Genomic DNA, 55,994 nt, shown 5'->3' on the forward strand with positions numbered 1-55,994 from the left:
CCAATCCGCGCCTCCTGGCGCGCCGAGCGTTATGCCGATTACCTGCTCAACACGGCGATGAAGAAGCGCACTCTGGGGATTCGCACCATCTTCTTCGTCGATATTCCCATGGTGGCCAACCATGAAGATCGACGGGGCTACAAGTATGCGGGGATCATCCGGGAAGCGTCGCGCAAATACGGCGTGCCGGAGAGCCTGATCTATGCGGTGATCAAGACCGAGAGCAGCTTCAACCCCTATGCGGTGAGCCATGCCAACGCTTATGGCCTGATGCAGGTGATCCCGGCTACTGCCGGTCGTGACGTCTATGTGCGGGTCAAGGGCAAGAATGGCCAGCCAACCCGGGAGGAGCTGTTCAACCCGGCCTACAACATCGATGTCGGTACCGCCTATCTGCACCTGTTGCAGACCGTCTATCTGGCGGATATTCAGGATCCGCGCTCCCGTCGTTATGCGGTGATCTCCGCCTATAACGGTGGTGCGGGCGGGGTACTCAATACCTTCTCCAGCGATCGCAAGGCGGCGCCGGGCCGGATCAACCGGCTCTCCCCCGAGGCGGTCTATCAGGTGTTGACCGAGCAGCATCCCAAAGAGGAGGCGCGCCGTTACCTCTACAAGGTCAATCAGGCCGAGAAGGGGTTCAAGAGAGCTTTTTCTAGTCGGGCCGGTTAAGCTGTGACGCTGGGTTAACCATGCAAAAGGGCGCTTGATATCAAGCGCCCTTTTAACGTCTGGCCAGTTCGTCGTTGAAGTGGCCTTATTTGGCGATAAAGCCGCCCTTGGTCTGCGGGGCCGCGCCCACTTTCTCCAGGGTTTTCACTTCCACTTCGGTTTTGTTCCAGCTGTGGTCCACTTCACCACGGATGCGGATCTGATCATCCGGGCCCACTTCGGTGCCGCGCCACACATCCTGATCCACTTCGACCTCCACCTCACCGCTGGCATCACGGAACAGATAATTCTCGCCGCCCAGGTGCTTGACCAGTTTCCCTTCCAGGGTGGCCCAGCTGTCATCGGCCAGATCTTTCAGTTGAGCAACGGAAACCTTGTTCTGCTCCTGCGGGCCGGTATAGGCCGCCATGGCAAAAGAGGAGACAGACATCAGGGTCAACAGTCCGATTACGCTTGCGCTTGCCTTGTTCATTTCATACTCCTGTCGTTGGTATGAGGGCATTGTGCCGGGGGGGGCGTGAAACAAGCGTGAAAGAAATAGGCTGGTGTGATTGTCTGTTTTGTGAGCGCAATCGATTTCATCGGTGGCGGAACATGTGTGATTTCATCTGGAACTGTAATCTGTCGCCTTCACCAGAAGTCAGTGGCAGCAGACTCTTCCCATGCCTGTCGCCACTCGAGGAGAAGTCCGCAGGTCTCACCTGCTTAATCGAAGAGCATAACAATATGAAAAAATGGCTTGTTTGTTTATTGGGGTTAATGGCATTGACCGCGCAAGCGGCAGAGGGACGCCAACCTTTTTCCCGGGTCGTGATGTTTGGTGACAGCCTCTCCGACACCGGCAAGATGTACAAAAAGATGCGGGGGTATCTCCCCTCCAGCCCACCTTACTTCAACGGGCGTTTCAGCAACGGCCCGGTGTGGCTGGAGCAGTTGGGTGACGAGCGTTTCCCCGGTCTGGTCGTGGCCAACGAGGCGGAAGGCGGTGCGACCGCGGTGGCCTATAACCATCTGGGGGCTCTGAACGGCTGGCTCGGTTTCTGGTCCTGGGACCCCAAATATCAGGTGATCAACAACCTCGATTACGAGATCGATCAGTTCCTGAAAAAGGACAAGTTCCGTCCCGATGATCTGGTGGTGATCTGGGTCGGTGCCAACGACTATCTGGCCTATGGCTGGAACACCGAGCGGGATGCGGATCGGGTGATCGATACCATCCGGCTGGCATCCAACCGGTTGGTGCTCAACGGTGCGCAGCAGATCCTGCTGTTCAACATCCCGGATCTGGGGCAGACCCCGTCAGCCCGCAGCATGAAGGTGGTGGAGAAGGTGCGCCATGTGGCCAGCTACCACAACCAGAAGTTGCAGAACCTCACTCGCGAGCTGGCTCCCCTTGGCATCGTGAAGCTGTTCGAAGTGGACAAGCAGTTTGACGAGATGATGCGCGATCCCCAGCAGTTTGGTCTGAGTGACACAGAACACGCTTGCTACGGTGGCGGCTATACGTGGAAGCCATTCTCCGGCAGCGCCGCCGAGGTGGCTGCGACCCCGGCTTTGAGTGTCTCCGAAAGAGTGGCTATTACCGGTAACCCGATCCTGGCGCAGGCGGTGGTGAGCGGGCAAGCAAAAGGGCGAGCCGCAACTCTCAACTGCGATGAGCATATGTTCTGGGATCAGGTGCATCCGACCAGGACGGTGCACAAGGTACTGAGCCAGCGTGTTGCTGACTTTATCGATCAGCACTACGAGTTTGTTCGTCACTGATATCGCTTCGGGCCAGCATGTTGCTGGCCTTTTTTCCCTTTCAGCCCTCATCTGTGCGTCTTTTTGCGTCACATCCAGTTCAAATAACAAACGTTTGTTGCTGTTTTTGTAACGTGGTTGCGTTAGAGTGTTTTTTGTTAATTGATATCAGTGACTTGAAAATAGGCTAACGTTGATATGCTGCGATCGCTTTTGGGTGGTTGCACCTATAAGACGAGGTGATATCAATCAACCTCCTCCTACATAAAGTTGCAGAGGCTCAAACATGAAAAAATCATTGATTACCTTGCTGGTTACCGGCTTGCTGGCTGCCAATGCCCAGGCTGCCGGTCAAGACAACACCTGGTATGGCGGTGCCAAACTGGGTTGGTCCAACTTCTACGGCATTGATGAAAGCAATGCCCTGACCCTTGGCAATGAGACCAACGATGCCTTGGGGGCAGGCGTGTTTGGCGGTTATCAGATCAACCAGAATCTGGGGCTGGAGCTGGGTTACGACTATCTGGGCAATTACAAATACGATGCCACTACGGCGGCAGGCGCTTTCAGTGATGAAGTAAAAGCACAGCTGGCTCAACTGACCCTGAAACTGGGTTTCCCGGTTACCGATAATCTGGATCTGTATGGTCGTGTCGGTGGCGGTTATGGCTGGGCTGATACCAAGAGCGATGTCTACAAAGATGACAGCCGCTTTGTCATGGTCGGTGCACTGGGTGCCGAGTATGCGTTCAATCTCGACTGGGCCGCTCGCCTGGAGTACCAGTACACCACCCCGTATGGCAGCCGCGATGATACCGGTCTGAGAATGGATAACGGCCTGCTCTCACTGGCAGCGGTTTATCGCTTTGGTCAGGTTGCCCCTGTGGCGCCCGCCCCGGCTCCGGAACCTGCTCCTGCACCTGTGATGGTTGAGAAGCAGTTTACCCTGAGCTCCGATGTGCTGTTTGACTTCAACAAGGCGACCCTCAAGCCAGAGGCCAGTCAGGCACTGGATAGCCTCTATAGCCAGATTGAAGAAGCACGACCCAAAGATGGCGTGGCAACCGTAATTGGTCACACCGACCGTATCGGTTCCGATGCCTACAACCAGAAGCTTTCCGAACAGCGTGCCCAGACCGTTGCCAACTATCTGGTTGGTAAAGGGATCCCGGCCGCCAAGATCAATGTGGAAGGGCGTGGTAAATCCTCGCCGGTTACCGGCGACAGCTGCGTCAGCAAGTCCAAGCGTGAGCTGATCGTCTGTCTGGCTCCGGATCGCCGTGTTGATGTGAAAGTCGAAGGTGTCAGCGAGGTGCAGGAGTAATCCTTCACACTGAGCAGAGTTCCACTGGGGCTGGAATGAACAGCCCCTGTCGGAGCAAGAGAGACCAAAAAGCCAGTCAGTTGATCTGACTGGCTTTATACATTGGCATTGCGGTCGGGCAGGGGACAAATCAGGAAGGGAGCGGCATCACCCGGTTGCGCCCCAGCTCCTTGGCCTTGTATAGCAGCTTGTCGGTACGTTCGACCAGACAGTCTGCGCTCTCCTGACCGTTGAACTCGCCCACGCCAAACGAGGCTGTGATGTGGTCGATGCGGCGGCCCGATTTGCGATCCAGAATCGACATCCGCTCGATGGCGCGGCGCATGCTTTCCGCCATCTGTCTGGCCAACGCCAGCGAGCGATGGGGGACCAGCATAGCGAACTCCTCCCCACCCAGCCGATAGGCGGTGACCCCCTCCTTGCAGGCATCGCGCAGCCGTTTGCTGAAGGCGCGCAGCACCTGATCGCCGAGCAGGTGACCGTACTCGTCGTTGAAGTTCTTGAAGCGATCGATATCGGCGAGGATCAGCGAGAAGGGGTGCTGGCTGCGGATCAACCCCTCCAGCTCCAGATCGAAGGCGCGGCGGTTGAGCAGGTTGGTGAGGGCATCCTCGTTGGCCAGTTTGCGTGTCTCGTTGAGCGCCGCCCGCAGTTCCTTGATCTCTTTTTCCGCATTGCTGAGCTGGTTGCGAAAGTGCATGGTGGACATGCGCACATCCCGCGATTCGCGCACCAGCTCTCGCAGGATCCCCATGGTGTCTTCCAGGCTGAAGCCCTCGTCATCAATGCGGCTGAGCTTGTCAAAACTCTTGTCGAGCATTTCCTGAAACATGCCGGTATCGGAGATGGCGTCCTGCATGGAGTGGCCTAGCTCGTTGGCCATGGCAGCGAGGCTCAGTTTCATCGCCTCCATCTGCTTCTCGTCCTGAGCGGCCAGATACTGGTGATAGAGTCGCTCGCAGGTGGTGAGCGAGCAGGTTCCCTGCATTTTGACTGCCTGATCAATCGCCTGGTTGAGCTCGGGCATGCTGGCCGAGACATAGTTGTACCACAGGTGGTAATTGTCCGGCGTCGTGGGGATCTGGTACTTGATCATCAAGGGAACCGCCTGTTTGAGATAGGCGGCGGATTGGGCAAATGTGTCCTTACTCATGAGTTCTGTGTCTCATCATGCCAGCGAACTGAAGATAGTATGACAGAGAGATTGGCCAAAAGGCAGCCGATGGATGCCATTCGCCCCCCCCTCCGATATAATGGCACCGTTACCACCTACCCTAAGGCCTGCTTATGTCTCAAAAAGATCCTTTCCTCGAACGCGAGGCCGAAAAATACGATAACCCCATCGCCAGTCGCGAGTTGATCCTGGAACTCATCAAGGGCCATGAAAAGCCCATGTCCCGTGAAGAGTTGGCCAAGGTCCTCAAGCTGAAAGATGAAGAGCCGTTGGAAGCCTTGCGTCGTCGTCTGCGCGCCATGGAGCGTGATGGACAACTGGTATTCACTCGCAACCAATGTTATGCCCTGCCGGATCGCCTGAATCTGGTCAAAGGTTATGTAATCGGCCATAAGGATGGCTTCGGTTTTCTGCGTCCGGAAGGTGGTGGTCCGGATCTGTATCTGAACAACCGAGAGATGCAACGCCTGATGCATGGCGATTACGTGCTGGTGCAGCCGACCGAGATCGACCGCAAGGGTCGTCAGGAAGCGCGTCTGGTGCGCCTGCTCAAGTCCCGTGAGGCAGACATTGTCGGCCGTTACTTCGTCGAGAATGGCGTTGGTTTCGTGGTGCCGGATGACAGCCGTATCGGCCAGGACATCATCATCCCGGAAGGGGAAAACAAAGGGGCTCGCCAGAGCCAGGTCGTGGTTGTGCGGATTAACCAGCGCGCCACCTCCCGCATCAATGCCGTCGGTACCGTACTGGAAGTGTTGGGTGAGAACATGGCGCCGGGCATGGAGATCGAAATTGCCCTGCGTACCCACGGCATTCCGCACACCTGGCCGGAAGAGGTGACCAAAGAGGTTGCCGGTCTCGGCGAACAGGTGCCGGAGAAAGCCAAAGAGGGTCGCATCGACCTGCGCGCTCTGCCGCTGGTGACTATCGACGGGGAAGATGCCCGTGACTTCGATGACGCCGTCTTCTGTGAAGCCAAGCGTGGTGGCGGCTGGCGCCTGTGGGTCGCCATTGCGGATGTCTCCGCTTACGTGAAGCCCGGCACGGCGCTGGATGCCGAAGCCTATCAGCGCGGCAACTCCGTCTACTTCCCCGAGTTCGTGGTGCCCATGCTGCCGGAGGTGCTCTCCAACGGCTTGTGTTCCCTGAACCCGCAAGTAGACCGCCTCTGCATGGTGTGCGAGATGACCATCTCCGCCGCTGGTCGCATGTCCGGCTACAAGTTCTACGAAGCGGTAATGAACTCTCACGCCCGTCTGACCTATACCAAGGTTGCCGCGATCCTCGATGGCGATCCCAAGCTGCGCCAGCAGTATGATCCGCTGGTGGGCCACATCGAAGAGCTGAACAACCTCTACAAGGCGCTCAAGCATGCCCGCCATCAGCGTGGCGCGGTGGAGTTCGAGAGCGAGGAGACCCGCTTCATCTTCAACGCCCAGCGCAAGATCGACCGCATCGTGCCGCTAGTGCGCAACGACGCCCACAAGATCATCGAAGAGTGCATGATCCAGGCGAACGTGGCTGCCGCCCGTTATATCGAGAAGAACGAAGCTGCCGCCCTGTTCCGAGTGCACGACCGTCCGGGCGAAGAGCGTCTGACCGGTTTCCGTGACTTCCTGGCCGAACTGGGTCTGGAGCTCAAGGGCGGCCTCGAGCCCGAGCCGAAAGACTTTGCCGAGCTGGCTGCCAAATTTGAAGGGCGCCCGGATGCGGAGCTGCTCTCCACCATGCTGCTGCGCTCCATGCGTCAGGCCATCTATCAGGCTGACAACATCGGTCACTTCGGTCTGGCCCTGAAGTCCTACGCGCACTTCACCTCGCCGATCCGTCGTTATCCCGACCTCATCCTGCACCGCGCGATCAAGTATCAGACCGCCAAGGAGCAGCAGGCCAACCTGCGCCACAAGTGGACCCCGAGCGGTGGTTACCACTACCAGCAGGAAGAAGTGGATCCGATGGGCGAGCACTGCTCCATGACCGAGCGCCGTGCCGACGATGCGACCCGCGACGTGGCCGACTGGCTCAAGTGCGAGTACATGCTGGATCACGTGGGTGACGAGTTCGACGGCGTTATCGCCAGCGTCACCGGCTTTGGCTTCTTCGTGCGTCTGGCGGAGATCCACATCGATGGTCTGGTGCACGTCAGCACCCTCACCAACGACTACTACCAGTTTGATCCCCTGCACATGCAGCTGATTGGCGAGAACTTCCGCCGTCGCTACCGTCTGGGCGACAAGGTGCGCGTCAAGGTGATGGGCGTGAACCTGGACGATCGCAAGATCGACTTCGTGATGGTGGAAGAGCCGCTCAAGGCCACCGGCAAGAACGCCAAAGAGATGGCGCGCAAGCAGGCCGAGATCAAGAAAGAGAAGGCCAAGAGCGCCCAGCGCCACGAAAAACGTAAAGAGGGCAAGGATCACGGTAAATCCGACAAGGGTGGCCGTGCCAAACCGAGCAACAGACGACCGAGCAAAAAGGCTCGCGATAAGGCCAAGAGCACTAAATGAGTACTGAACTGATCTACGGCATTCACGCTGTATCCGCGCTGCTGGAGCGCACCCCGGAGCGCTTTATCGAAGTGTGGGCCCTCAAGGGGCGGGATGACGACCGGCTGCAACCCCTGCTGACCGAGCTGGAATCCCTCGGCCTCAAGGTGCAGAGCGTGAACCGCAAGACCCTTGATGACAAAGCGGAAGGCAACAATCACCAGGGCATCATGGCCCGGGTGAAAGAGGCGCCGAAGCTGGCCGAGCACGATCTGGCCAGCCTGCTGGACGAGCTGGCGGCACAACAGAACCAGCCCTTCCTGCTGGTGCTGGATGGCGTGACCGATCCGCACAATCTCGGCGCCTGCCTGCGCAGCGCCGATGCTGCCGGGGCTCATGCTGTCATCGTGCCGCGGGACAAGGCCACCGGCCTGACCCCGATCGTGCGCAAGGTTGCCTGTGGCGCGGCCGAAGTGGTGCCGCTCATTCAGGTCACCAACCTGGCCCGCACCCTGCGCGAATTGCAGGAGCGCGGCGTCTGGATTGTTGGCACCGCTGGCGAGGCCGATCACGACCTCTATCAGGCCAAACTGACCGGCCCGATGGCGCTGGTGATGGGAGCTGAAGGTAAAGGCATGCGCCGTCTGACCCGCGAGCACTGCGACGAGCTGGTGAGTATCCCGATGGCGGGGGCGGTATCCAGCCTCAACGTCTCGGTGGCAACCGGCGTCTGCCTGTTTGAAGCCGTGCGCCAGCGTCGCGGTTAATCATGCTGACTGACAGACCCCCCTTCGATTGGGCGCAGGTCGCAGATAGAGAGGAGGCCGCGCGCCTCCTCTCTTTTGCCCGCCCGCTGACCCTCAGCCCGAAAAGCTGCCTCTGGCACGCTGGCGACAGCCCGGATTTGCTGGTCAGGGTGGAGCAGGGGCTGCTGCGGGCCAAGCTGGTGCTGGAGGATGGCCGCGAGTACATCAAGGAGTTCTACTGGGAGGGGGACGAGTTTCTCGACTTCCACCACCTGCTTAGTGGCGAGCCAGCCCGCTACAGTGTGGAGGCGCTGGAGTCTTGCCGTCTGCAGCTGTTCAGTCTGGCCGACCTGCGCCAGCTGCCCGGCTGGCCGCGCTGGTATCAGCACCTGCTGGAGGTGCAGCTGCGCATCAAGGAGGAGAAGGAGCAGTTGCTGCTGACCGGCAGCCCGCAGGCACGCTATCAGCACTTTCTGGACAGCTTTCCCGCACTTGATGCCAGAGTGCCTGACCACCAGATCGCCGCCTATCTCGGTATCACTCCCATCAGTCTTAGTCGCATTCGCAAACGGCTGAAAGAACTTAACAAAGGTTAATGCGGGGCGCTGGCGCCACGATTATGCTGGCAGGCCGAACTGATAAGGAGTTGCCGATGAACTGGATCCTGAAACCCTGGTCTGAACTGACCACTGACGAGTTGTATGAGTTGCTGGCGCTGCGGGCCGAGGTGTTCGTGGTGGAGCAGACCTGCCCCTTTCAGGATCTGGACGGGCTCGATCGCCGCGAAGGGGTCTGGCACCTGCTCGGTTATCAGGGCGAGCTGCTGGCCGCCTATGCGCGGATCATGGCGCCCGGCATCGGCGATGAGAGCGGTGCCGCCATCGGTCGGGTGGTGACCTCACCCAAGGCGCGTGGCGGTGGTCTCGGTCACCAGCTGATCGGCGAGGCGGTCGAGGCGTGTGAGGCGCGCTGGCCGACTCACAGCATCTGGCTGGGGGCACAGGCTCATCTGCAAGGCTTCTACAGCCAACACGGTTTTGTGGCGGAAGGGGAGGGCTATCTCGAAGATGATATCCCCCATATGGGAATGCGCAGAGTGGCGGCATAACCACTCGTCAGAGTGATTCAGAATGCAGAAGGGCCATCCCGCGGGATGGCCCTTCTCTTTATCGCTCGGCGATCACTTCTTCTTTTTCTTCTTGGCGGACTTCTTCTTGTCGACCGGCTTTTTCTTCTTCACCGGTACCCGCGCTTCTTTGTGTTTCGGGCGCAGCTCGTCGATCACCCGGCGCTTGAGGCGCTCCTCGGTGTAGCGTTCGATCTTGGCGACCATCGCCATGTCGTGGGCTTCCACCAGGCTGATGGCACAGCCACGGTTGCCGGCGCGGCCGGTACGGCCAATCCGGTGGACGTAGACATCGGCGCCGTAGGGCATGTCGTAGTTGATGACATGGCTGACGTTCGGCAGATCGATGCCGCGTGCGGCGACGTCGGTGGCGATCAGGAAGGGCACTTCCCCTTCGTGGAACTTGCGGATCGACTCGATACGCTTGCTCTGCTCCATCTCGCCACGGATCCAGGCGCAGGAGATACCTGCAGCCTGCAGCTGGCCGGAGAGCTCCGCCAGACGCTCGCGAGTCTTGACGAAGATAATGGCTTTCTGGGTTTCCGGATCTTTCAGGATATGGGTCAGCAGCGCCAGCTTGTGGGCGGCGTCATCAGCCAGATGGATCCACTGGGTGATGGGGCGACGTTCGCTGCGGGGCGGCTCGGCGTGCAGCTCCACCGGATCCTTGAGGATCTCGTTGGCGAACTTCTCGAGGCCAGCCCCTTCCAGGGTGGCGGAGAAGAGCATGGTGTGCTTGCGGTAGCGCGCCTCTGCCACGATGCGGTTCACATCCTTGATAAAGCCCATGTCCAGCATGCGGTCCGCTTCGTCCAGCACCAGCACCTCGATGTCGTGGCTCTCGAACTCCTCTTTCTCGATGTACTCGAGCAGACGGCCCGGGGTGGCGACCACTATGTCGGTGGTTTTGGTCAGGGCAGGCAGTTGCTCTTCATGGCTGACGCCGCCGATGATGGTCTCGATGCTGAGGTTGGTGTGGGCCGCCAGCGCCTTGGCGTGGGCGGTCACCTGCAGCGCCAGCTCGCGGGTCGGGGTCAGGATCAGCATGCGGCAGGGGCCAGGCTTGCGGCGCGGGAAGTCCAGCAGGTGCTGGAGTGCCGGCAGCAGGAAAGAGGCGGTCTTGCCGGTACCGGTCGGAGCGGATGCCAGAATATCGCGGCCGTCCAGGGCTGGCTCCAGCACCATCTGCTGGATGGTGGTGGGGCGGGTGAATCCCATCTCGGCCAAGGCCCGGTTGAGGGCTGGGTGCAGGTCGAAATCATCAAAGGACTGGCTCATGGCAATACTCGGTCATTAAGGAAACGGCAGATTATAGGCGATTATCTCGTCGGCTCCTATTGGTGAGTGTGTCTTAGCCGCTATAATCGCCCACCATTTTTGCAGATGACGGGGGCCAGATGGGACGTAGTCGCGGATTTACCTTCAAACAGTTCCATATCAATCACGATCGCTGCGCCATGAAGGTGGGTACCGATGGCATTTTGCTCGGTGCCTGGGCGCCGGTCGAACAGGCGCGTCGAGTGCTCGATATCGGCACCGGCAGCGGCCTGATCGCCCTGATGCTGGCCCAGCGCAGCAGATCTGACTGCCGTCTTGATGCGGTCGAGCTGGATATTAATGCGGCCAGTCAGGCGCGGGAGAATGCGGCTGCTTCTCCCTGGGCCGATCGGGTGACCGTCATAGAGAGTGCCATTCAGGATTATCAGGCCGCCCCTTACGATCTTGTCGTCTCCAACCCTCCCTATTTCTTGGCAGGCCAGTCATTTAGCGATCCGGCGCGGGCGTTGGCCCGCCATACCGGCGCCCTCGACAGCCACGCATTACTGGCGGCCTGCAATCGTTTGCTGAGCCCGAACGGGCAGGTGGCGCTGGTGCTGCCGACAGCGATGGCCGATGAAATTTTATGCATTTCGGCGAATTATGATCTGCATGGCATTTGTTATACAGCTGTTATCACCAGAGAGGGTAAAGAGGCAAATCGTGTTTTATTGCTACTTGGCAGAGGATTAAACAGGTGTGAGAGGGGTGAAATTGTGATCCATTCTGCTGATGGGGCCTATTCCGACAGATATATCCAACTGACCAACCCCTTCTATTTGAAGATGTAAATTTCGTCTTGAACTATTTTTTCACGCCATTATGCTGGTTCCAGATCGAGCGCCCGCTCCAGACCAGCTAAAACCACTGGTTGCGATGAAAAAACATGCGGGGCTCTTTTTTTATACCCCCTGAACACACCCGGTCAGCGACCGATAAAAACTATAACAAGCAATAATTTACAAGACAGACGAGGTTGAACTTGACGAAATCACTCACATTGTCCGATGTACTCGGATTAGGGTTTATGACCTTCGCCTTCTACCTGGGCGCCGGTAACATCATTTTCCCGCCGTTGGCCGGTTACATGGCTGGTGAGCACCTCTCCCTGGCGATGTTTGGCTTCCTGGTCACTGCCGTGGGCCTGCCTCTGGTGACCATTCTGGCCGTGGCGAAAGCCGGTAACGGCTGGGCTGGCATGACCAAGCTGCTGCCTGCCGGTGTTGCGACTGCGCTGGCCGTTGCCATCTATATCATCATAGGCCCGGCCTTTGCCGCGCCCCGTACCGGTCTGGTTGCCTACGAGATGGGCCTCAAGCCGTTCATCGGTGACATGGGGCAAGCGGGTCTGGCGGCCTATACCGTGATCTTCTTTGGTGTGGCCATTCTGGTCTCCATGAACCAGGGCAAGCTGATGGACGCCATCGGCAAATACCTGACTCCGGTACTGATGCTGCTGCTGCTGACTCTGGCTATCGGGGTATTCGTAGCACCGCAAGGCTCCATGCCGGATGCGTCCGGTGACTATCAGAACAGCCCGTTTGTGAAAGGGATCCTGGAAGGCTACAACACCATGGACACCCTGGCGTCCCTGATGTTTGGCGCTCTGATCGTCGATCTGCTGCGCCAGAAAGGCATCAACGATTACAAGAGCCAGTTCAAGTATCTGGCCATTGCCGGCCTTATCTCTGCCGTTGGTCTGAGCGTGGTGTACGTCTCCCTGTTCCAGCTGGGTAACACTGCAGCCGGTGTGGCGACCGATGTCAGCAACGGTGGCGCTATCGTCAACGCCTACGTACTGAGCCTGTTTGGTCAGCCGGGTCAGTTCATTCTGGCGGCCATCATCACTCTGGCTTGCTTCACCACTGCCGTGGGCCTGATTTCTGCATGCTCTGATTTCTTCCACAATCTGACCGGCATGGCTTACAAGAAGCTGGTGGTGTTGCTGGGCGTTATCTGTGCCGTGGTGGCCAACGTGGGCCTGAGCCAGTTGATCAGCCTCTCCATTCCGGTGCTGGTTGCCATCTATCCCGTTGCCGTGGCGCTGGTACTGGTCACCTTCCTGAAGGGTTACTTCGGCCGTCCCCGTCTGGTGTTCCGTGGCGTGTTGATGGTTGCCTTCCTGTTCGGTTGCCTGGATGGTCTGGGTGCTGCCGGTATGAAGATGGATGCGTTTGCCTTCCTGCCGCTGTTCGACAAGGGCCTCGCCTGGCTGATGCCGACCCTGCTGGCCTGCGTAGTTGGCGTGATGGTGCGTCCAACCGAGATGGCTGCCGAAGCTGCCTGATCACACCCGATCTGATATTGCCAAGAGCCTGCCCCGTGCAGGCTCTTTTGTTTTCTGTGAGCCTAGCTTCTCGCCTAGCTTTGCTGCCGTAATTGTCACTGTACGCAGATAGCATCTGAGCAGCCGTATCTTGCCGCTATAACCAGTTCCCCCTTCTACAACCCCTTCTCACTTCCCATAGGGCACGTGTGACACCTGGTTATGGAGCACCGAGTTGTTCGGCGATTAATTCCGCAGCGGTAAATTGTTTCAAGATATTAATTGGTGATTGAGATCGAACTCCTCTTCTTTATGCTAAAGGTGGTGCGCCTCATCCGGTCTGCGGGCCGTGTGGGGGCGAGAGGTATTGTTACCGGTTATCTGCCAGGCAGTGGGTGCAATCAATAACAAGCTGAGAAGGCAGATGAGGTTGAGTTTGACGAAATCATTGAAGTTGTCCGACGTATTTGGATTGGGGTTTATGACGTTTGCCTTCTATCTGGGGGCAGGCAATATCATTTTTCCGCCGCTGGCCGGTTTTATGGCCGGTGAGCATCTGCTGGCCGCCATGTGCGGCTTTCTGCTGACGGCGGTGGGTTTGCCGCTGATCACCCTGATTGCGGTGGCCAAGGGGAGCTCGGGGGGCGGCGCGAGTGGCTGGACCGGAATGACCCGCTATCTGCCCGCCGGGGCGGCGACGGCGCTGGCCATCGCTATCTATATCATCATGGGGCCCGCCTTTGCCATTCCCCGCACCGGTCTGGTCGCCTACGAGATGGGGCTCAAGCCCTGGCTCGGCGATGCCGGTCATGAGGGGTTGCTGATCTACACCCTGAGTTTCTTTGCGCTGGTGATCCTGGTGGCGCTCGATCGGGGCAAGCTGCTCGATGCGGTTGGCAAGTATCTGACCCCAGCCCTGATGGCGATGCTGCTTATTCTGGCGGTCGGGGTCTTTATGACGCCGCAGGGCACCATGCCTGATGCCAGCGGTGAGTACATAGATGCAGCCCTGACCAAAGGAATGCTGGAGGGGTACAACACTATGGATACCCTGGCCTCCCTGATGTTTGGCGCCCTGATCATCGGGTTGCTGCGCCAGAAGGAGATCGAGGATTATCGCAGCCAGTTCAAATATCTGACCATCGCAGGCTTGATCTCGGCGGTCGGGCTGTCGGCTGTCTATATCTCGCTCTTTCAGCTGGGCAACAGCGCCGGTGGGGTGGCGAGCGATATCAGCAATGGTGGGGCCATCGTCAATGCCTACGTCCTGAGTCTGTTTGGTCAACCGGGTCAGTTTATTCTGGCTGCCATCATCACCCTGGCTTGTTTTACCAGTGCGGTCGGCCTGCTCTGTGCCGGTGCCGACTACTTCCATGGCCTGACTGGCTGGGCCTATCGCAGCTGGGTGATCCTGCTGGGGGCGCTCTGTGCAGTGGTGGCCAATGTGGGGCTGAGCGAGCTGATTGGCCTCTCCATCCCGGTGCTGGTGGCCATCTATCCGGTGGCCATCGCGCTGGTGCTGGTGACCTTCCTCAAGGGATGGTTTGCCCAGCCACAGCTGGTGTTTCGCGGTGTTCTGACGGTCGCCTTTCTGTTTGGTTGCCTCGATGGGCTGGGGGCTGCCGGGATGGCGATGGACGGCTTTGCCTTCCTGCCGCTGTTCGACAAGGGGCTTGCCTGGCTGCTGCCGACTCTGCTGGCCTGCATCGTCGGCATCCTAGTGCGACCAAGCGGGAAGTTGGCTGCCGAAGCGGCTTGATTCAGAAACAACGAGATAGCAAAGAGGCCAGCATCTGCTGGCCTCTTCTGTTTCTGCTGTAGCAGTTACAGGATCAGATTTGCGGGCCTTTTGGCTTGGGTTTTCCCTCCAGACCATACCAGTGGGTTTCTACCCGTCCGGCATGCCACTCGAAGGTGCCCCAAGGCTGCTTGGCTTCCCAGCGCGGGAAGTTGATGAGCACCCGGTTATCTTCGTACTTGTAGAGGGAGGTGCTGATCTGAATGTCCGACAGGATCAACAGCAGGGCCCAGCAGATGAAAATCCATTTCAATGCTTTCCACATAGGGTTACTCGAAGCAGATTTCGATAGTGGCGCGACCGAAATCCGATTCGAACGGCATCATGATCTTGGTGCCATCGGCACGGTGGGTAATGGTGTGGTTGGGACCGGAGACGATGATGGGGGTTGCCATGTCAAACTCGTAGCCCTTCTCGCCCAGCATCCGCTTGGCACCGCCGGTCACCATGTTGGTGATTTCACCGACCATGTCGGTCACCTCTTCGTTGATGGAGGCGGGAGCTTCCCCCAGCATGCGGCGCATGATCTCCAGTGCCAGCCCCTTCTCGAAGCTGATGGAGAGGGAGCCACGGGTCTGCGGGCCGACCATGCCAATAAGGCCTGAGACGTCACCGCGCGCCAGCTCATCCATCTTGCGTTTCGGTTTGCCCGGTTTGAGTTCCAGCTGTGCCATGGTCGAGAGCACATTGAGCAGGGATAGCAGGAACGGATTTACAAAATCAGCCTTCATGATGACTTCCTACAGTGGGCGTACAACGGGCACATTGGCCATGTGCCTCTATCGTCTTATTGGTAATAGTAAAACCATGCAAGTGGGCCTGCTCGGAAAACGCGCTATCGATCGCCGTATCGTGAAGCTCGACCACATCCCCGCACTCGTCGCAGATCAACAACTGCATCGGGTGAGCGTGATCGAAGTGGCAGCAGAAGATAAACGCGTTGAGAGATTCCACCTTGTGAGCAAAGCCCTGTTCGAGCAAAAAATCGAGTGCCCGATAGACGGTTGGCGGCTTGGCATTGGCTTCGGTTTGTTGCAGCTGGGCCAACAAATCATAGGCGCTGATGGCGTTGCCGTGTGCCGCCAGCAGGCGAAATACCTGACGTCGGGTCGGGGTGAAGCGGATCCCTCGCTGTATACAGAGTCGCTCGGCTCGTTGTAAAAGTTGGTCTTGATTCATGATCGCGCAGATACCCTTTCTATTAGCCGGATACTATCACAGGGCCTCGCATGGCGCGGCGACAAAATTCATTTTCTGGGGCTGCTTCACGTTGTGATAAAATCCGCCCCTTTCTTTAGCCAACCCGGATGATTTTTATGCAGGCGCAGCGTTTTTCCATCGCCCCCATGCTGGACTGGACTGATCGGCATTGCCGTTACTTTCATCGACTGATGAGCCGCCAGACCTTGCTCTATACCGAAATGGTGACCACTGGCGCCATCATCCACGGTAAGGGTGATTATCTGGGTTACAGCGAGCAGGAGCACCCCATCTCCCTGCAGCTGGGTGGCAGCAATCCAGCCGATCTGGCGCGCTGTGCCAAGCTGGCCGAGGAGCGTGGCTATGACGAGGTGAACATCAACGTCGGCTGCCCCTCCGATCGGGTGCAGAATGGCCGCTTTGGTGCCTGCCTGATGGGTGAACCGGCGCTGGTGGCTGACTGCGTCAAGGCGATGCGCGATGTGGTCGATATTCCGGTGACGGTGAAGACCCGTATCGGCATCGACGAACAGGACTCCTACGAATTTCTGCAGGCCTTTATCGAACAGGTGCGCGATGCCGGTTGCGATACCTTTATCGTCCATGCCCGCAAGGCGTGGCTGAGCGGCTTGAGCCCCAAGGAGAACCGCGAGATCCCGCCCCTCGATTATCCCCGCGTCTATCGGGTCAAGCAGGATTACCCGGAGCTCACCATCGCCCTCAACGGCGGTGTCACCTCCATGGAGCAGACTCTCGAGCACCTGCAACACGTCGATGGCGTCATGATGGGGCGTGAAGCCTATCAGAACCCCTACATTCTGGCGCAGGTAGATAACCTGGTGTTCGGCCAGAACAACGCCGTGCCGAGCCGCCATGAAGTGGTGCGGATGATGCTGCCCTATATCGAGCAGGAGCTGGCCAAGGGCAACTACCTCTCCCATATGACCCGCCATATGCTGGGGCTGTTCCAGAACATGCAGGGTGCTCGCGCCTGGCGCCGTCACCTGAGCGAGAACGCCTGCAAACCGGGAGCGGATATTCAGGTGGTGCTGGATGCCATGGCCAAGGTGCCGGAGTTTGCCAGCAGCGAGGCGGCCGAATAAGCCAGTTGTGCCAGGGCAAGAACAACAAAAAGCGCGTCAGTTGACGCGCTTTTTTGATCGCTGTCGCTTCAATATCTGAACTGGTTGATCAGCCGCGAGAGATCCTGCAGCCGCTCTACCAGCAGGGTGATGCCATCGAGGGCCTGCCTGCTGTTGTCGGCGGTGTGGCTGGCCAGCTGGTGGATCTGGTGCACCCCTTCATCGAGCGTCGCCGTGACGTCGGCCTGCTGACTCACCGCTTGGGCGATCTCGTCGCTGGTGCGGGTTACCTGCCCCAACATTTGGTTTATCTGGGTGAGCACGTCGGCGGTGGTGCCCGCGTGCTGCTGGCAGCGCACCGAGGTCTGCGCCCCTTGCGTCATCCCCTCCGACAACTGTCGTGTAGTCTGTTGCAGCGCCTGGATCATCTCGTGGATCTCGCTAGTCGAGGCTCGGGTCTTCTGGGCCAGCGCCCTCACTTCATCCGCCACCACGGCAAAACCGCGCCCCTGTTCGCCCGCCCGGGCGGCCTCGATGGCCGCATTGAGGGCGAGCAGGTTGGTCTGGTCGGCGATTTGACTGATCACCTCCAGAATACCGCTGATCTTCTGGCTGTCGCTGGTGAGCTGGGCCAGCACGGCGTGGTTGGCATCCAGCTCCTGATGGAGTTGGTTGACGGCAGAACGGGTGGTCGCCAATGCTTGCAGCCCCTCGTCGGAGACCTGCTGTACCTCTATAACCAGATTGCTCGCCTCATGGGCACTGTGGGCCACATCCCGAATGGAGTGGCTCAGCTCGGTGATGGCGGTCGCCAGCTGCTCGCTGTGGGCGCGCTGCTGCTGTAGGTGGGTATCGATGGTCTGGATATTGCCCCGGTCATCTTCGGCAGCCTGCAGGATCTGCTGGTTGGTGTCGGCGCTGCGCCCGACCACGGCCTTGAGCTCGGCCTGCTTCATCCGCAGGGCCAGTTCGACGGCCGCCAGGGTGTCGCGCCGTCGGGTGTAGAGCACCTGACAGAGGCGGGTTCCCTTGTCTTGATCGGCAAGGGTGAGCAGATGAGCCAGCCGTTGCTGCAATCGCCAGCCGTGGGTTGCCTGTGCCAACAGCAACAAGGCGGTGGGCAGCAACCAGAACAGGTTGCCGGTAGCAAAGGTAGCAAGGGTGGTGAACAAGGCAGAAGCGGAGAGCCAGAGAGTCAGCTGACCCGGTTCAATGTGACACCGGCTCAGCCAGGGAAGTGCCTTGCCGCTGCGCAGCAGGCCATAGAGCTGCTCGGCCCAGGCCACATCGCTGGCGGCGGGTTTGGTGCGCACCGACTGGAACTCGACGATCTCCTTCTGCGCATTGAGGATCGGGGTGACGTAAGCGTTTACCCAATAGAACTGACCGCTTTTGGCGCGGTTCTTGACCAGCCCCATCCAGCTTTTGCCCTGTCGCAGCCGCTGCCACATGTCGGCGAAGGCCGCTTTGGGCATGTCGGGGTGTCGCACCAGATTGTGGGGTACCCCTTCCATTTCGGCAGCACCATACCCGGCTACATCACAGAAGTGCTGGTTGGCATAGGTAATATGACTGGCGGGATCCGTGGTCGAGATGAGTGCGATGTTGTCGGGGAAGTGTATCTCCCCCTCCTGATGGAGTTTGGTCATGTGTCGTTCCTGAAAAAGCCAAATAACTGATAAATATGTTTTTTATTGTCGTTCTCAGTTAATCATTCTAAGGCTCTTCAGTGACCCGAACTTGGCTTGGGTCAATTAATCAACACAATGAATTGATGAAGTAAGGGTCAGCTGGCCGGTGTGAAATCGTGAACTTCGCCGCTTCTCGGTTTAAAGCGCGGATCGCTATCTTTGTAGCTACGCACCAGCTCCATCGTTTTGCAAAAGCTGGTCTGCTTGTCGTACTCCTGACGAGCCAACTCGATGGCCCGCTCGGCCCGGCGCCGTTCCATCTTGTCAGACTTGCGATCGCTGAACTGTTGCTGCTGGTGCAGCATCCAGCCGACAAACTCTTGCTGGCATTGGGATTCGCTGTTGGCCTGAGCAGGCAGGGTCCACAACAATGAGAGCAGTATCAAATAACGCATGTCTGACTGGGTATTGAAGATTAATTGAACAGAAGGGGCGGCATTTTAGGCTGGAAATCGGGGTGTGAACAGTATCAATAGCGAGGCCCTGCGGGGCCTCGCATCGTTGTGGCCGGTGTCAGTGTTTGACGAGATACAGCTGGCGGCTGTAGGCCACATCTTCCGGGTTGTTGATGGGGTAGCCCTTGAGCCATGGCTTGATGAGGCGGGCATTGGTGTATTGGTAGATGGGGGCGATGGGGGCTTGATCCAGCAGGATCGCCTCCGCCTCGCCAAACAGCTTGCTGCGGCTGGCGGCATCCTGAGTGCTGGCCGCCTCTGCCAGTAGCTGGTCATAACGGGCATTGGCAAAGCCAGCCATATTGCCGCTGTGACGAGAGCCCCACAGGCCAAGGAACGCTGAAGGGTCGTTGTAATCGGCGACCCAGGAGGAGCGGATCACCTCGAACTGACCGCTCTGGCGGCTGTCGAGATAGGTTTTCCACTCCTGATTGGTCAGCTCGACCTCGGCGCCCAGCTTTTGCTTCCACATGCTGGCAATCGCCAGTGCCATCTTCTTGTGAATTTCCGCGGTGTTGTAGAGCAGGGTCAGCTTGAGCGGCTTGTCCGGGCCGTAACCGGCCTCCTTGAGCAGGGCCTTGGCCTTGCTGTCCAGCGCCGGCTGGCTGCTGGTGGAGAGCAAGTTGGCGGCCGGGGTAAAGCTGGCGGTTACATCTGGAGTGAAGTGATAAGCCGGTTTCTCGCCAGTGCCGAGCACCTTGTCGGCGATCAGGGCGCGGTCGATGGTGTAGGAGAGCGCCTTGCGCACCCGCACATCGTTCAGTGGTGCCTGACGGGTATTGAAGGCGTAGTAGTAGGTACCGAGCTGATCCGGGGTGTAGACCTCATTCGGGATCTGCTGCTTCAGCTTGTCGTACTGCTCCTTGGGGAAGGATTCGGTGATATGCAGATCGCCCGCCAGATAGCGGTTGGTCGCCGCGCTCTCCTGATTGATCGGCATGAAGATCACCTTGGTCAATACGGTATGGGCCCGATCCCAGTAATAAGGGTTGGGGGTCAGCTCCAGCTTCTCGTTGACCACCCGGTTGTTCAGCACAAAGGCACCGTTGCCTACCAGTTTGCCGGGTTGGGTCCATAGGTTGCCGTACTGCTCGATGCTGGCCTGATGGAGCGGCGACAGGCTGGGGTGGCTCAGCAGGTTCAGGAAGTAGGGCACCGGCTGGGAGAGGGTCACTTGCAGGGTGTGGTCATCGAGGGCCTTGACCCCCAGCTCGCTGGCAGGCAATTTGCCAGCGACTATTTCGTCCACCTTGTCGAAACGGGCCAGTTGGGCAAACCAGGCGAAGGTGGCCGCCTCTTTCGGATCGACCAGCTTGCGCCAGCCGTAAACGAAGTCGCCGGCCTTGACCGGATCGCCGTTGGACCAGCGCGCATCCGGGCGCAGATGGAAGGTAAAGAACTGGTTGCCCTTGTTTTCCCAGCTGGCCGCCACCCCGGCAACCGGTTTGCCATCCGGCCCCTGGGTCAGCAGCCCCTCGAACAGATCCCGCAGTACCTGCAACTCCGGCAGGCCGACCAGCTTGAGCGGGCTCAGGCTCGCAGGTTCATCCTTGAGGTGGCGAACGACAATCTGCTTGGCGGCGAGTTGTGTTCCGGCGGGAATATCGGCAGCCTGGACAGCAGCACAGCCCAGCAGGGCCAGCAAGGGGGTCCATCCTTTCATGGGTCGGATCCTTCAAATAGTGTGAAGCGGGGAGAAAACTCGGCGAGAAAATATCGCCGACAGATGGGAAATCATGATATCCCGTTTGCTGGTCTGACCGCCAGCATTCGACTCTCACTCCCAATCGGGGTAGAAGAGCGTTCCCGGCGTCTGTGCAGTTCAATGTGGTGAGGAGTGTCAAACGATGAAAGCATGGTTAGTGCTGGCCTGTGTGTTGAGCCAGGGTGCCTGGGCGTTGGCCCCGTGCCAGAGCGACACGGCGGTGGGCAACTGGTGCGAGATCGGCATCAATGCCTTGCACCCGACTCAGGGGGGCGTCGGCCAGATCCAGGTCGATGAGACCCAGGCCACATTGGCGGGCATGAGCGCAAAGCAGCTCGACAAGTTGATGAAAAAGAAAGAGATCCCCGTGGTGATTGCGCCGGATGGCAGCTACTGGCTGGTGGACAGGCACCATCTCACCAAGGCGCTGTGGCAGCAGGGCGTCAAGGATGCCCGGGTCAAGGTGATTGGCCGCCTGCAGGACAAAGCCAACTTCTGGAGCCAGATGCAGAACAACCACTGGGCCTGGCTCAAGGATGAGAAGGGACAGCCGCTGACCCCGGAGCAGTTGCCGACCAGTATCGACAAGCTGCCTGATTATCCCTATCGCACCCTCGCCGGACTGCTGCAGAATGCGGGCTACTTTCGCAAGGACAAACAGGTCTATTTCGTCGAGTTTGCCTGGGCCAGCTGGCTCGGCAAGCAGATGCAGTGGATGCCGGTGGACAGCGCCAATCTGGCGGCCCGCCTGCAACAGGCCAAACGGCTCGCCTGCGGCAGCGATGCCAGTGGCTTGCCCGGTTATCCCGGCAAGCAGTGCAGCCTCAACCAGTCCAAAAGCGCGCAATGAGTGGATGTGCGATGCCGGCACCCTGAGCATGCCGGAGATAAAAGAGGGCGACCCCGGGGTCGCCCTTATGCTGTCAGCTACTGGTTAGCGGTGGTCACTCATGGCGCTCCGCCCAGCGGGCAGCCGCCTGCTCAAGCAGGGCGACTTCGCCTTGCTGGATCAGCGGTAGGAGATCGTTGACCTGTTGATCCGGCCAATCCCACCAGACGAGGGCCTGTAGCCGGGCAATCTCCTCCTCACCAAAGCGCATCCGCACCACCCTGGCCGGGGTGCCCGCCACCATGGCATAGGGCGGCACATCCTGATTGACCAGCGAACGGGCGGCGATGATGGCGCCGTCGCCGATGGTGACGCCGGGCATGATCATCGCCTCCATGCCGATCCAGACATCGTTGCCGATGCGGGTATCGCCAGCGGGGCGGTAGCTGCGCTGGAGCGCCGCCAGATCGGCGAACGGATAGGTGCTGATGAAGGACGTGTTGTGGGTGTGGTTGCCGCCCATGATGATCTTTACCCCAGCGGCAATCTGCACATAGTCGCCGATATGGAGCCGGTCGATATGCCAGAGCGGCTCCCAGCCGGTGTCCGGGCTGCGGCTGAAGGGATCGCCATGGAGGTAGCGCACTGCCACCTCTTCGAAGGGGCCATCCCAGGCACCCGAGTAGTAGCTGTGCTGCCCCTTTAGGCAGATATTGGGGTTGGTCACCGTCAGGTGCAGGTATTCGACCTGCGACCAGTGTTGGCAGGGGTTCATGTTGGTACTCCTTTGCTGAATGGATCGGATGGGTTGCGTTCGCGTGAGCGCAGCTAATAGATCCAGACCAGCATGCGGGGCACGCAGAGCAGGGAGCAGCCCAGCATCTGCGGGAGGCGTGGTCGCATTGTGGGGCTCCAAAGAAGAGGGAAGGGCGCGATCATAAGGTCGGGCGCCGGGTTTGCCAAGGTTGCGCAGAGATCCTGCACTAACCCTCTGGTTGATATTTATTCTCAATTAGCCATGATAACACTCCCACCATGACGGATTCGGGAGAGTGAGATGACACCGCAAAGTTGGCAACGATACATGCTGGAGGCGGAGCGTGCCTGGCAGGCCGGTTCGCTGGGGGCGGCGATCTGCTTTTATCAGCAGGCGCTGGGGGATGTTTACGAGATGACCCAGGTCGAGTTGACCGAGCTGGCCACCATGCGGGTCGCCACCTGTCATCGGCTGGCCGACTTCTGGCGGGCGATGGATGAGCCGACTTACGAGCTGCGCTACCTGAAGCTTGCCTCCGAGCTGGTCACTGCGCTGGTGCCGCAGTGCCCCAATCGGGAGTGCGAGGCGCTGATCAGCGAGCTGGGTTGCTGTCGCGGCGCCCTGCTCGCCTTTCTCAAGCGCCACCCCAATCCGGAAATTGCCCGGCTGATCCAGCTGCAGGACAAGGTGCAGGGCTGCGAGCTGATCGGCCGTTTTCGCCTCAACTGACTGGCGTTGAGCGGCAGCTCAGCTCCGCCGTTTGAGTTTCTGGGCGATGCGCTGCTGCGCCTCTTCCCCCTGCAGTGCCTGGGCGAAGGCGCGCGCCTCCAAATCGATGACAAAGTGCACTGCTTGTTTGAGCTCCTGTTTCAGCAGTGCCTTGCTCTTTTGCAGCGCTCTGGGCGGTTTTGCCGCCAGCTTCAGTCCCTGCTCGCGGGCAAAGGAGAGTACTCCATCGGCTGCCACTACCTTGTTGGCCAGCCCTAATCGCAGCGCCTCCTCGGCATCAATCGCCTCGGCCAGCAGCAACAGCTCGGCCGCCTTGAGGTGCCCCACCAGACGCGGCAGCAACAGGCTGGAGGCGAACTCCGGCACCAGTCCCAACTCGACGAAAGGAAGCTGCAAGCGGGCGTTATCCCCCAGATAGACCAGATCGCAGTGCAGCAGAATGGTGGTACCGATCCCCACCGCCGGGCCTGCAACGGCGGCGACCACTGGTTTGGGGAAGTCGGCCAGGGTGTGGAGGAACTGCAGTATGGGGTCGCCGGGCTCCAGCGAGCTCTTGCCCATAAAGTCGGCCAGATCATTGCCCGCGGTAAAGCAATCCTGCTGCCCCTGCAACAGCAGGACATGCACCTCCTCATCGGCTGCCGCCTCTCGCAGCGCTGCCACCAGTTGCTTATAGAGCTCGGTATTGAGTGCGTTGCGCTTGTCGGGGCGGTTGAGGGTCAGGGTGAGCAAGCCATCCTGCTGCTCGGCAATGAGAATGGGGGCCATGTCTAAATCCTTGTTATTGAAAGGTGCAAAAAAGGTTGCTGCTGGGGTAACCTTGGCGCCGTTTAACAACATCATAAAAGGATTTCAACCATGTTTAAACGTGCGTTTTATTCTCTGCTGGTTCTGGGGATGACTGCGCCTGCACTGGCCAAGGTCGAGGCCGTCGACGGCTATGTGCGCCTGTTGCCGCCGGGCTCCCCCAACACCGCCGCCTTCATGGTGCTCAAGAACGATGCCGACAAGCCGGTCAAGCTGGTGGCGGCAGCCTCTCCTGCGGCGGGTCGCGCAGAGCTGCACACCCACCTGCACGAGAATGGCGTGATGAAGATGCGTCAGGTCGAGAGCATCGAGATCCCGGCCAAGGGCGAGGTTGCGCTCAAACCCGGTAGCTTCCACATCATGCTGTTCGAGGTGGGCACGCTCTCCGAGCAGACCCCTTTCCCGCTCACCCTCACCATGGATGATGGCGAGAAGCTGGAGCTCTCCCTGCCGGTCAAACCGATCGAGCCGATGGCGGGGATGAACATGAAGCATATGAAACACTGACATTTGTCGTCGCTTGTTCAGATTTGAGACTGGGTATTTTGGCTGTACCGGGTAAAATAGCCCTCTTTCCATGTATGCAAGAGGAAGTGAAGTGATGAAAAAGACGCTGATTGCCGGTGTTCTGTTTGCCCTGTGCAGCCAGAGTGCCATGGCCGCCAATGACTGGCGTTTCGCCGCCGGTGCCGATGTATGGAATGCCCAGGGCAGTGGTCAGGTTTATGGTGCCAGCACCAACTATGACGACCACTACAACTGGAACGGCTACCTGCAGCTGGAACACGGCATCATTTTCCTGCCGAACGCCAAGTTTGAATCTCCGACTTCAGCACCTCCGGCGGTGCCTTCAAGAACGAGCTGACTGCCTACGATCTGAACCTCTACTACCGTCTGTTCAACAACGATCTGTTCAAGATCGATCTGGGTCTGACCGGTCGTTACTACGATGGCGAGCTTACCTCCGGCGGTCGCAAGGGTTACGACAAAGATACCCTGATGGCCTACGCCGGCAGCGAACTCTACATCCCGAACACCGGCATCGCCTTCTTCGGTGATCTGCGTACTCACGATGTGGACAACTATGACTACCGTCTGGGTGCGTCCTACAAGTTCTCCAACATGCCGGTCAAACTGCGTGCCGGCTGGCGTGAAGCCAATGTGGACTTCGACAACGTCGACCAGCGTATCGACGGCTGGTTCATGGGCGGCGAATTCACCTTCTAATCTGACAGTCAGCTGACGACAAGGAGACGTAATGGGCTACATCATAGTGACGGGGGCCGGTTCCGGTCTGGGCCGCGCCTTGACCGCAGGGCTGGTTGAGCGGGGCCATCGGGTTGCCATGATGGGGCGCCGTTACGAGAAGCTGCAGGAGCAGGAGGATCTGCTCGGTCAGGCAGTGATCGGCATTGCCGCCGATCTGGCGCACCACGAGGAGGTGGAGATGGCGTTTGCCGCCGCCGTCGAGTGGGGCGGCCTGCCCGAGATGGTGATCCACTGCGCCGGGGTTGGCGAATTCGGCCCGGTCGGCATCTACACCGCCGAGCAGATCCGCAGTGTGGTGGAGAGCAATCTTATCTCCACCATACTGGTGGCCCAGCAGACGGTGCGTCTCATTGGCGAGAAAGGTGGGGTGCTGGCCAATGTGCTCTCCTCTGCCGCTCAGGTGGGCAAGGCCAACGAGAGCCTCTACTGCGCCTCCAAATGGGGGATGCGCGGCTTTCTGGAGTCGTTGCGCGCCGAGCTGAAAGGCTCGCCGCTGCGACTGGTTAACCTCTACCCGAGCGGGATCCGCAGCGCCTTCTGGGACAACTCGGATCACGTCGACCCGACCCGTTTCATGACCCCGGAAGATGCCGCCGCCTACATGCTCGATGCACTGGCGGCGCGCAGCAGTTGCCACGTGACCGATCTCTTTATCGGTCGCAACGAGTAGGAATCCTGCGCTGTCATCAGGTTTACAGTGCTTTCGGCACTCTCTCCTTGAGCAGAAGACAAACAAAAAGCGCGCCATCAGGCGCGCTTTTTTATATCGGGAAGAGGGTGGGCTTAGCGGCCCAGCTTGGCCTTGATCATGGCGACGATGTCGCTGATGGCCACTTCCTGCTTCTCGCCGGTGCGGCGGCACTTGTACTCCACCACGCCGTTGTCCATGCCGCGCTCGCCGATGACGATGCCGTGCGGCACGCCCAGCAGTTCCATGTCGGCGAACATCACGCCCGGGCGCTCTTTACGGTCGTCGAACAGCACGTCGACACCGGCCGCTTTCAGCTCGGCGTAGAACTGCTCGGCCAGCTCGGCAACGCGCACGGACTTGTGCATGTTCATCGGCACGATGGCCACTTCGAACGGGGCGATGGCGTCCGGCCAGATGATGCCGTACTGGTCGTTGTTCTGCTCGATGGCGGCAGCCACCAGACGGGAAACCCCGATACCGTAGCAACCCATCTCCATGGTGACGGACTTGCCGCCCTCGTTCAGCACGCTTGCCTTCATCGCTTCGGAGTACTTGGTACCCAGCTGGAAGATGTGGCCCACTTCGATACCGCGCTTGAGCAGCAGCTTGCCCTGGCCGCACGGGCTCGGGTCGCCTTCCACCACGTTGCGCAGGTCGGCAACTTCGTAAGCGGTGATGTCGCGATCCCAGTTGGCACCGGTCAGGTGGAAACCGGTCTCGTTGGCGCCGCAGACAAAGTCCGCCAGATGGGCGGCACTGCGATCGACGATGATGCGACCGGCAAAGTCGACAGGGCCGATGGAGCCTGCGTCGCAACCGGCGGCCGCTTTGATCTGCTCGTCGTTGGCGAAGGTCAGCGGGTTGGCCACGCCAGCCAGTTTCTCGGCCTTGATTTCGTTCAGCTCGTGGTCGCCACGCAGTACCAGGGCGATGACGGCCTGCTTGCCGTGCTCATCTTCCTCTGCCAGTACCAGCAGGGTCTTGGCGATGGCGGTCGGCGCCACGTTCAGGAAGGCGGCCACTTCGTCGATGGTGTGGACGTTCGGGGTGGCAACCTTGGTCAGGGCAGCAGTGGCGGCAGCGCGCTCGCCAGCCGGCGCCAGCGCTTCGGCCATCTCGATGTTGGCGGCGTAATCTGATGTATCGGAGAAGGCGATCAAGTCTTCACCGCTCTCGGCCAGCACCTGGAATTCGTGGGAGCCGGTACCACCGATGGAGCCGGTATCGGCCTGCACCGGACGGAAGTTCAGACCCATGCGGGTGAACGCCTTGCAGTAGGCGGCATGCATCTTCTCGTAGGTATCGACCAGAGACTCTTTGTCGATGTGGAAGGAGTAGGCATCCTTCATCAGGAATTCGCGGCCGCGCATCACGCCGAAACGGGGGCGCACTTCGTCGCGGAACTTGGTCTGGATCTGGTAGAGGTTGAGCGGCAGCTGCTTGTAGCTGTTCACTTCGTAACGCACCAGCGCAGTGATCACCTCTTCGTGGGTCGGGCCCAGTACGAAGGGACGGTTGTGACGGTCGGTCAGACGGCACAGCTCGGGACCGTAGTCATCCCAGCGGCCGGACTCCTGCCACAGCTCGGCGGGCTGAACCACCGGCATGGAGACTTCGATGGCACCAGCATTGTTCATCTCTTCGCGAACAATGTTCTCGATTTTCTTCAGTACCCGCAGACCGGTTGGCAACCAGGCATACATGCCGGAGGCCAGTTTACGGATCATCCCGGCGCGCAGCATCAGCTGGTGGCTGACAACTTCAGCGTCGGAGGGGGTTTCCTTGAGAGTGGAAAGCAGATATTGGCTGGTACGCATCGCGGTAGACCTTAGCTAGAACGGGCGCGGGGCCCAGGATAATTTCAAGGGCGGAATTTTAACAGGCTGGGCGTTGCGGCCCAAGGGCTAAATTTGCCGCAGCCGCGAAAGGGCGGCGCGGGCTGGCCATCTTGCGCGGATCGGAGGGGGATGCCCGGCTGGTCAGCATTGGCTTGCCGGAGGCGCATGTGACCGCAATTGGCTTGGTATAAGTAAAAGTTTGGTCATTTTGGCAAGACCCATAAATTTGATTTATACCGCGCGGTTTGTCCCTGTAACGGGCCGCAGCTTGCCAGTGAGGGCTCGCCAGGGGGATTGGCCGATCCTGACGATGCTGATCTTGCCGCAACCCGCGGGAACGGGGGCTGGCGGGGCCTTGCCCACGGGTCATTTGGCCGGGCTGCAAAAGCGGGACGGGTAGTACCACAACCATTGGGCTTTTAATGCCTGCAATTTGGCCGGATCTCCGCTAAACTCTGCCACCTTTTCTCGATGGGCATGGCTTTTCCGCGTCCATCACCCCCCATTTTTAGTACTTTTGGAGCCGCTCATGCCGTTAGTGGGACATCAACACCAGATCGAGATCCTGGAACTGACCGACAAAGGAGATGGCAAAGGACGCCTGTTCGATCGCCCCCTGTTTGTCGAAGGTCTGCTGCCCGGTGAGCAGGCGCTGGTGGAGCTGACCGAGGTCAAGCCGAACTATCTGCACGGCAAGGTTGCCGAGCTGCTCCAGCCCTCCGCCGATCGGGTGGCCGATTTCTGCCCTAACACCGAGTGCGGTGGCTGTCAGGTACGTCCGCTGGCCTATCCGGCCCAGCTCAAGCTCAAGCAGGCACTGGTGCAGAGCGCACTGGAGCAGGTCGGGCTGGGTGACACGCCGGTCAAGGATATCCTTGGCATGGAGAGCCCGTTCGCCTATCGCAACAAGGCGCAATATGCGGTGCGTGGCTGCGATGCCGGTGCCGAGATCGGTTTTTATCGCAAGCACTCCCACGATCTCATCACCGCCGATGACTGTGCGGTGCAAGATCCGCTGCACGTGGAGCTGAACGCCCGGGTGCGCAACTGGATGCGCACGCATGACATCGCCGCCTATGACGAAGTGAACCACAGCGGCTGCGTGCGCAACCTGATGACCCGCAAGGGTTTCAAGAGCGGCGAGCTGATGGTGGTGCTGGTGACTCTGGGCGAGGAGTTGCCGTTCGAAGCCGAGCTGCTGGCAGCCCTGAGCGATCTGCCGGTTACTACCCTGGTGCAGAACATCAACGATGAGCGCACCAACCGCATTCTGGGCGCCACCAACCGGGTGCTGCTCGGCGAAGGGGTGATCCGCGACAAGATCCACGAACTCGAGTTCGAGATCTCGCCGCTCTCCTTCTTCCAGAACAACCCGACCCAGACCGATGTGCTCTACTCCAGTGCCCTCGAGTATGCCGAGCTGACCGGCAACGAGACGGTGTTCGACATCTATTGCGGTATCGGCACCATCTCCCTGTTCCTGGCTGGCAAGGCCGCCAAGGTCGTCGGGATCGAGTCGGTGGAGAGCGCCATCAGCGATGCCCGCCGCAACGCCGCCCTCAACGGCATCGAGCACACCGAATTCCACGTCGGCAAGGCGGAGCAGCTGATGCCCGAGCTGCACGCCCAAGGTGTGACCGCTGATGTGGTGGTGATGGATCCGCCCCGCAAAGGCTGTGACAAGGCGGTACTGCAGACCCTGGTCGCCATGGCGCCCCGTCGTCTGGTCTATGTCTCCTGCAACCCGCAGACCCTGGCCCGCGATCTTGCCTGGCTGGTCAAGCAGGGCTTCGTGCTGGACGAAGTGCAACCGGTCGATATGTTCCCGCACTCCATGCACGTCGAAGCGGTTGCCCGCCTGAGCCTGCCTGCCAAGGCATAAGTCGCACCCGACTCTTGCCCATAAAAAAACGACGCCAGCTGGCGTCGTTTTTTTATCTCTGCAATCGGCGGATGGGCGATTAGCTGGCGCTCTGGCGTACCTCGGCGGCGATCTGGTCGAGCAGCTGTTGCCAGCCCTGACCCAGTTCGTTCACCAGTGCGTTGTAGCCATCGGCCGGCAGTACTCGCTCCTGACGGAAGGGGGCATCGCGCAGCACGGTGCCATCTTCCGCCAGCAGGCGCCAGCGACCGCTCAGCACGGCGCTGCCGTCATGACGGCCCTGAAAGCGCTCCACCAGAATGGTCAGCACCGGCCCCTTGCGGGCGCCATCCAGCCGTACTACCCAGCCCGGCAGCCGGGTGGAGAGGCCATTGAGGGTGAGCTGGTTGAGTTGATCGTCCAGCGCACCGGCCCAGCGATGGTACTCGGTGAAGTGCAGCTCTTGCCCTTCCAGCTGATAGACCAGACTGATCCGGTCGAGCTGGCTGGCCAGCGCCACTGGGCGCAGCACCAACTGGTGCTGCGGTTGGGCCGGGGCCGTTACGGGTTGCTGGCTGTCGGCATCGAGCGAATAGTAGTGCAGGCTTGGCTGGCTGCTGCAACCCGCCAGCAGGCCCAGCAGGGCCAGCGTCAGGATCTCTTTTTTCATTGTTTGCCTCGCTTGGGCTCAGGGTCCGATGGATGCGCGCGATCGAAGATCAGCGAGCTGGGCTGCTCGTTGAGGGAGTGCACCAGCGGTTGCAGTTCGCGCATCAACTGATTGAGGGTCTGCACCGACTGGCGCAGGTCCTGATTGGTCTGCGACTGGGCATCATAGGCCTGCAAGGTCTCCTGCAACTGCTTGAGGCTCTCGTTGAGCGAGGCGGGCAGCTGCTGGGTGGAATCCTTGGCGGTGAGCTTGTTCAGGTTGGCGCTGACTGCACTGATGTTCTTCAGGGTGCCATCCAGGGTGGTGAGTGACCCGTTGACCTTGGTCAGGGTGGTCGCCATGTCCATGTCGACAAACTTGTCGAGGATGAGGTTCACCTTGCGCTCGATCTGATCCAGCCCGCCTTGCACGGTGGGGAAGACCTGATAACCGGCCAGCTTGGCCTGCTCGAAGCGCGGCGCGTCCGGATAGAAGTTGAGGTCGATGATCTTGCCGCCGGTCAGCAGGCTCGAGGTCTTGAGGCTGGCACGCAACCCCTCCTTGAACTGCTTGCCGAACAGGGCACGCCACTGATCCTTCTCCGCCTTGGCATAGCGGTGGGAGAGGCGCTGTACCTCGATGCGGGCCAGCACCGGGATCTGGCGGCTCTTGAAGATCTGCACGCCCTTGTCCTCGATGAGGTAGGGGGCGGAGATGACGGTACCGACCCGGATACCGCGATACTGCACCGCCGCGCCCGGGTGCAGGCCACCCACGTTGTCATCGAACAGGAAGACGTAGTCGATGAACTGATCCAGACTACCGGCCAGCACGCTCGCCTCATCCTGGAACAGGGTGAACCCTTCCATCTGTTTGACCGGTTCGCCAGGCGCCCAGCCGGGTGGCAGACCCATGGTAATGCCGCCATCGATCAGGCTCTCCAGCGAATCCATCTTCACCTTCATCCCCTCGCTGCTCATGGAGACCTCGAAGCCCGGGGTCATCCAGAAGCGGGAGTTGCTGCTCACCAGAATGTCATAGGGGGCGTGGATGAAGATTTGATACTGCATCTCGCTCTTCTCGGGCAGGAACTTCGCCTCTTCCACCTGACCTATGGTGAAGCCCTGATAGTTGATGGGGGAGCCTTCCCCCAGCGCGCGGGTGTCGCGACTGCTGAGGGTGAGACGCAGCCCCTTGGCATCGAGGGAGGCGAGCGGCGGTTTGTCGAGCATGGCGTATTCGTCCCGCGCCCGACCTTTCTTGCCGGGGGCGAGCTCGATATAGGCGCCGGAGAGCAGGGTGCTCAGACCCGATACCCCTTCACGGCCCACTCTGGGCTTGACCACCCAGAACTGGCTGTCACCGCGCAGCATGCCGGAGGCAGCATTGGTCAGCCGTCCTTTCAGCACCGCATGGCTATAGTCATCGCTCAGCTCGACGGCTTCGATGCGGCCGACGTCCACTTCGCGGGAGCGGATCACCGTCTTGCCAGCGACTATGCCCTCGGCAGTGGCGACTGTCAGGGTGAAACTGGGGCCCTGGGAGTACCAGTGCTGGAACAGCATCCAGAGACCGATGAACAGTGCCAGCAGGGGCACCATCCAGATTGCGGCGGCAGAGCTCAGAAAGTCAGAGCCCGGTTTCCACCTTTTTTTACGCTCACTCACGTTCGCGTTCTCCTTGTTGTAAATCCCAGATCAGGCGGGAGTCGAAACTCATGGCGGCGACCATGGTGATCAGCACCACACCTGCAAATGCGACGGCCGCAGGGCCGGGATAGATGGTCATCAGATTGTCGAGCCGGATCAGGCCCGCCAGAATGGCCACCACGAAGACGTCGATCATCGACCAGCGTCCGACAAATTCGGTCATGCGATAGAGTTTGAGCTTGCCGAGGGGGGAGGTGACATTGCCGCGCTGCACCATATAGCAAAGCCAGAATAGCGCCAGTATTTTCACCAGCGGCACCACCACGCTGGCGAAAAAGATCACCGCCGCTATGGGGTAGGAGCCCATGGCCCAGAGCAGCACCACACCGCCGAGGATGGTGGAGGGGCTGTCATCACCGAGAAACACCGTATCCATGATGGGATAGACGTTGGCCGGAATGTAGAGAATGGCGGAGGTAAACAGCAGCGCCCAGGTACGGTTCAGGCCGCCCGGCTTGCGGGCATGCAGCTTGCCGCCGCAGCGGGAGCAGCTGTGGCTGCCCACCTCGCTCAGAGCGCCACAGATATGGCAGCCCACCAGACCTGATTCCAGCGCGCCCGCTTCCGGGTCGATATCCCGAGCCTCGGTCGGGCCGAACAGCCGCTGCCACAGCCACATCTGATCCAGCGAGGAGATCATCTTGATGAGCAGCACGGTGTAACCGACGAAAGCCCAGAATGACAGCCCCATCTTGATGTCGGCCATCCCCATCAGCTTGACCAGCGAGATGAGCACGCCCACCAGAAAGACATCCACCATCAGCCAGGGTTTGATCCGGCAGAGCAGACGGCCGAGGGAGCGCAGGGCATTGCTGTGCAGATCTTTATCGACCCGCCACAGCACCAGCATGATGGATCCCATATAAACCAGCGGCAGGCCGATCAGGGTCAGGCTCAGTACCGCGCCGAGAAACAGATAGCCCTCATCCACCAGGGTGGTGATGCTCTGCAGAAAAGTCATCTCCTGGCCCACCCCTTTGGCCGAGAAGGACATAAAGGTAAAGGCATTGGCGAGCACGAACATGATGAGTGCCGCGAACCCGTAGGAGATTGGCAGCAGCTCCTGCTGTGGCAGGTGGCGACTCAGGGTGTGTCCACAACGGGGGCAGCAGCTGGTCTGTCCCACCTCGAGCGGTGTGGCCGGTATCAGCAGGTCACACTCTTCGCAGGCAGTGGCATCATGGACATAGGTGGTGTGGTGTTGGTGTGAAACCGGATGCAAGATAAAACCCCAGATAAGGCCCGTGGTAGAGCCAGAGCTGGCGATTATCGCAGTTGTACCGGTCAGCGACCAGCCCCGAAGGCCGCTATTGCTGGCGGGAGTGAGAATGACTTTGACAAGCCAGTGCCCATTTAGCACAATCAAACGCCACTTTTTTTCCGCGGGACAATAATTTATGACAACTGAATCCCCCAGCTACTCCACGATTGAGCAAGCCTTCTCCCTCGGGAACGGGCAAGATTCTGCCCTCAACTGGTTGCGCAAGAACCGCAGTCAGGTCGCTATTTTTCTGGTGAGCGGCATCAAGCTGGAAGGCACCATCAGCGGGTTCGACCAGTACAGCGTGCTGCTGACCGATGCTCATGGTAACCAGCAGCTGGTCTACAAGGCCAAGATCTCCACCATTGCCATGCACACCGGCCGTCCGCAGGTGAATATCCAGCGTGCTCGCAAGCCACGTGTCTCCATGGCGCCGCGCCCCCACGGTGCGCCGGGTCGTTATGACGACAATCAGGGCGGCGGCAACAACGAGTAATCGTCTGCCCCGCACTCCCCGTTGACGCGCCCTGCGTCAGCGGCTGACGGAATCTGCTCTCATTTTCATTCATGTCCCGTATGAGAGCCGGTTCCGGTTATCGCCCCTTGCAGGGCGATATTTTTTTCCGCACTACGCCGTTATGCCGACTGGTTGACCCTCTTTGACCATGCAGGTCTGCATACCCGCCGCTTCTCCGGCCTGTACCCCGATACCGGTATCTTCAAACACCAGACAGCCTGATGGCTCGACCCCCAGCTTGCTGGCGACCAGCAGGAAGGTGTCCGGATTGGGCTTGTGCAGCTCCACATCGTCTGCGGTGACCACCACAGAGAAGTAGCGATCCAGCCCGGTGTTGCGCAGTACCGCCTCGGCATTGATGCGCGGCGAGCCGGTGCCGATCCCCATCGGGATGACGCCATGATAGCGCTCGACCAGCGCCTGCATGGCGGGAAAGACGGTCGCCTTGTGCAGGTTGGCCACATAGTGGGCGGTCTTGCAGCGGGTGACTTCGAGCGGATCGAGGGGGATCTGCTGCTCCTGTGCGACCAGCAGGGCTATCTTGCGGCTCGGCATGCCCCCCAGCTCATAGAACCAGTCGGCATCGAAGTGAAAGCCAAACTCGCGGGCGGTGTGCTCCCAGGCGGCGAGGTGCAGCGGCATGGAGTCGACCAGGGTGCCATCAAGGTCAAAGACCAGGCCTTGGAATCCGGAAAGGGTCATGGTGCGGGTCAGTCTCTGAAAAAAGGGAGCCCATTCTAGCCAGTGGCTCCCCGCCTCGCCATCACCTAGCTGGTGAGAAACGCTTGCCCCCACATTTGTGACTGAAAATAGACGGGGGTGAGCTGGGCCGGATCGAGTTGATATTTGGGGGCAAGCTGTTCCAGCAGGGCCCAGTTGCCCTGTTCATAGGTGCTGACCAGCTGAAACAGATGAAAGAGTGGCCCTTCGTGCAGTTCGATGGCGCGCTGCACGCTCTTGGGCAGGTGGGCCATCAGCGGCTCCGACAGCAGTGAGCCATCGAGCACCAGTCCCACCAGAAAGGCCCAGCTTGCCTCTGCTTTACCGAGGGCGGTGAGGGCAATCAACTCGCAGAAGCGGCCGCGGGCGATGGCCATGCGGGTGCAGGCCTCCGGCATGTGCTGGCTTACCCGAGCCAAACCGTTGATCAACACGAACTTGCGGATCTCCTGCTCCCCCAGATAGGAGAGGGCGCGGGGCACCGAGGTGATGGGGGCGGCATGATCGAAGCCGGGGGCGTTGACGTAGGTGAGCAGCAGGCCGGGCAGCCAGGCATCCTGCTCCAGCAGGCGGGCTACCTGGGCGAAGGAGAACTCTTCGTGGCAGATGAGCTGGAGGATCTGCTGTACCAGCGCCATATCGGGCTGGTTGGCCCGCTGATTGACCAGCTCGGGACGGGCGAGAAAGCCGCCGGCAAAGAAGTCGACCCCCGCCTCCCGCAGCGGGAGAAAATCCGCCCAGGTTTCGATGTTAAGCGCCATCCGCTTGTGCTCGGTGGGCTGGCAGATCCCCTCTTCCCCCATCCAGTACACCAGCAGGCGGCTGGCGCCGAGCCAGCGTGGATCCCGGTTGGCGCCGTGCACCGCCAGTCTGCGCCGACTGTCGCGCCACTGCTCCAGCACCGGGAACGAGTTGGGCTGGCGTTCGCTGGAGGCTTCAACCAGCGGGATCGCGTCCTGATCCAGCAGCAGTGGACGCTGTTCATCGAGCTGTTCGTGGGTGAAGGGCACCAGATATTGACGCCCTTGCGCCAGCAGGCGGCAATGTTGCGCTAGTGAAGGCCATTCGGCCGGTGAGCTGAGCTGATAGTCGATGCCGTAGGCCACCAGAGCCAGGCGACGATTGAAGATGGGGTAGCGACGCAACAGCATGGGATCACCGATAGGCCAGAGTGCGGGCCCTCCCTTGTGACTTGGCGTGGTAGAGCGCTTGGTCAGCCTGTTCGGTCAGGGTCTGCCATGCTCCGTCCTGGGAGGGAACCAGATAGCTAAAGCCTATGCTAACCGTAATGAAATCAGCAACCCGCGAGGCGGGATGGGGCATTTTTAAGCGGGCAAGACCATCGTGGATCCGTCCGGCCAGCTGTTCGGCCTCACCGGGTTGGGGGGCGCAGAGCAGAATGACGAACTCCTCCCCGCCGTAACGGGCTACCAGATTGGTGCAGCGCCGCTCTGCATCCCGCAGCACATGGGCCACCTGTTGCAGGCAAAGATCCCCCTTGGCATGGCCGAAGTGGTCGTTGTAGGCCTTGAACTCGTCCACATCGATCATCAATACCGCCAGCAGGTTCTGGGTGCGCCGTGCCCACTCCCACTCCCGCTGCATGGTGATGTCCCACTGGCGCCGGTTGGCGATGCCGGTGAGGGGATCTTCCAGCGACAGCAGGGAGAGGCGGTGATTGGCCTCCTCCAGCGCACGGTTGGTCTCGGCCAGCTGCATGGTGCGCTCGGCGACCCGGGCCTCCAGCTGGCGGTTGAGGGTTTCCAGCTGCTCCTGAGTACGCTGGCGGATCAGCAGTTGTGACAGAATGGCGGCGTACTGTTTGAAGATCTCGCTCTGATAGGCCTTGAGCGGACGGTGCCAGAGCAGGTTGTCGGCGGCGATCCAGCCGATGGGAGTGGTGCCATCCCATAGCGATACCATGGCGTTCCAGCCACGGCCCACCTGCTGCTTCTCGTAGTAGAGGGGGGTATCTTCCATCACCAGCACGTAATCCTTGCGCCTGAGCGCCTCTTGCACCGTGGGGTGATCCGGAATGGGGCTGATGAAGTTGTGTTCATCCATCAGCTCGCCCTCCTCGCTGGTGCCCCAGGTGCCGCGCATGGTCTTGCCATCGGGTTCGATCAGGAAGATGGCAACCCGATCGAATTGCAGTTCCTTGCGGGCCAGCAGCACGGCATCCCGCAGCAGATCGTTCTCGCTGCGACTGCGGGAGAGGGTGACGCTGACCATGTGCAGCGCCTGCAACATGGTGAGGAAGGAGCCCTGCAGTGCCTGACTCTGTACCAGATCGGTCTGGGTATGGAGCCGCTGGTCCCGCTCCTGATTGACCTGGCTGGAGAGCAGGTGATTGCTGAGCTCGGCTGTCAGATAGTGGATAAGGAGCTGGATGCCCTGACGCTGGTGGGAGGAGAGGCGGTCGATGCGGCGGCGGGTCTCCAGATAGATGACCCCTTCCAGCTTCATGTGACGCTTGAGAGGGAAACAGGCGCGTAACTGCGGCTGGGCGGGCTCCACATTTTCGCCGGGATCAGGCGGTGGTGGGAGCTGCTCGATCACCAGTTGTCCCTTCTCCATCGCCTTGTCGATCAGGTGGTGGGGCAGGGTCAGTTGGCCGAGATGGGCGAGATCAAGCGTGGTCAGCCCGTGATCGAGCTGAAAGCTGTAGAGCTGCGGTTCGGGGGCTTTTAGCCAGAGGTAGAGGCGTTCGGCATCGGTCTTTTCACGGATGGTGGCGAGGCTCACTTCGCATAACTGAGCGAAGTTGGTGAAGTGTTCCGGGTCCCATTCCTGCATACCAATATCCCTTGGATTGTACCCAAGCGAGTATAGACATATTTCTCCTTGATTAATATGTCAGAAAGGAGAGGTGTCGCACATAATGGTTGCTTTAAGTCATTCTGGTGGAGACATTCACTGCGTTCTTTGCCAATCGTGGCTAGAACTGTGTGCCATAACGGTATATATGGCAGCTTGTAGGGTGGGATGCCGGGCAAAAAAGAGCCCGCACGATGGCGGGCTCTCGGGCAGATCAGATGATTCTGCGCGGCTTATTCTGCCTTGGGGGCAGCCTCAGCAGGTGTTTCACTGCTATCGGTTGGCGCACTCTCGGCCGCCGGGGCTTCCGGTGCCGGGCCAGGCACCAGATCCACTGCCGGTTTGGCGATAAGGGAGCGGGTCTCTTCCACCGCTTCGGTCAGTTTGACCTCGATGATCTGGCCGAGCTCGTAGACCACCTCGGTCTTGTCCAGATAGACGCGGCCATTGTCCCAGTTGCACTCCAGTCGATCCTTGTTGTCGAGGATGTGACGGGCAGGCATGAAGACCACGGCGCCGTTCTCCTGCAGACGCAGCTTGAGACCGGCACGCATCACGTCGATGATCTCGGCGTTGAACACCTTGTCGGTGCCAGCATCGGCCTTGAGGTAGCGAACATAGAGCCAGTCGCCGATGTCGCGCTCCACCATGCGGTGCAGACGGCGGCAGGCGGTCAGATGCTCGGTGAGCTCGGTGCTCGGGCGCTCGCCCGGGGTCTTGCCGGCGATGACGGCTTTGAGCAGACGATGGTTGACCATATCGCCGTATTTACGGATCGGGGAGGTCCAGGTGGCGTAAGCATCCAGACCCAGACCGTAATGGGCGCCCGGTTCGGAGGACATCAGCGCATAGCTCTGGAAGCGGCGGATCTTGCCATCCAGCCAGCGGGTGTCGAGGTTGTCGATCCAGCGGCGCAGGGCGCAGAAGCCGGAGAGGCTGGCGATCTCGTCGCGCTCGAACGGGGCTTCGGCACTCTTCAGCAGGTCGATGGCGCCGTCGAGGGACTCTTCGTCAAAGCCGGTGTGAACGTTGAAGATGCCGTAACCGACGCTCTTGCCCAGCACGCGACCGGCACAGATGTTGGCGGCGATCATCGACTCTTCCACCATGCGGTTGGCGATGCGGCGCGGCTCGACGTGGATGGCCAGCACTTCGCCATTCTCGCCCAGCTCGAAGTCGTAGTCGGGACGATCCGGGAATACCAGCGCATGCTCGGTGCGCCACGCGATGCGCGCCTCGGTCATCGCCTTCATCAGCGGCAGCTGGGCCAGTACGCCTGCGTCGATGGACAGCTCTTTGCCATGCTCGGCCCAGTCGGAGACGTCGTCATAGTTGAGACGGGCGTGGGAACAGATGCGGGCGGCGAAGAACTCGGTCTCCTCCAGCAGCAGACCATCTTCGGCGATCAGCAGACGGGCGCACAGAGTGTTGCGCTCCTCGCCCTCTTTCAGGGAGCAAAGCTCGTCGGAGAGGGTGCGCGGGATCATCGGCACGTTGCGGCCCGGCATATAGACGGTGAAGGCGCGCTGGGCCGCCTCTTTGTCCAGCTCGCTCCCTTCGGCCACATAGGCGGTCGGGTCTGCGATGGCAACCAGCAGCTCCCAGCCGTTGTCCAGCTTGGTGATGGCCAGCGCATCGTCCATATCCTTGGTCTTGGCACCGTCGATGGTGAAGAAGGGCACCTTTGTCAGGTCACGACGGGGCAGCTCCTCCTCTTCGATCACCTTCCACTCCGGCAAGTCAGCCGGCTCGACCTGGGCCAGATTGTGGCGCGCCAGCACCACCCACCAGGGCACATTGTGATCTTCCTGGGCGGCAATCTTCTGGATGATCTCGGCAGAGAAGTTGCCGTCGACCAGCGCATGGCGCTTGAGGGTGGCCACCACCCAGTCACCTTCCTTGAACTCTTTCTCATCCAGACCCTTCTTGACGCGGGCCTTGATGGCATCCTTGATCAGCGGATGGTCGGCCACCACGTTGAGGCGGTCGCGGAACATCTTGACCCGGGCCACGAAGCGGGTGACGGACTGCTCCAGCAGGGTATCCGGCTCGGCCACTTCCTTCTCTTTTTCGGTGCGGATCAGGGCGGTCACCCGGTCACCGTGCATCACCTTCTTCATGTAGGGAGGCGGCACGAAATAGCTGGTCTTCTCATCGACTTCCAGAAAGCCGAAGCCCCGGTCCGAGGCGCGGATCACACCCTCTTTCTTCGGGATGTTTTCGCGGATTTGTTGCTTGAGCTGGGCCAGCAGCGGATTGTCTTGGAACATAAGTGAGGAACCTGAAGTGAAAACCTGGGTGGAGACCTGATGAAGGATCGCCCAGCACTATACGTTTTTAGCCCTGCAAAGCCAAGGTGAATGGCCTGCTCAGCGTGGTTTCAACTGCGAGCTGGCATGGTCGATAAGGCGTTGGGAGAGCTGCTTGTGAACCCCTTTTTCCAGTACCCAGCGGTGCCAGTAGAGGCGTTCCGTCAGGACGTGGTCGGGACTGAGGTTGAGTAGTGACCCGCCAGCCAGCTGGCCTCTTATCTGCAATTCGGGAATGAGACAGTAGGCCAGCCCCTGTTCGGCCATGGCGACGAAGGCCTCTGACGAGTGGACCGTATGGCAGGGATAACCGCCCGGCTCCAGCCCGAAGTGCTCCCTCATAAAGCTCACATGCATGTCATCGCGCTGATCGAACGCCACCGCCGGTGCCTTGGCCAGCGCCTCACGAGTCAGGCCGCGAGGGAAGTGGCGAGCTACGAAGGTGGGGCTGGCGGTAAGCAGATAGTTCATCTCACCGAGCTCGTCGACGCAGCAACCCGCCAGCGGCTGGGGATGCAGGCTGACCGCACCAAAGGCCTGACCCTCGCGGACCTTGTCGAGGGTGCGGCTCTCGTCATCGACCAGCAGGTTGAGCTCGATGGGGTGCTGTCTCAACAAGGGGGCAATGGCGGGCAGAAACCAGGTGGCCAGGCTGTCGGCGTTCACAGCGATACTGATCCTGATTGGCCCCTGCGGTTGGTTGGGGGTCAGCTCCCCCGCCAGTTCGAGCTCGAGCTGATGTACCTGCCGATAATGGGCCAGCAGCTTCTGGCCGAGTGGCGTGGCCAGCAGCGGTTGGCTGCGAATGAGCAGCGGCTCGGCAAATTGCTGCTCCAGCTGCTTGATCCGCTGGGAGATGGCCGACTGGGTGATATGGAGCGACTTGGCCGCCCGATCGAAGTTCTGCTCCTGCAGTACCGCATCCAGTGCCCGCAGCAGTTTGTAGTCCAGCTCTTTCATCTTCTCCCCCTTCCGTTGCCCAAGGGCTGACTCTACGTTACTCGGCAGGGGACAACAATGGGCGGTGGAAGGGGCGTTGCGCTGTGATTTTTGACAGTAGTGGTCAGGCCATTGAGGGAGGATACTCTCTGGTGCCGCATGGGGTAGCCCTGCGCAGATCGTAGCGACATCTTTATCCCGGGTCTGTTTTCCCGGGATTTTTTATGAGTGAACTGCCAACACCGGTGACGGTTGCTGCAGTGGATAATGGCTGGTTTGATAATGGCCCAGCAGAGGTTGGGAGACCGCCTGCGCGAAGCGCTCATCCAGATGGAAGCGGATGCCAACGCCCCTTACCGCACCCAGATCGACCGCCTGCCGATGACCGAGCCGCTCGATGGGCAGGCCAAGTCGGCGGAAGATGCGCTCCACCGGCAGGCTGACGACGGCGACCAGCTCCCGGATCCCGTGGGCATGGGCGAAGGCATAGACCTCGCGGAAGATGACGCAAGTGAGTTCGCTGACGCCATTGCTCATGCGCGGTGCGCGCTGGGCATCGATAGCCAGACGGGTGAGTTCCCAGACATCTGGGGTGCGTGGCGCGCTTTCACCGGCAAGGGCGGTGGGGAAGATGGTGGGCAGCATATAGGCATCGGCACAGTTGAGCAGACGAATACAGCCACACAGCCCTTGTTCGTCCTCGATCAGAACCCAATGGGTGTCTGGCGTGTCGAAGCTGTCACGCTCCAGGCCCCGATGAGACTCGACATCCCAGCCTAGCCGGTCGGAAAAGACGCGATTTCGAAAGCGATAGAGTTCATTCTCCACCTCGTTTCGTGGATGTTCTCTCAATTTTCCTTTAAAAACCAACATTATGGACCCTCTATCTTGCTATTCGCCGTTATAATCACATGTCTGGCCAAGGGGGCTTTCATATGAACAGAGACCAACTGCTTGAGTACCTCGAACATTTCACTTCGGTGACGGACGGCAATCGTCTGGCCGAACTGATCGGTCGCTTTACGCTCGGGATGGGCTATGACTACTATCGCTTCGCCCTGATCCTGCCGATGTCGATGCAAAGGCCCAAGGTGGTGCTGTTCAACCAGTGCCCCGATTCCTGGGTGCAGGCCTATACCGAAAACAACATGCTGGCGTGCGATCCGGTGATCCGGCTGGCACGCAAGCAGACGCTGCCCATTTACTGGAACCGCCTCGATGAGCGGGCCAGTTTTTTGCAGGAGGGAACCATGGACGTGATGGGGTTGGCAGCCGAGTTCGGGTTGCGTAACGGCATCTCCTTCCCTCTGCACGGTGCTGCCGGGGAGAACGGTATTCTCTCCTTCATCACCTCCGAGCGGGCCTCGAGCGACCTGCTGCTGGAGTCCTCGCCGATCCTCTCCTGGATGTCCAATTACATCTTCGAGGCGGCCATTCGGGTGGTGCGTTTCAGCATGATGGATAGTGCGGGTAAAGACCCCTTGACCGAGCGCGAGACCGAGTGCCTGTTCTGGGCCAGCGAAGGGAAGACCTCTAGCGAGATCGCCTGCATCCTCGGGATCACGGAGCGCACGGTCAATTACCATCTCAATCAGGTCACCCGCAAAACCGGCTCAATGAACCGCTATCAGGCCATTGCCAAAGGGGTTAGTACGGGGCTGTTGCTGCCCAATCTGGAGCAAGTTGTGGTGACCAACTTCCCCAGATTGCTGCAGTAGGCTGAGCCCACAGGCGCAACAGATTCTCCTGCCGCACTCTGAGGGTCACAATTGTCAGATCCGGTAATTGACAAGGGCTGGAACAGCGGCTGGGTATGCCGGTTTTTATTAGCAAAATGAATCAATCAGTAAATCAATGAATTTCTAAGAGGGAACTACCATCGCTATAGTGCCGCTCATTCATCATTTCGAACGGTACTCTCCATGATGCTCGCAACGACACTGCAAGGCTTCACCATCGGTCTGGCCATGATCATCCCCATCGGCGCCCAGAATGCCTTTGTGCTGAGTCGGGGCATCCATCGCAATCACCATCTGCTGACGGCCACGCTCTGCAGCCTCTGCGATCTCACCCTGATTGCTATCGGCGTATTTGGCGGAGCCAATGTGCTGGCCACCAGCCCCCTCGGCATGGCACTGCTCACCTGGGGAGGCGTGCTGTTTCTCGGCTGGTTTGGTGGCCGTTCCCTGCTCAGTGCCTGGCGTGGCAAAGGGGAGGGGCTTGCCGAGACTGCTCAGCAGATGGGGGCCAAAAGCGTGCTGGCGATGACGCTGGGTGTTACGCTGCTCAATCCTCACGTCTATCTCGATACTTTGATGCTGCTCGGCTCCCTTGGCAGTCAGGTGAGCGAGTCCCTGCGTCCGGCTTTTGCTGCGGGGGCCATGCTGGCCTCGTTGGTGTGGTTCTACTCGCTGGCGCTGGGTGCAGCGGCACTGGCGCCCTGGCTGGCCCGCAGCCGGGTGCAGCAGGGGATCGACCTGCTGGTTGGCATCATCATGCTGAGCCTGGCTGTTCAACTGGCCATAGGACGTTGAGGAAGTTAAGGCGGCAGGAATGAACGATCGGTAGCAAAAGGATGCCACTCATATGAGTGGCATCTTTGCTATTGAAAGGGTTCAGACCCTGAACTGGGAGAGCAGGCGCTGCTGCAGCAGGCTGGCCTGATGGAGCGAGGAGGCGAGTTGCAGACACTCCTGCGCCTCCTGTTCGCCGGTTCTGGCTTGCAGACTGATGCCGGAGACCTTGTCAGAGGAGTGGCTCAGGGTGTGTGACAGTTGCCCGGTAGCCACGGCCACCTGCTGCACCATGTCGGCCAGCTGGTCGATGGCGCCTTCCACCTTGAACAGGATCTGCTTGGTGTTCTCGGAGTCCTGCATGCCGGACTCCACCGTCTTGAGGTTGCGCTGCATCATCAGGTAGGCGGTCTCGGTCTGCTGCTGGATGCTGCTGATCACCTGGCTAATTTCGGCGCTCGATGTTGCGGTGCGATTGGCCAGGGTGCGCACCTCGTCCGCAACCACCGCAAAGCCACGCCCCATCTCCCCCGCGCGAGCCGCTTCGATGGCCGCATTGAGGGCCAGCAGGTTGGTCTGTTCCGAGATACCGCTGATGGTGGAAATAATCTGGCCAATCTGACCTGCCTGCTCCTTGAGGGAGTTGATGGCGATGGCACACTCGCTCACCTCTTGTACCACCCGTTGCATGCCCGCGCTGGCGGAGGCGACATACTGGCTGCTCTCGGTGGTCAGCTGGCGCACCTCGTTGGCATTGTGGGCCGCCATGCTGCAGTTGTCCGAGATACCGGTGGCGACTTGCACCATCTGTTCACTGTCGTGGTGCAGGGCCAGCGCATGTTCGGCGGTCTGGCGGCTGCTCTGGCTGATTGCCTCCACCCGGTTGACCGAGGTGTGAACGTGCTCGCTGATGTGTTGGTTGTTGTCCATGGTGGAGCTGATCATCTTCTGCAGTTTCTCGATGAAACGATCCACGCTGTTTGCCAGCGAGCCTATCTCGTCATCACGTTGCAGGTTGATGCGGGCGTTGAGGTCTCCCTCGCCGGCGGCGATATCCTGCATTCGTTTGTCCACTTGCAGCAGCGGGGTCACCAGCTTGCGGGTCAGCCAGAAGCCGCAGAGGGTGACCATGATCAGGCTCAGCAACAGGCCACCCAGCAGCAGGGTTCGGATCTGGCTGATGATGCCGTTGAGCTGGGCCACCTGATCCTCGACGGTGGCATCGCCGCTCTCCTCGATGGCAACCAGCTGTTGTCGCAGCTCATCGGCACTGACCTCATAGGCGGACTGCTGGGCCTGATAGCTGCCGAGCGCATCGACCCACTGTCCCATCAGTTGCTGATGCCGGGCCAACAGGGCGCGATACTCTGCCGACAGTGTCTTGCCGGCAAATTCGCCGGTTCCCTCGATATCGAACAGCCCGGTGCCGAGCATGCTGTCGATCGCTTCGTGGTAGAAATCGGTCGCCTCTTTCAGCTCGGCCTTGATCGCCTCTGTGACTCCTTGTCTGCGCATCTTTTCCAGCGCATAGAGCTGGCGCAAAAAGCCTATGTTGGATTCCATCCCCCCGTCGGCCGCTTCCCAGCGAGTGGAGAGGCCGCTGTTCCAGCTGATGGTCTGGTCGGGGGATTGGGTCAGCGCCTCGACCGCGCCGTCGCCGATCACCTCCAGCTGGGTCGAGAGGCGGGCCATCAGATCGGCGTTGTGATGCAGGGCCTGATCCACCTCGGTATAGGCGTGATAGAGCGCCAGCAGCTTCTCTTGTTGCTGTTGATAGTCCTGCTTGTGCTGTTCCATGGTGGCAAGGGCCGCACCATCAATGAGCTGCCCCTGGCTGACCCGGGCCAGCGCATCATCGGTCGCCGCCTTGGCAGCATCGAGTTCGGCGCGATTGAGTGGGGTTCCGTTTTGCATCTTCTGAATCTGTAGCTGTTGGTTGCCCAGCTCTATGGAGCCCTCCATGGCACCGTCGGCGGTCTGCCAGGCGGCGCCCAGCACATAGGAGAGCAGATTGGCTAGCCGCTGGCTGCCATACCAGCCAACGACCCCCATGCCCAGCGTACAGCCGAGCAATATGGCAAGACCCAGATTGGAGGTGGTAACAATTTTCATGTGATGGCCTTCCTTGGTATCGACATTGGCACCAGTTTCGGTTCCGAACGGGTTTAGTGTAGTGGTTTATCCCCCGCTCGGGGACCGGTGCGGCGCTGAAACATCCCGTGCACTGGTTGCACCCGATCAAGCATGGTGGAAAATTGGATAAAAAGCCTCTCTGACTACGCGGGTGTTGCAGCCCTATGCTGGATACTTATCCAGTTATTCTTTATGCTATGAGCCAATTTACGAATAGTTGTATTGGTGAGGAGAGAGCCGTGATTGGTCGCTTGAGAGGCATTGTCATTGAAAAGCAGCCCCCCGAGGTCCTGCTGGAAGTGGGCGGGGTTGGCTATGAGGTACAGATGCCGATGAGCTGCTTCTATGATTTGCCGGAGATCGGCAAGGAAGCGACCATCCATACTCACTTCGTGGTGCGGGAAGATGCCCAGTTGCTCTATGGTTTCAACCACAAACAGGAGCGGGCACTGTTCCGCGAGCTGATCAAAACCAACGGAGTCGGCCCCAAGCTGGCGCTGGCTATTCTTTCCGGCATGACAGCTACCCAATTCGTGCTGAGTGTCGAACGTGAAGAGATAAGCTCTTTGGTCAAACTGCCGGGAGTCGGCAAGAAGACCGCCGAGCGGCTGGTGGTGGAGATGAAGGATCGCCTCAAGGGCTGGGTCAGTCACGACCTCTTCTCCCCGGCCATGGTCACCTTGCCAGCCAGTGAGCCCGAATTGCGGGCCCCTGATGTGACCGAAGAGGCGGCCAGTGCGCTGGTGGCCCTCGGTTACAAGCCGCAGCAGGCGAGTCAGATTGTCAGCAAGATCGCCAAAGAGGGGATGTCGGTGGAAGATATCATCCGTGAATCCCTGCGTAGCCTGGTATGAGGTAGTTGATGATTGAAGCAGACCGCCTCATCTCGGCCAGTGCCGCCCGTGAGGATGACATTATTGACCGGGCTATCCGCCCCAAGAAGCTGGCTGACTACACCGGTCAGGATACCGTCTGCGAACAGATGGAGATCTTTATCGAAGCGGCCCGCCAGCGGGGTGAAGCGCTCGATCACCTGTTGATCTTCGGCCCGCCGGGTCTGGGCAAGACTACCCTCGCCAACATCGTCGCCAACGAGATGGAGGTCAATATCAAGACCACCTCCGGCCCGGTGCTGGAGAAAGCGGGGGATCTGGCGGCGCTGCTCACCAACCTCGAACCGAACGATGTGCTGTTCATCGACGAGATCCATCGCCTCAGCCCGGTGGTGGAGGAGGTGCTCTATCCGGCGATGGAGGATTACCAGCTCGACATTATGATCGGGGAGGGGCCAGCGGCTCGTTCCATCAAGCTGGATCTGCCTCCCTTCACCCTGATTGGCGCCACCACCCGGGCTGGTTCACTCACCAGCCCGCTGCGGGATCGCTTCGGTATCGTCCAGCGGCTGGAGTTCTACAACGTCAAGGACCTGACCGATATCGTCTCCCGCAGTGCCCGTTGTCTGGGGCTAGACATGACGGAAGATGGTGCCATTGAGGTCGCCCGTCGCTCTCGCGGCACGCCGCGGATTGCTAACCGTTTGTTAAGGCGGGTGCGCGACTTTGCCCAGGTGAAATCCGATGGCCGGATCGACGGCCCCATTGCTGCCCGCGCCATGGACATGCTGGATGTCGATAATGAAGGCTTCGACTTCATGGACCGCAAGTTATTGTTGGCTGTGATAGACAAGTTTATGGGGGGCCCGGTGGGTCTCGATAATCTGGCCGCCGCGATCGGGGAAGAGAAAGATACTATCGAAGATGTGCTGGAGCCTTATCTGATCCAGCAAGGGTATCTGCAACGTACACCCAGAGGACGGATTGCGACCACACGAGCCTACGCTCATTTCGGTCTTCAGCGACCAGATGAGAAGTAAAAACAGTCGTTTGAACATGAAACCGCCGTCAAAGGCGGTTTTTTATTATCCGGGCAAAAAAAAGCCCACGGCGGATGCGGTGGGCAAAGACAATTCAGGATGGATGTTCACAGACAGTGAGTGCGTCTGGACACAGACCGGAAAATAAACAGGTGAGCCGTCGCGAGCTCTCAGAGTCGGTTCAGTTGATAGAGCTGAACAAAGGAAAGCTTGTAGTAACGGATGGTTTTAGCAACAAACTTTTTCATCTTCGATTCCAATAGACAGGTTCAAATTGATCGTCGAATACGTACCGTGAACCCGGATTAACCGGCCTGTATCCAAGGGTATGCCCTCACTGCGAGGCGCATTGTAGGAGTTCGAATCGACCCCGGCAAACAAGAAAAATTGCACTCTTCAAATTAGTTTATCTAATGTATTTATTGATGAAATTGGTTCGCATGAGTATGCATTCTTTGCAATTTTAAATTGAGTTTTCGAATCAGATTGCCTGACTCGGATAACATGGAAAAAGGCGCGTCATTCACGCTTTTCAAATTAAACCGAGCGGCGGGATGTTAAATTCTTAAATTGATTTAAATCAATGTTTTACGCTTTGTCGTGTTTTGTGATCTGGCTCGCGTCAATAATCGTGAAATAGATTAAAAATGCCTTTCAAAGCCATGTATGGCGGGTCCTTTTACATTGATTTCAATCAAATAAAGGTGATATAAAAACCCGGTCATCATGGGCGAGAATAAATTTAGGCTGATTGTTTTGGAATTGTTAAACATTAGCTTTATTTGTGTTCTCGTATTGCCTTGTTGTTAATGCCAGTGGTTACTGAACGCGTTTTGTTGTGACACGTCCCAATAAGGCTCATTCGATAACCTCCAACGGAAGCTTTGTGCTTAAAACTTAAAATAGCCGTGCCAATAATCGGTGAGGAAACATCATGATTGCTGAGCATGTGGTAGACCTATCGCGGTTCCAGTTCGCTGCGACGGCCCTTTATCACTTTTTGTTTGTACCCCTGACGCTGGGAATGGCCTTTCTCCTGGCGATCATGGAATCCGTCTATGTGATGACCAACAACACCATCTACCGGGACATGACCAAATTCTGGGGTAAGTTGTTTGGTATCAACTTTGCCTTGGGGGTCACCACAGGTCTGGCCATGGAGTTCCAGTTCGGGACTAACTGGGCTTACTACTCCCATTATGTCGGCGATATCTTCGGGGCCCCGCTGGCTATCGAAGGGCTGATGGCCTTCTTCCTGGAGTCCACCTTCGTCGGTATGTTCTTCTTTGGTTGGGATCGTCTGAGCAAGCATCAGCATCTGGCTGCCACCTGGTTGATGGCGCTGGGTACCAACCTCTCCGCCCTCTGGATCCTGGTCGCCAACGGCTGGATGCAGAACCCGGTCGGTGCCGAGTTCAACTTCGAATCCATGCGAATGGAGATGATGAGCTTCGCTGACGTGGTGCTCAACCCGGTTGCTCAGGTCAAGTTCGTCCACACTGTGGCGGCTGGCTATACCTGTGGCGCCATGTTTGTGCTGGGTATCTCCTCCTACTACCTGCTGAAGAATCGTGATGTGGCGTTTGCCCGTCGCTCCTTCGCCATTGCCGCTGCGTTCGGTATGGCTTCCATCGTGTCCGTTCTGATCCTCGGTGATGAATCCGGTTACGAGACAGGTGAAGTGCAGAAGGTGAAACTGGCCGCTATCGAAGCTGAGTGGGAGACTGAACCTGCTCCGGCTGCCTTTACCCTGTTCGGTATTCCGAATCAGGAAGAGATGCGCACCGACTACGCCATCAAGATCCCCTATGCGCTGGGCATTATCGCGACCCGTTCTCTGGATGGTCAGGTAACCGGTCTGAAGGATCTGAAAAGCGAGCACGAACTGCGCGTTCGTAACGGTATGACCGCTTACGACCTGCTGACCAAGCTGCAATCCGGTGACAAGTCTGACGAGACCCGCGCTCGCTTCGACGAAGTGAAACAGGATCTGGGCTACGGTCTGCTGCTCAAGCGCTACACCAGCAACGTGACCGATGCTACCGACGAGCAGATCAAGGCCGCCGTGGATGACTCCATCCCGCAGGTACTGCCGCTGTTCTTCGCCTTCCGCATCATGGTTGCCGTCGGCATGCTGATGCTGGTGCTGATTGGTATGGCCTTCTATGACAGTGCCCGTCACCAGATCGGCAAGCGCAAGTGGCTGCTCAAGGGTCTGCTGTGGGGTATCCCGCTGCCGTGGATCGCTATCGAAGCTGGCTGGTTTGTTGCTGAATATGGTCGCCAACCGTGGACCATTGCAGAGGTGTTGCCGACTTCCCTCTCTGCATCCAACTTGCCTGCAGCCGAGATCTGGTTCTCTCTGATCGGTATCTGCCTGTTCTATACCGTACTTCTGGTTATCGAGATGTACCTGATGTTCAAGTATGCCCGTCTTGGCCCCAGCAGCCTGAAGACTGGCAAGTATCACTTTGAACAGATCAAGGCATAAGGAGAGCGACCATGTTTGATTACGAAACTCTGCGTGTCATCTGGTGGGCTCTGGTCGGCGTACTGCTGATCGGTTTTGCCATCACTGACGGCTTCGACATGGGGGTAGGCGCACTGCTCCCGTTCGTCGGCAAGAAAGATGTCGAGCGCCGCGTGATGCTCAACACCATGGGACCGCACTGGGAAGGTAACCAGGTTTGGCTGGTCACTGCCGGTGGTGCCTTGTTCGCCGCCTGGCCGATGGTGTATGCCGCGACCTTCTCCGGCTTCTACATCGCAATGATCCTGACGCTGATGGCGCTGTTCCTGCGTCCGGTCGGTTTCAAGTACCGCTCCCTGCGTGCTGATGCCAAATGGCGCAGCAACTGGGACTGGGCCTTGTTCGCCGGTAGCGCCGTACCGCCCATCGTCTTTGGTGTGGCCTTTGGCAACCTGCTGCAAGGCGTTCCGTTCGAGTTTAACCAGTTCATGATGTTGACCTATCACGGCAACTTCTTCGGCCTGCTTAACCCGTTCGGCATTCTTGCTGGTCTGGTGAGCCTGTTCATGCTGCTCACCCAGGGCGCAACCTGGTTGATGATGAAGACCGACGGTGAAGTGCTGGCGCGTTCCCGCACGGCTGCCATGATCTGCTCACTGCTGACTCTGGTGCTGTTTGCTGCCGCGGGTTGGTGGGTAAGCGGTATGGAAGGGTATGTCATCGTCAAGGCTGCCGCGACTGACGCAGTATCCAACCCGATGAACAAGGAAGTTGTCCTGCAGGCTGGTGCCTGGATGAACAACTACACCCTCTATCCGTGGATGGTGGCTGCCCCTGTACTGGGTCTGGCCATGAGCCTGCTGACTGCGCTGTTTGCCCGCATGAACATCGGCTGGCTGGCGTTTACCAGCTCCTCGCTGGCGATTGCCGGGGTCATCCTCACTGCCGGTTTCTCCATGTTCCCGTTCGTGATGCCCTCAAGCCTTGAGCCGTCACTGAGCCTGACCATGTGGGATGCTACCGCCTCTTTCAACACCTTGCAGGTGATGACTGTGGCCGCAGCGATCTTCGTACCGATTGTGCTGGGTTACACCATCTGGACTTACATCAAGATGTTTGGCCGGGTAACCAACAAGCACATCGAAGATAACCAACAATCTCTCTATTAAGAGGTGCGCTGACAATGTGGTATTTCACCTGGATCCTGGGGCTGTTGCTGGCCTGTGCATTTGGCATCATCAATGCGCTGTGGCTGGAACACACCGAGAACATGGATCGTCAGATCGATGAAAACAAGTGATCGACTCGCCAGGCTGGCCGCTCCACTGGAGCGGCAGCCGTGGCAGGGGTTGATGTTACTCGCGGCGGCCTTGTTGGCCGTCGCTATTTTACAGGCCCCCAATCTGATCGCGGCCAATACCAGCGAGCATGGTCTCTGGCTTGCTCCCTGGCTAATGTGGGCCGTCTGTTGTGGCGTACTTAACGGGCTTGGCTTTCATCTGAAAAGTCTGCCCGGACGTGTGCTGTTCAACCCCTGGCTCGCCTGGCCCAGTTTGTTGTATGGCCTCTGGCTGACACATTCATATTTCCTTTCATAAAAAACTGGGGGAGGCAGGATTTCCCTGTCTCCCCCTGCTTCTTTCCTATTCAGCCCTGCGCTATGATAGCCCCCCATCTGACTGTCGAATGGATCACAGATTGTTATGGGGGAAGTCTTTGAGTTTCCGGTGCGTGTCTACTACGAAGACACCGACGCCGGGGGCATCGTCTACAACGCCAATTATCTCAAGTTTATGGAACGTGCTCGCACCGAGTTTCTTCGTGCCAAAGGGGTCGAACAGGACGTCTGGCTGCAGGAGGGATATGCCTTCGTGGTGAGCCGAACTGAGATCGATTTCCGCTCGGCGGCCCGTTTTAATGAACTATTGAATGTATTAACGCAAGTGATTGAAGTGAAACGCGCATCCCTGCGCTTTTCGCAGCAGATCCTGGCGGCTGATGGACGACTGATCACCCAGGCCATGGTACAGATAGCCTGTGTCAGTCATCCGCAAATGAAACCTGTAGCTATACCTGAAAAAATCAAGGGAGTGCTGTTAAGTGCACGCTGAAATTTCGTTTATTGGCCTGTTTTGGCAAGCCAGCCTGTTGGTAAAACTGGTCATGATGACCCTGATGAGCATGTCTATTGTCTCGTGGGCGCTGATTATCCAGCGTTCAAAGGCGATCAAGGCGGCCAATCTCGCATCGGAACAGTTTGAAGATCGCTTCTGGTCAGGGGTCGATCTCAATCGGCTCTATCAGGAGTCCTCTTCCCGCCGCGATGATATCGAAGGCATGGAAGATATCTTCTACTCCGGCTTCAAGGAGTATGCCCGCTTGCTCAAGGCCGGTGCCCGTGGTCAGGATGCGGTGATGGATGGTACCTACCGCGCCATGCGTGTCTCCCTCTCCCGCGCGGTGGATGATCTGGAATCCAACTTGCCGGTGCTGGCGACCATCGGCTCCATCAGCCCCTATATCGGTCTGTTTGGTACCGTATGGGGGATCATGAACGCCTTTATCGCCCTGGGTCAGGTGCAGCAGGCCACCCTGCAAATGGTGGCACCGGGTATCGCGGAAGCGCTGATCGCCACCGCCATGGGTCTGTTTGCCGCTATCCCGGCGGTTATCTTCTACAACCGCTTCTCCAACAAGGTCGAGCGGCTGGAGAACGCCTACGCCAACTTCATGGACGAGTTCACCACCATTCTGAACCGTCAAATTGCACAGCAGCAGGGTGATCAGTAATGCAAACCTATCAGCGGATCCGGCGCAAGAAGGTGGCCGAGATCAACGTGGTTCCCTATATCGACGTCATGCTGGTGCTGCTTATCATCTTTATGGCGGTCACGCCGGTGATCACGCAAGGGGTCAAGGTGGATCTGCCACAGGCTGAGTCCGAGCAGTTGCCGGAAGATGCCAAGCCGCCCTTCATCGTCAGCGTCAATACCGAAGGCGAGTATGTCATCAAGGCTGGCGAAGCCGATGACGAGCCGGTGCCAAGCGGCACGCCAGAGGCGATGCAGCAATACATCACCGAAAAAGCCATGGGCTATCTGGCGATCAACCAGAATGCCCCCGTGGTGGTCGCGGGTGACAAGGCCGTGCGCTACGAAGAGGTGATCCTGTTGATGGTGGCCCTCAAGAATGCGGGTGTGCCTCAGGTTGGCCTGATGACAGATCCGGTGAACTAACGGAGATGGATGTGAAGCGTGGTATTTCCGGTTATCTCATCGCGTCGTTTCTGCTGCACCTGATCATCGGCATCATCCTGTTTGTCGGGCTCGATTTCAGCAAACCGAAACGACCCGAATCGAAGGGGCAGATCGTCAATGCCGTCATGCTCGATGAGAACTTCCTCAACGAACAGGCCAAGCAGATCCAGCAGCAGAAATCTCAGCCCAAGCCTCAAAAGGTAGAGAAAGAGAAGGATAAGGAAGACACGGATCTCGCCAAGCGCGAGCTGGCTCAGAAACAGGAGCAGCTTCGCATCGCCGAGACCAAGCGCAAGCAGGCCGAAGAGGCGACTCGCAAGGCCGAGGCCGAGAAGCAGAAGAAGGTTGCCGAGCAGAAGCAGGCGGAAGAGAAGGCCCAAAAAGCCGAGGAAGCCCGCAAGCTGGAAGAACAGAAGGCCAAGAAGGCTGAAGCCGAGCGTAAAGCGGCGGAAGCCGAGAGCAAGGCGTTGGCGTTGAAGAAGAAAAAGGAACAAGAGAAGAAAGAGGCCGAAGAGAAAGCCAAGGCGGCAGAAGCCAAGGCCAAGAAAGCGGAAGCTGACAAGAAGGCCAAAGCCGAAGCCGAGAAGAAAGCCAAGGCAGAAGCAGAGAAAAAAGCCAAAGCCGAGGCCGAGAAGAAGGCCAAGGAAGAGGCTGAGAAAAAGGCAAAAGCTGACGCAGAGAAGAAAGCCAAGGCAGAGGCCGAAAAGCAGGCCAAGATCGCGGCTGAGCGCAAGCGTAAAGCAGCCGAGCAGGCCAAGCTGCAAAAAGAGATGGAAGAGATGATGCAGCAGCAGCTGTCGGCTGAGGCCAATGCCCGCAGTCAGGCTGCATCGGCAGCAGCCCAGGGCGAAGTCGACAAATATGCGGCGCTCATCAAGGCCACTGTTGAGCGGTATATGATTTTGGATCCCACCATGCGGGGCAAAACATGTACTATCGGCGTACGTCTTGCGAGCAGTGGCTTTGTCATATCGGTAGATAACGGCCAGGGTGACCCGGCGGTCTGTCGTTCCGGTAAGGCGGCTGTTCTGAAAGCCAATCAACTGCCTGTGCCCAAGGATCCTGCGGCATTCGAGATGTTGAAGGAATTTAACCTGAAGTTAGAACCTAGTATCTAAGCGTGATAAAACGAGGTTGCTTGCCTCCGGTTGGCAACCTCTCGCCGAGAAAGGAATTTAACCTCTCATCTATATTGGAACCGAGTATTTAAGCCATGATCAGAAAAGTATTTTTTGCTTTGGTTGGCTGTTTGTTGCTGGGCCAGAGTGCCCAGGCGGCCCTGGACATCGTCATCACCGGCGGTATTGATAGCGCACGCCCCATCGCTGTCGCCCCCTTCAAGTGGGAAGGTAACGGGCAGTTGCCGCAGGACATCGCGGAAGTGGTCTCCAACGACCTGATGCGCAGCGGCAAGTTCAAGCCGCTGGCCCGTGGCCAGATGCCGCAAACCCCGAGCAGCAGCAGCGAGATCAACTTCGCTCCCTGGGCCTCCCAAGGGGTTGAAGCCGTGGTGGTGGGTTCCATTTCGGCAGTCGGTGACGGCACCTACAAGGTCAACTTCGAGCTGGTCGATGTGCTGAAAGGCCAGCTGGCCAAGGCACAAGGTGGCGAGAGCAACGGTTACATCCTGGATAGCCGCATGGCGACCATCCCGGGTGCCCAGATGCGCCAGTTTGCCCACCGTATCTCCGACATCGTCTATGAGCGTCTGACTGGCGAGCGCGGTGCCTTCCTGACCCGTCTGGCTTACGTCTCCGTACAGCAGGGTACCCAGTTCCCGTACCAGCTGCGTATTTCTGACTACGACGGTTACAACGAGAAGACCCTGCTGCGCTCCCGCGAGCCCTTGATGTCTCCTGCCTGGTCGCCGGATGGCAGCAAGCTGGCTTACGTGAGCTTCGAGAACCAGAAGTCCGAAATCTATGTGCAGGATATTTACACTCAGCAGCGCAGCCTGATCACCAGTTTCCGTGGTATCAACGGGGCGCCGGAGTGGTCTCCGGATGGTCGTCGTCTGGCTATCGTTCTCTCCAAAGATGGCTCACCGAACCTCTATGTGGTTGATGTCGCTAGCAAGCAGCTGACCCGGGTTACAACCAGCCGTGTGATCGACACCGAACCCTCCTGGATGCCGGATGGGCAAAATTTGTTGTTCACCTCTGAACGTGGTGGCAAACCCCAGATTTATAGCGTAAATTTGGCGACTGGTATGACTCGCCGGATGACTTGGGAAGGTGAATCCAACCAGGGTGCATCCATTACTCCTGATGGCAAAATCATGGTGATGGTGACCCGTGTTCAGGGACAGTATCGTATTGCCCGTCAGGACATGGAAAACAATGCCCTGTTGGTCCTTACCCAGAGTGCTCTGGATGAGTCGCCAAGTGTGGCTCCCAATGGCAGCATGATCATTTATGCCACCATCTATCAGGGTCGTAAGAGTCTCGCATTGGTGTCGACTGATGGTCGCTTCAAGGCTGTGCTTCCGACCAGTAGCGGTGAAATTCGTGCACCAGCTTGGTCGCCCTTCTTGAATTGATAAAAATCCAATTGTTTTTTGTTTTGTTATAAAGGTTTAAGGAAATAGCATGCAACTCAATAAACTGCTCAAGGGTTTGGCCATCGCACTGCCACTGTTCACCCTGGCCGCTTGTAGTTCTTCTTCTGATTCCGACGCCGCAGGCGCTGAATCAGGTATGACCGACGGCATGGGCGGTGTACAAACCGGCGGCGCCAACGGCATGTTGTCCCCGGAAGAGCAGATGCGTCAGAAGTTCGAAGCACTGCAGCGTGACAACGTAATCTACTTCCCGTTCGACGGTTACGATATCCAGGGTCAGTACGCTGATCTGCTGGATGCCCATGCCAGCTACCTGCGCGAGCGCCCGAGCGTTAAAGTCCTGATCGAAGGTCACGCCGATGAGCGCGGTACTCCGGAGTACAACATCGCCCTGGGCGAGCGTCGTGCCAAGGCTGTTGCCAAGTATCTGCAAACCCTGGGTGTGCAGGCCGAGCAGCTCTCTATCGTCAGCTATGGCGAAGAGAAGCCGCTGGACATGTCTCACACCGAGGATGCCTTTGCCAAAAACCGCCGCGCGGTTCTGGTTTACTAAGGTTTAAACCGAACGAAGTTCGTTTATATGCAAGCGGCCATTTCGATGGCCGTTTTATTTGCACTAAACGCCAAGGTTTGATCCGAATGAAATCTGTATATGCGAGCGACGATGGCGCTGGCCGTTTTATCTGTACTAAACGCTAAGG

General features: G+C 58.9%; 53 protein-coding genes and 1 pseudogene (1 of these 54 running past the window's edge). 32 read left to right on the forward strand and 22 right to left on the reverse strand.

Features of this window, described 5'->3' with window-relative positions:
• On the forward strand, positions 1–672 hold the 3' portion of the coding sequence (mltC, locus tag ACTG19_RS16120) for a membrane-bound lytic murein transglycosylase MltC (protein ID WP_031227922.1). It extends 432 nt beyond the left edge of the window; only the last 672 of its 1,104 coding nucleotides appear in the window; the start codon falls outside the window, past its left edge; the stop codon is at positions 670–672.
• 85 nt (positions 673–757) lie between these two features.
• Here mltC and ACTG19_RS16125 read toward each other — a convergent pair whose 3' ends face one another.
• A complete protein-coding gene (locus ACTG19_RS16125; RefSeq protein WP_005335826.1) occupies positions 758–1,144 on the reverse strand; it encodes a YgiW/YdeI family stress tolerance OB fold protein in 387 nt (128 codons plus the stop codon).
• A 254-nt stretch (positions 1,145–1,398) separates the two neighbouring features.
• Here ACTG19_RS16125 and ACTG19_RS16130 point away from each other — a divergent pair, with 254 nt between their 5' ends.
• Both ACTG19_RS16130 and ompA read left to right on the forward strand, forming a co-directional pair.
• Complete coding sequence (locus ACTG19_RS16130) at positions 1,399–2,436, forward strand: SGNH/GDSL hydrolase family protein (RefSeq protein ID WP_113739851.1); 1,038 nt, start codon at positions 1,399–1,401, stop codon at positions 2,434–2,436.
• A 265-nt stretch (positions 2,437–2,701) separates the two neighbouring features.
• Complete coding sequence (gene ompA, locus ACTG19_RS16135; RefSeq protein ID WP_005363030.1) at positions 2,702–3,739, forward strand: porin OmpA; 1,038 nt, start codon at positions 2,702–2,704, stop codon at positions 3,737–3,739.
• Between the two features lie 130 nt (positions 3,740–3,869).
• Here ompA and ACTG19_RS16140 read toward each other — a convergent pair whose 3' ends face one another.
• Complete coding sequence (locus ACTG19_RS16140) at positions 3,870–4,892, reverse strand: GGDEF domain-containing protein (RefSeq protein WP_019445736.1); 1,023 nt, start codon at positions 4,890–4,892, stop codon at positions 3,870–3,872.
• 134 nt (positions 4,893–5,026) lie between these two features.
• Here ACTG19_RS16140 and rnr point away from each other — a divergent pair, with 134 nt between their 5' ends.
• The 4 genes from rnr to ACTG19_RS16160 are packed head-to-tail and all read left to right on the forward strand — an operon-like array spanning position 5,027 to position 9,253.
• Entirely contained in the window at positions 5,027–7,420 is a 2,394-nt protein-coding gene (gene rnr, locus ACTG19_RS16145; protein ID WP_439989267.1) for a ribonuclease R, read from the forward strand.
• Positions 7,417–8,166: a 23S rRNA (guanosine(2251)-2'-O)-methyltransferase RlmB gene (rlmB, locus tag ACTG19_RS16150; protein WP_108612041.1), complete on the forward strand. Its 750-nt coding sequence runs from the start codon at positions 7,417–7,419 to the stop codon at positions 8,164–8,166. Before rnr ends, rlmB begins: the two co-directional genes overlap by 4 nt.
• A gap of 2 nt (positions 8,167–8,168) precedes the next feature.
• Positions 8,169–8,741 carry a Crp/Fnr family transcriptional regulator gene (locus ACTG19_RS16155; protein ID WP_088868447.1) on the forward strand — a complete coding sequence of 191 codons (573 nt, stop codon included), beginning with the start codon at positions 8,169–8,171 and terminating at the stop codon, positions 8,739–8,741.
• Positions 8,742–8,797: 56 nt separating this feature from the next.
• Positions 8,798–9,253, forward strand: coding sequence for a GNAT family N-acetyltransferase (locus ACTG19_RS16160; protein WP_159157676.1), 456 nt, complete (start codon positions 8,798–8,800; stop codon positions 9,251–9,253).
• Between the two features lie 72 nt (positions 9,254–9,325).
• Here ACTG19_RS16160 and srmB read toward each other — a convergent pair whose 3' ends face one another.
• Positions 9,326–10,549 (reverse strand): ATP-dependent RNA helicase SrmB, encoded by a 1,224-nt coding sequence (srmB, locus tag ACTG19_RS16165; protein WP_005343175.1) that lies wholly within the window; start codon positions 10,547–10,549, stop codon positions 9,326–9,328.
• 119 nt (positions 10,550–10,668) lie between these two features.
• Between srmB and ACTG19_RS16170 the strand changes: the two genes are divergently transcribed.
• The 3 genes from ACTG19_RS16170 to brnQ (ACTG19_RS16180) all read left to right on the forward strand — a co-directional run bounded on the left by ACTG19_RS16170 (position 10,669) and on the right by brnQ (ACTG19_RS16180) (position 14,613).
• Positions 10,669–11,379: a tRNA1(Val) (adenine(37)-N6)-methyltransferase gene (locus ACTG19_RS16170; RefSeq protein WP_201990045.1), complete on the forward strand. Its 711-nt coding sequence runs from the start codon at positions 10,669–10,671 to the stop codon at positions 11,377–11,379.
• 191 nt (positions 11,380–11,570) lie between these two features.
• Positions 11,571–12,875: a branched-chain amino acid transport system II carrier protein gene (brnQ, locus tag ACTG19_RS16175; protein ID WP_005335813.1), complete on the forward strand. Its 1,305-nt coding sequence runs from the start codon at positions 11,571–11,573 to the stop codon at positions 12,873–12,875.
• Positions 12,876–13,335: 460 nt separating this feature from the next.
• Positions 13,336–14,613: a branched-chain amino acid transport system II carrier protein gene (gene brnQ, locus ACTG19_RS16180; protein WP_235687243.1), complete on the forward strand. Its 1,278-nt coding sequence runs from the start codon at positions 13,336–13,338 to the stop codon at positions 14,611–14,613.
• 73 nt (positions 14,614–14,686) lie between these two features.
• On the opposite strand, the gene ACTG19_RS16185 is transcribed toward brnQ (ACTG19_RS16180), so the two are convergent.
• Genes ACTG19_RS16185 through zur form a run of 3 tightly spaced genes read right to left on the reverse strand, consistent with a single transcriptional unit; the run spans position 14,687 to position 15,831 of the window.
• Positions 14,687–14,917 carry a hypothetical protein gene (locus tag ACTG19_RS16185; protein ID WP_005335809.1) on the reverse strand — a complete coding sequence of 77 codons (231 nt, stop codon included), beginning with the start codon at positions 14,915–14,917 and terminating at the stop codon, positions 14,687–14,689.
• Positions 14,918–14,921: 4 nt separating this feature from the next.
• Positions 14,922–15,383 carry a chemotaxis protein CheX gene (locus ACTG19_RS16190; protein WP_005343179.1) on the reverse strand — a complete coding sequence of 154 codons (462 nt, stop codon included), beginning with the start codon at positions 15,381–15,383 and terminating at the stop codon, positions 14,922–14,924.
• Positions 15,373–15,831 (reverse strand): zinc uptake transcriptional repressor Zur, encoded by a 459-nt coding sequence (gene zur, locus ACTG19_RS16195; protein WP_005335805.1) that lies wholly within the window; start codon positions 15,829–15,831, stop codon positions 15,373–15,375. Before zur ends, ACTG19_RS16190 begins: the two co-directional genes overlap by 11 nt.
• A 137-nt stretch (positions 15,832–15,968) precedes the next feature.
• Here zur and dusA point away from each other — a divergent pair, with 137 nt between their 5' ends.
• On the forward strand, positions 15,969–16,955 hold the full coding sequence (gene dusA, locus ACTG19_RS16200) for a tRNA dihydrouridine(20/20a) synthase DusA (RefSeq protein WP_181269239.1): 987 nt from the start codon (positions 15,969–15,971) through the stop codon (positions 16,953–16,955).
• A gap of 68 nt (positions 16,956–17,023) precedes the next feature.
• Here the strand turns inward: dusA and ACTG19_RS16205 are convergent, their stop codons facing one another.
• The 3 genes from ACTG19_RS16205 to ACTG19_RS16215 all read right to left on the reverse strand — a co-directional run bounded on the left by ACTG19_RS16205 (position 17,024) and on the right by ACTG19_RS16215 (position 20,743).
• The gene (locus ACTG19_RS16205) at positions 17,024–18,583 is read right to left on the reverse strand and encodes a methyl-accepting chemotaxis protein (RefSeq protein ID WP_439989268.1); all 1,560 of its coding nucleotides are present in this window, start codon (positions 18,581–18,583) and stop codon (positions 17,024–17,026) included.
• Positions 18,584–18,720: 137 nt separating this feature from the next.
• A complete protein-coding gene (locus ACTG19_RS16210) occupies positions 18,721–19,020 on the reverse strand; it encodes a hypothetical protein (RefSeq protein ID WP_005335795.1) in 300 nt (99 codons plus the stop codon).
• A 118-nt stretch (positions 19,021–19,138) separates the two neighbouring features.
• Positions 19,139–20,743 carry a peptide ABC transporter substrate-binding protein gene (locus ACTG19_RS16215; protein WP_439989269.1) on the reverse strand — a complete coding sequence of 535 codons (1,605 nt, stop codon included), beginning with the start codon at positions 20,741–20,743 and terminating at the stop codon, positions 19,139–19,141.
• 184 nt (positions 20,744–20,927) lie between these two features.
• Here ACTG19_RS16215 and ACTG19_RS16220 point away from each other — a divergent pair, with 184 nt between their 5' ends.
• Positions 20,928–21,635, forward strand: a complete 708-nt coding sequence (locus tag ACTG19_RS16220) for a ParB-like protein (protein WP_113739841.1) — start codon at positions 20,928–20,930, stop codon at positions 21,633–21,635.
• 94 nt (positions 21,636–21,729) lie between these two features.
• On the opposite strand, the gene ACTG19_RS16225 is transcribed toward ACTG19_RS16220, so the two are convergent.
• Complete coding sequence (locus ACTG19_RS16225) at positions 21,730–22,389, reverse strand: CatB-related O-acetyltransferase (protein ID WP_113739840.1); 660 nt, start codon at positions 22,387–22,389, stop codon at positions 21,730–21,732.
• 282 nt (positions 22,390–22,671) lie between these two features.
• Here ACTG19_RS16225 and ACTG19_RS16230 point away from each other — a divergent pair, with 282 nt between their 5' ends.
• Positions 22,672–23,100: a DUF2753 family protein gene (locus ACTG19_RS16230; protein WP_005335785.1), complete on the forward strand. Its 429-nt coding sequence runs from the start codon at positions 22,672–22,674 to the stop codon at positions 23,098–23,100.
• A gap of 18 nt (positions 23,101–23,118) precedes the next feature.
• Here ACTG19_RS16230 and ACTG19_RS16235 read toward each other — a convergent pair whose 3' ends face one another.
• Positions 23,119–23,868, reverse strand: coding sequence for an enoyl-CoA hydratase-related protein (locus tag ACTG19_RS16235; RefSeq protein ID WP_113739839.1), 750 nt, complete (start codon positions 23,866–23,868; stop codon positions 23,119–23,121).
• A 90-nt stretch (positions 23,869–23,958) separates the two neighbouring features.
• Between ACTG19_RS16235 and ACTG19_RS16240 the strand changes: the two genes are divergently transcribed.
• The 3 genes and pseudogenes from ACTG19_RS16240 (at position 23,959) to ACTG19_RS16250 (ending at position 25,846) form a co-directional block, all read left to right on the forward strand.
• Complete coding sequence (locus ACTG19_RS16240) at positions 23,959–24,414, forward strand: copper chaperone PCu(A)C (protein ID WP_113739838.1); 456 nt, start codon at positions 23,959–23,961, stop codon at positions 24,412–24,414.
• A 94-nt stretch (positions 24,415–24,508) separates the two neighbouring features.
• A pseudogene (locus tag ACTG19_RS16245) lies at positions 24,509–25,134 on the forward strand (TIGR04219 family outer membrane beta-barrel protein).
• A 31-nt stretch (positions 25,135–25,165) separates the two neighbouring features.
• Entirely contained in the window at positions 25,166–25,846 is a 681-nt protein-coding gene (locus ACTG19_RS16250) for an SDR family oxidoreductase (protein WP_071912634.1), read from the forward strand.
• A gap of 113 nt (positions 25,847–25,959) precedes the next feature.
• Here the strand turns inward: ACTG19_RS16250 and ACTG19_RS16255 are convergent, their stop codons facing one another.
• Positions 25,960–27,684: a proline--tRNA ligase gene (locus ACTG19_RS16255; RefSeq protein ID WP_113739836.1), complete on the reverse strand. Its 1,725-nt coding sequence runs from the start codon at positions 27,682–27,684 to the stop codon at positions 25,960–25,962.
• Positions 27,685–28,234: 550 nt separating this feature from the next.
• Between ACTG19_RS16255 and rlmD the strand changes: the two genes are divergently transcribed.
• Complete coding sequence (gene rlmD, locus ACTG19_RS16260) at positions 28,235–29,587, forward strand: 23S rRNA (uracil(1939)-C(5))-methyltransferase RlmD (protein ID WP_158112727.1); 1,353 nt, start codon at positions 28,235–28,237, stop codon at positions 29,585–29,587.
• A 79-nt stretch (positions 29,588–29,666) separates the two neighbouring features.
• On the opposite strand, the gene ACTG19_RS16265 is transcribed toward rlmD, so the two are convergent.
• From ACTG19_RS16265 to ACTG19_RS16275, 3 genes are read right to left on the reverse strand one after another with little or no spacing between them, the layout of a single operon-like run.
• Complete coding sequence (locus ACTG19_RS16265) at positions 29,667–30,236, reverse strand: PqiC family protein (RefSeq protein ID WP_113739834.1); 570 nt, start codon at positions 30,234–30,236, stop codon at positions 29,667–29,669.
• Positions 30,233–31,882: an intermembrane transport protein PqiB gene (gene pqiB, locus ACTG19_RS16270; protein ID WP_005335774.1), complete on the reverse strand. Its 1,650-nt coding sequence runs from the start codon at positions 31,880–31,882 to the stop codon at positions 30,233–30,235. Before pqiB ends, ACTG19_RS16265 begins: the two co-directional genes overlap by 4 nt.
• Positions 31,875–33,146 (reverse strand): paraquat-inducible protein A, encoded by a 1,272-nt coding sequence (locus tag ACTG19_RS16275; RefSeq protein ID WP_113739833.1) that lies wholly within the window; start codon positions 33,144–33,146, stop codon positions 31,875–31,877. The genes pqiB and ACTG19_RS16275 overlap by 8 nt, the downstream gene beginning before the upstream one ends.
• Positions 33,147–33,321: 175 nt before the next feature.
• Between ACTG19_RS16275 and hfq the strand changes: the two genes are divergently transcribed.
• Positions 33,322–33,681, forward strand: coding sequence for an RNA chaperone Hfq (gene hfq / locus ACTG19_RS16280; protein WP_005335772.1), 360 nt, complete (start codon positions 33,322–33,324; stop codon positions 33,679–33,681).
• A gap of 132 nt (positions 33,682–33,813) precedes the next feature.
• On the opposite strand, the gene ACTG19_RS16285 is transcribed toward hfq, so the two are convergent.
• The 6 genes from ACTG19_RS16285 to ACTG19_RS16310 form a co-directional block, all read right to left on the reverse strand.
• On the reverse strand, positions 33,814–34,404 hold the full coding sequence (locus tag ACTG19_RS16285) for an HAD family hydrolase (protein WP_005354791.1): 591 nt from the start codon (positions 34,402–34,404) through the stop codon (positions 33,814–33,816).
• 65 nt (positions 34,405–34,469) lie between these two features.
• A complete protein-coding gene (locus tag ACTG19_RS16290) occupies positions 34,470–35,573 on the reverse strand; it encodes an EAL and HDOD domain-containing protein (protein WP_064335439.1) in 1,104 nt (367 codons plus the stop codon).
• A gap of 4 nt (positions 35,574–35,577) precedes the next feature.
• Positions 35,578–37,218: a sensor domain-containing diguanylate cyclase gene (locus ACTG19_RS16295; protein ID WP_219264727.1), complete on the reverse strand. Its 1,641-nt coding sequence runs from the start codon at positions 37,216–37,218 to the stop codon at positions 35,578–35,580.
• A gap of 254 nt (positions 37,219–37,472) precedes the next feature.
• The gene (locus ACTG19_RS16300) at positions 37,473–39,509 is read right to left on the reverse strand and encodes an exoribonuclease II (protein WP_439989271.1); all 2,037 of its coding nucleotides are present in this window, start codon (positions 39,507–39,509) and stop codon (positions 37,473–37,475) included.
• Between the two features lie 99 nt (positions 39,510–39,608).
• Positions 39,609–40,508, reverse strand: coding sequence for a LysR family transcriptional regulator ArgP (locus ACTG19_RS16305; protein ID WP_113739829.1), 900 nt, complete (start codon positions 40,506–40,508; stop codon positions 39,609–39,611).
• 201 nt (positions 40,509–40,709) lie between these two features.
• Positions 40,710–41,360, reverse strand: a complete 651-nt coding sequence (locus tag ACTG19_RS16310) for an acyl-homoserine-lactone synthase (RefSeq protein ID WP_042081537.1) — start codon at positions 41,358–41,360, stop codon at positions 40,710–40,712.
• 62 nt (positions 41,361–41,422) lie between these two features.
• Between ACTG19_RS16310 and ACTG19_RS16315 the strand changes: the two genes are divergently transcribed.
• Together ACTG19_RS16315 and lysE are read left to right on the forward strand one after the other, a co-directional pair.
• Positions 41,423–42,205, forward strand: a complete 783-nt coding sequence (locus ACTG19_RS16315; RefSeq protein ID WP_005335753.1) for a LuxR family transcriptional regulator — start codon at positions 41,423–41,425, stop codon at positions 42,203–42,205.
• 207 nt (positions 42,206–42,412) lie between these two features.
• Positions 42,413–43,021: an L-lysine exporter gene (lysE, locus tag ACTG19_RS16320; RefSeq protein ID WP_201990068.1), complete on the forward strand. Its 609-nt coding sequence runs from the start codon at positions 42,413–42,415 to the stop codon at positions 43,019–43,021.
• A gap of 81 nt (positions 43,022–43,102) precedes the next feature.
• On the opposite strand, the gene ACTG19_RS16325 is transcribed toward lysE, so the two are convergent.
• On the reverse strand, positions 43,103–45,112 hold the full coding sequence (locus tag ACTG19_RS16325) for a methyl-accepting chemotaxis protein (protein ID WP_201990062.1): 2,010 nt from the start codon (positions 45,110–45,112) through the stop codon (positions 43,103–43,105).
• A 260-nt stretch (positions 45,113–45,372) separates the two neighbouring features.
• Between ACTG19_RS16325 and ruvA the strand changes: the two genes are divergently transcribed.
• From ruvA to pal, 12 genes are all read left to right on the forward strand, one after another.
• Positions 45,373–45,987, forward strand: coding sequence for a Holliday junction branch migration protein RuvA (ruvA, locus tag ACTG19_RS16330; RefSeq protein WP_005335746.1), 615 nt, complete (start codon positions 45,373–45,375; stop codon positions 45,985–45,987).
• Between the two features lie 8 nt (positions 45,988–45,995).
• Positions 45,996–47,006 carry a Holliday junction branch migration DNA helicase RuvB gene (ruvB, locus tag ACTG19_RS16335; protein ID WP_201990063.1) on the forward strand — a complete coding sequence of 337 codons (1,011 nt, stop codon included), beginning with the start codon at positions 45,996–45,998 and terminating at the stop codon, positions 47,004–47,006.
• A gap of 934 nt (positions 47,007–47,940) precedes the next feature.
• Positions 47,941–49,497 carry a cytochrome ubiquinol oxidase subunit I gene (locus ACTG19_RS16340; protein ID WP_005335743.1) on the forward strand — a complete coding sequence of 519 codons (1,557 nt, stop codon included), beginning with the start codon at positions 47,941–47,943 and terminating at the stop codon, positions 49,495–49,497.
• Positions 49,498–49,508: 11 nt separating this feature from the next.
• Positions 49,509–50,645, forward strand: a complete 1,137-nt coding sequence (gene cydB / locus ACTG19_RS16345; RefSeq protein ID WP_005335741.1) for a cytochrome d ubiquinol oxidase subunit II — start codon at positions 49,509–49,511, stop codon at positions 50,643–50,645.
• 14 nt (positions 50,646–50,659) lie between these two features.
• On the forward strand, positions 50,660–50,776 hold the full coding sequence (gene cydX / locus ACTG19_RS16350; protein WP_005304933.1) for a cytochrome bd-I oxidase subunit CydX: 117 nt from the start codon (positions 50,660–50,662) through the stop codon (positions 50,774–50,776).
• A complete protein-coding gene (locus ACTG19_RS16355) occupies positions 50,763–51,074 on the forward strand; it encodes a cyd operon YbgE family protein (protein WP_041202810.1) in 312 nt (103 codons plus the stop codon). The genes cydX and ACTG19_RS16355 overlap by 14 nt, the downstream gene beginning before the upstream one ends.
• Positions 51,075–51,179: 105 nt before the next feature.
• The gene (gene ybgC / locus ACTG19_RS16360) at positions 51,180–51,587 is read left to right on the forward strand and encodes a tol-pal system-associated acyl-CoA thioesterase (RefSeq protein ID WP_005335737.1); all 408 of its coding nucleotides are present in this window, start codon (positions 51,180–51,182) and stop codon (positions 51,585–51,587) included.
• Positions 51,577–52,266 carry a protein TolQ gene (tolQ, locus tag ACTG19_RS16365; RefSeq protein ID WP_005335735.1) on the forward strand — a complete coding sequence of 230 codons (690 nt, stop codon included), beginning with the start codon at positions 51,577–51,579 and terminating at the stop codon, positions 52,264–52,266. The genes ybgC and tolQ overlap by 11 nt, the downstream gene beginning before the upstream one ends.
• Positions 52,266–52,712: a protein TolR gene (tolR, locus tag ACTG19_RS16370; protein ID WP_005335733.1), complete on the forward strand. Its 447-nt coding sequence runs from the start codon at positions 52,266–52,268 to the stop codon at positions 52,710–52,712. Before tolQ ends, tolR begins: the two co-directional genes overlap by 1 nt.
• 5 nt (positions 52,713–52,717) lie before the next feature.
• Positions 52,718–53,851, forward strand: coding sequence for a cell envelope integrity protein TolA (tolA, locus tag ACTG19_RS16375; protein WP_013723471.1), 1,134 nt, complete (start codon positions 52,718–52,720; stop codon positions 53,849–53,851).
• 95 nt (positions 53,852–53,946) lie between these two features.
• A complete protein-coding gene (gene tolB, locus ACTG19_RS16380; protein WP_005335728.1) occupies positions 53,947–55,272 on the forward strand; it encodes a Tol-Pal system beta propeller repeat protein TolB in 1,326 nt (441 codons plus the stop codon).
• A 49-nt stretch (positions 55,273–55,321) separates the two neighbouring features.
• Entirely contained in the window at positions 55,322–55,846 is a 525-nt protein-coding gene (gene pal, locus ACTG19_RS16385) for a peptidoglycan-associated lipoprotein Pal (protein WP_005304908.1), read from the forward strand.
• Positions 55,847–55,994 lie beyond the last annotated feature (148 nt).

The organism is Aeromonas sp. 3P (assembly GCF_051919745.1).
GTDB lineage: Bacteria > Pseudomonadota > Gammaproteobacteria > Enterobacterales > Aeromonadaceae > Aeromonas > Aeromonas veronii.

Bases quoted from the DNA above. Each gene is read 5' to 3' on its own strand.
- ACTG19_RS16125 (WP_005335826.1), bottom strand. From the start codon at position 1,144: ATGAACAAGGCAAGCGCAAGCGTAATCGGACTGTTGACCCTGATGTCT.
- ACTG19_RS16130 (WP_113739851.1), top strand. From the start codon at position 1,399: ATGAAAAAATGGCTTGTTTGTTTATTGGGGTTAATGGCATTGACCGCG.
- ompA (WP_005363030.1), top strand. From the start codon at position 2,702: ATGAAAAAATCATTGATTACCTTGCTGGTTACCGGCTTGCTGGCTGCC.
- ACTG19_RS16140 (WP_019445736.1), bottom strand. From the start codon at position 4,892: ATGAGTAAGGACACATTTGCCCAATCCGCCGCCTATCTCAAACAGGCG.
- rnr (WP_439989267.1), top strand. From the start codon at position 5,027: ATGTCTCAAAAAGATCCTTTCCTCGAACGCGAGGCCGAAAAATACGAT.
- rlmB (WP_108612041.1), top strand. From the start codon at position 7,417: ATGAGTACTGAACTGATCTACGGCATTCACGCTGTATCCGCGCTGCTG.
- ACTG19_RS16155 (WP_088868447.1), top strand. From the start codon at position 8,169: ATGCTGACTGACAGACCCCCCTTCGATTGGGCGCAGGTCGCAGATAGA.
- ACTG19_RS16160 (WP_159157676.1), top strand. From the start codon at position 8,798: ATGAACTGGATCCTGAAACCCTGGTCTGAACTGACCACTGACGAGTTG.
- srmB (WP_005343175.1), bottom strand. From the start codon at position 10,549: ATGAGCCAGTCCTTTGATGATTTCGACCTGCACCCAGCCCTCAACCGG.
- ACTG19_RS16170 (WP_201990045.1), top strand. From the start codon at position 10,669: ATGGGACGTAGTCGCGGATTTACCTTCAAACAGTTCCATATCAATCAC.
- brnQ (WP_235687243.1), top strand. From the start codon at position 13,336: ATGACGTTTGCCTTCTATCTGGGGGCAGGCAATATCATTTTTCCGCCG.
- ACTG19_RS16185 (WP_005335809.1), bottom strand. From the start codon at position 14,917: ATGTGGAAAGCATTGAAATGGATTTTCATCTGCTGGGCCCTGCTGTTG.
- ACTG19_RS16190 (WP_005343179.1), bottom strand. From the start codon at position 15,383: ATGAAGGCTGATTTTGTAAATCCGTTCCTGCTATCCCTGCTCAATGTG.
- zur (WP_005335805.1), bottom strand. From the start codon at position 15,831: ATGAATCAAGACCAACTTTTACAACGAGCCGAGCGACTCTGTATACAG.
- dusA (WP_181269239.1), top strand. From the start codon at position 15,969: ATGCAGGCGCAGCGTTTTTCCATCGCCCCCATGCTGGACTGGACTGAT.
- ACTG19_RS16205 (WP_439989268.1), bottom strand. From the start codon at position 18,583: ATGACCAAACTCCATCAGGAGGGGGAGATACACTTCCCCGACAACATC.
- ACTG19_RS16210 (WP_005335795.1), bottom strand. From the start codon at position 19,020: ATGCGTTATTTGATACTGCTCTCATTGTTGTGGACCCTGCCTGCTCAG.
- ACTG19_RS16215 (WP_439989269.1), bottom strand. From the start codon at position 20,743: ATGAAAGGATGGACCCCCTTGCTGGCCCTGCTGGGCTGTGCTGCTGTC.
- ACTG19_RS16220 (WP_113739841.1), top strand. From the start codon at position 20,928: ATGAAAGCATGGTTAGTGCTGGCCTGTGTGTTGAGCCAGGGTGCCTGG.
- ACTG19_RS16225 (WP_113739840.1), bottom strand. From the start codon at position 22,389: ATGAACCCCTGCCAACACTGGTCGCAGGTCGAATACCTGCACCTGACG.
- ACTG19_RS16230 (WP_005335785.1), top strand. From the start codon at position 22,672: ATGACACCGCAAAGTTGGCAACGATACATGCTGGAGGCGGAGCGTGCC.
- ACTG19_RS16235 (WP_113739839.1), bottom strand. From the start codon at position 23,868: ATGGCCCCCATTCTCATTGCCGAGCAGCAGGATGGCTTGCTCACCCTG.
- ACTG19_RS16240 (WP_113739838.1), top strand. From the start codon at position 23,959: ATGTTTAAACGTGCGTTTTATTCTCTGCTGGTTCTGGGGATGACTGCG.
- ACTG19_RS16250 (WP_071912634.1), top strand. From the start codon at position 25,166: ATGGGCTACATCATAGTGACGGGGGCCGGTTCCGGTCTGGGCCGCGCC.
- ACTG19_RS16255 (WP_113739836.1), bottom strand. From the start codon at position 27,684: ATGCGTACCAGCCAATATCTGCTTTCCACTCTCAAGGAAACCCCCTCC.
- rlmD (WP_158112727.1), top strand. From the start codon at position 28,235: ATGCCGTTAGTGGGACATCAACACCAGATCGAGATCCTGGAACTGACC.
- ACTG19_RS16265 (WP_113739834.1), bottom strand. From the start codon at position 30,236: ATGAAAAAAGAGATCCTGACGCTGGCCCTGCTGGGCCTGCTGGCGGGT.
- hfq (WP_005335772.1), top strand. From the start codon at position 33,322: ATGACAACTGAATCCCCCAGCTACTCCACGATTGAGCAAGCCTTCTCC.
- ACTG19_RS16285 (WP_005354791.1), bottom strand. From the start codon at position 34,404: ATGACCCTTTCCGGATTCCAAGGCCTGGTCTTTGACCTTGATGGCACC.
- ACTG19_RS16290 (WP_064335439.1), bottom strand. From the start codon at position 35,573: ATGCTGTTGCGTCGCTACCCCATCTTCAATCGTCGCCTGGCTCTGGTG.
- ACTG19_RS16295 (WP_219264727.1), bottom strand. From the start codon at position 37,218: ATGCAGGAATGGGACCCGGAACACTTCACCAACTTCGCTCAGTTATGC.
- ACTG19_RS16300 (WP_439989271.1), bottom strand. From the start codon at position 39,509: ATGTTCCAAGACAATCCGCTGCTGGCCCAGCTCAAGCAACAAATCCGC.
- ACTG19_RS16305 (WP_113739829.1), bottom strand. From the start codon at position 40,508: ATGAAAGAGCTGGACTACAAACTGCTGCGGGCACTGGATGCGGTACTG.
- ACTG19_RS16310 (WP_042081537.1), bottom strand. From the start codon at position 41,360: ATGTTGGTTTTTAAAGGAAAATTGAGAGAACATCCACGAAACGAGGTG.
- ACTG19_RS16315 (WP_005335753.1), top strand. From the start codon at position 41,423: ATGAACAGAGACCAACTGCTTGAGTACCTCGAACATTTCACTTCGGTG.
- lysE (WP_201990068.1), top strand. From the start codon at position 42,413: ATGCTCGCAACGACACTGCAAGGCTTCACCATCGGTCTGGCCATGATC.
- ACTG19_RS16325 (WP_201990062.1), bottom strand. From the start codon at position 45,112: ATGAAAATTGTTACCACCTCCAATCTGGGTCTTGCCATATTGCTCGGC.
- ruvB (WP_201990063.1), top strand. From the start codon at position 45,996: ATGATTGAAGCAGACCGCCTCATCTCGGCCAGTGCCGCCCGTGAGGAT.
- ACTG19_RS16340 (WP_005335743.1), top strand. From the start codon at position 47,941: ATGATTGCTGAGCATGTGGTAGACCTATCGCGGTTCCAGTTCGCTGCG.
- cydB (WP_005335741.1), top strand. From the start codon at position 49,509: ATGTTTGATTACGAAACTCTGCGTGTCATCTGGTGGGCTCTGGTCGGC.
- cydX (WP_005304933.1), top strand. From the start codon at position 50,660: ATGTGGTATTTCACCTGGATCCTGGGGCTGTTGCTGGCCTGTGCATTT.
- ACTG19_RS16355 (WP_041202810.1), top strand. From the start codon at position 50,763: ATGAAAACAAGTGATCGACTCGCCAGGCTGGCCGCTCCACTGGAGCGG.
- ybgC (WP_005335737.1), top strand. From the start codon at position 51,180: ATGGGGGAAGTCTTTGAGTTTCCGGTGCGTGTCTACTACGAAGACACC.
- tolR (WP_005335733.1), top strand. From the start codon at position 52,266: ATGCAAACCTATCAGCGGATCCGGCGCAAGAAGGTGGCCGAGATCAAC.
- tolA (WP_013723471.1), top strand. From the start codon at position 52,718: ATGGATGTGAAGCGTGGTATTTCCGGTTATCTCATCGCGTCGTTTCTG.
- tolB (WP_005335728.1), top strand. From the start codon at position 53,947: ATGATCAGAAAAGTATTTTTTGCTTTGGTTGGCTGTTTGTTGCTGGGC.
- pal (WP_005304908.1), top strand. From the start codon at position 55,322: ATGCAACTCAATAAACTGCTCAAGGGTTTGGCCATCGCACTGCCACTG.